Annotated in this window: 58 protein-coding genes, 1 tRNA gene and 1 riboswitch (2 of these 60 only partly in view); of the genes, 31 read left to right on the forward strand and 28 right to left on the reverse strand. The window is 66.0% G+C overall.

Features of this window, described 5'->3' with window-relative positions; genetic code table 11:
• Positions 1-882, reverse strand: partial view of an OmpA family protein gene (locus ACQ7JA_RS13135; RefSeq protein WP_430898345.1) — the 5' portion only. 708 nt of this gene lie to the left of the window's left edge; only the first 882 of its 1590 coding nucleotides appear in the window; it begins with the start codon at positions 880-882; its stop codon lies off the left edge, out of view.
• 252 nt (positions 883-1134) lie between these two features.
• Here ACQ7JA_RS13135 and ACQ7JA_RS13140 point away from each other — a divergent pair, with 252 nt between their 5' ends.
• Positions 1135-1638, forward strand: a complete 504-nt coding sequence (locus ACQ7JA_RS13140) for a glycoside hydrolase family 24 protein (RefSeq protein ID WP_430898347.1) — start codon at positions 1135-1137, stop codon at positions 1636-1638.
• Between the two features lie 54 nt (positions 1639-1692).
• Here the strand turns inward: ACQ7JA_RS13140 and ACQ7JA_RS13145 are convergent.
• The 6 genes from ACQ7JA_RS13145 to petA all read right to left on the reverse strand — a co-directional run bounded on the left by ACQ7JA_RS13145 (position 1693) and on the right by petA (position 5938).
• Positions 1693-1768 (reverse strand) — tRNA-Thr (locus ACQ7JA_RS13145).
• Between the two features lie 25 nt (positions 1769-1793).
• Entirely contained in the window at positions 1794-2285 is a 492-nt protein-coding gene (locus tag ACQ7JA_RS13150; protein WP_430898349.1) for a ClpXP protease specificity-enhancing factor, read from the reverse strand.
• A gap of 126 nt (positions 2286-2411) precedes the next feature.
• Positions 2412-3023, reverse strand: a complete 612-nt coding sequence (locus ACQ7JA_RS13155) for a glutathione S-transferase N-terminal domain-containing protein (RefSeq protein WP_026354566.1) — start codon at positions 3021-3023, stop codon at positions 2412-2414.
• A gap of 99 nt (positions 3024-3122) precedes the next feature.
• Positions 3123-3884 carry a cytochrome c1 gene (locus ACQ7JA_RS13160; RefSeq protein WP_430898352.1) on the reverse strand — a complete coding sequence of 254 codons (762 nt, stop codon included), beginning with the start codon at positions 3882-3884 and terminating at the stop codon, positions 3123-3125.
• Positions 3885-3906: 22 nt separating this feature from the next.
• Positions 3907-5322, reverse strand: coding sequence for a cytochrome b (locus ACQ7JA_RS13165; RefSeq protein ID WP_430898354.1), 1416 nt, complete (start codon positions 5320-5322; stop codon positions 3907-3909).
• Position 5323: 1 nt separating this feature from the next.
• A complete protein-coding gene (gene petA, locus ACQ7JA_RS13170; protein ID WP_430898356.1) occupies positions 5324-5938 on the reverse strand; it encodes a ubiquinol-cytochrome c reductase iron-sulfur subunit in 615 nt (204 codons plus the stop codon).
• A gap of 227 nt (positions 5939-6165) precedes the next feature.
• On the opposite strand from petA, the gene mscL reads away from it, so the two are divergent.
• The 4 genes from mscL to ACQ7JA_RS13190 all read left to right on the forward strand — a co-directional run bounded on the left by mscL (position 6166) and on the right by ACQ7JA_RS13190 (position 8894).
• Positions 6166-6576: a large conductance mechanosensitive channel protein MscL gene (mscL, locus tag ACQ7JA_RS13175; RefSeq protein ID WP_430898358.1), complete on the forward strand. Its 411-nt coding sequence runs from the start codon at positions 6166-6168 to the stop codon at positions 6574-6576.
• Between the two features lie 69 nt (positions 6577-6645).
• Entirely contained in the window at positions 6646-7791 is a 1146-nt protein-coding gene (locus ACQ7JA_RS13180; protein WP_430898483.1) for a Do family serine endopeptidase, read from the forward strand.
• An 18-nt stretch (positions 7792-7809) separates the two neighbouring features.
• Entirely contained in the window at positions 7810-8502 is a 693-nt protein-coding gene (locus ACQ7JA_RS13185; protein WP_430898360.1) for a DUF2461 domain-containing protein, read from the forward strand.
• A gap of 17 nt (positions 8503-8519) precedes the next feature.
• Positions 8520-8894: a cupin domain-containing protein gene (locus ACQ7JA_RS13190; protein WP_430898362.1), complete on the forward strand. Its 375-nt coding sequence runs from the start codon at positions 8520-8522 to the stop codon at positions 8892-8894.
• A gap of 164 nt (positions 8895-9058) precedes the next feature.
• Here ACQ7JA_RS13190 and ACQ7JA_RS13195 read toward each other — a convergent pair whose 3' ends face one another.
• From ACQ7JA_RS13195 to ACQ7JA_RS13215, 5 genes are all read right to left on the reverse strand, one after another.
• Entirely contained in the window at positions 9059-10099 is a 1041-nt protein-coding gene (locus ACQ7JA_RS13195) for an NAD(P)H-dependent glycerol-3-phosphate dehydrogenase (RefSeq protein ID WP_430898364.1), read from the reverse strand.
• A 19-nt stretch (positions 10100-10118) separates the two neighbouring features.
• A complete protein-coding gene (locus tag ACQ7JA_RS13200) occupies positions 10119-10559 on the reverse strand; it encodes an SH3 domain-containing protein (protein WP_430898366.1) in 441 nt (146 codons plus the stop codon).
• Between the two features lie 89 nt (positions 10560-10648).
• The gene (gene secB / locus ACQ7JA_RS13205; protein ID WP_258826588.1) at positions 10649-11107 is read right to left on the reverse strand and encodes a protein-export chaperone SecB; all 459 of its coding nucleotides are present in this window, start codon (positions 11105-11107) and stop codon (positions 10649-10651) included.
• Positions 11108-11256: 149 nt separating this feature from the next.
• The gene (gene grxC / locus ACQ7JA_RS13210; protein WP_430898368.1) at positions 11257-11520 is read right to left on the reverse strand and encodes a glutaredoxin 3; all 264 of its coding nucleotides are present in this window, start codon (positions 11518-11520) and stop codon (positions 11257-11259) included.
• A gap of 22 nt (positions 11521-11542) precedes the next feature.
• Entirely contained in the window at positions 11543-11944 is a 402-nt protein-coding gene (locus ACQ7JA_RS13215; RefSeq protein ID WP_430898370.1) for a rhodanese-like domain-containing protein, read from the reverse strand.
• A gap of 89 nt (positions 11945-12033) precedes the next feature.
• Here ACQ7JA_RS13215 and gpmA point away from each other — a divergent pair, with 89 nt between their 5' ends.
• The 16 genes from gpmA to ACQ7JA_RS13295 all read left to right on the forward strand — a co-directional run bounded on the left by gpmA (position 12034) and on the right by ACQ7JA_RS13295 (position 27804).
• On the forward strand, positions 12034-12780 hold the full coding sequence (gene gpmA, locus ACQ7JA_RS13220; RefSeq protein ID WP_430898372.1) for a 2,3-diphosphoglycerate-dependent phosphoglycerate mutase: 747 nt from the start codon (positions 12034-12036) through the stop codon (positions 12778-12780).
• 8 nt (positions 12781-12788) lie between these two features.
• Complete coding sequence (locus ACQ7JA_RS13225; protein ID WP_430898485.1) at positions 12789-14207, forward strand: murein hydrolase activator EnvC family protein; 1419 nt, start codon at positions 12789-12791, stop codon at positions 14205-14207.
• Between the two features lie 8 nt (positions 14208-14215).
• On the forward strand, positions 14216-15694 hold the full coding sequence (locus ACQ7JA_RS13230) for a S41 family peptidase (RefSeq protein WP_430898374.1): 1479 nt from the start codon (positions 14216-14218) through the stop codon (positions 15692-15694).
• A 47-nt stretch (positions 15695-15741) separates the two neighbouring features.
• Entirely contained in the window at positions 15742-16506 is a 765-nt protein-coding gene (locus tag ACQ7JA_RS13235; RefSeq protein WP_430898376.1) for a HesA/MoeB/ThiF family protein, read from the forward strand.
• Positions 16507-16630: 124 nt separating this feature from the next.
• Positions 16631-17071 carry a type II secretion system major pseudopilin GspG gene (gene gspG, locus ACQ7JA_RS13240; RefSeq protein WP_430898378.1) on the forward strand — a complete coding sequence of 147 codons (441 nt, stop codon included), beginning with the start codon at positions 16631-16633 and terminating at the stop codon, positions 17069-17071.
• A 9-nt stretch (positions 17072-17080) separates the two neighbouring features.
• Positions 17081-17551, forward strand: coding sequence for a GspH/FimT family pseudopilin (locus tag ACQ7JA_RS13245; RefSeq protein ID WP_430898380.1), 471 nt, complete (start codon positions 17081-17083; stop codon positions 17549-17551).
• 4 nt (positions 17552-17555) lie between these two features.
• Positions 17556-17939 carry a type II secretion system minor pseudopilin GspI gene (gene gspI / locus ACQ7JA_RS13250; protein ID WP_430898382.1) on the forward strand — a complete coding sequence of 128 codons (384 nt, stop codon included), beginning with the start codon at positions 17556-17558 and terminating at the stop codon, positions 17937-17939.
• Positions 17936-18556 (forward strand): PulJ/GspJ family protein, encoded by a 621-nt coding sequence (locus ACQ7JA_RS13255; RefSeq protein WP_430898384.1) that lies wholly within the window; start codon positions 17936-17938, stop codon positions 18554-18556. Before gspI ends, ACQ7JA_RS13255 begins: the two co-directional genes overlap by 4 nt.
• Complete coding sequence (gene gspK / locus ACQ7JA_RS13260) at positions 18556-19554, forward strand: type II secretion system minor pseudopilin GspK (protein WP_430898386.1); 999 nt, start codon at positions 18556-18558, stop codon at positions 19552-19554. Before ACQ7JA_RS13255 ends, gspK begins: the two co-directional genes overlap by 1 nt.
• Before the next feature lie 16 nt (positions 19555-19570).
• Positions 19571-20776 carry a type II secretion system protein GspL gene (gene gspL, locus ACQ7JA_RS13265; protein ID WP_430898388.1) on the forward strand — a complete coding sequence of 402 codons (1206 nt, stop codon included), beginning with the start codon at positions 19571-19573 and terminating at the stop codon, positions 20774-20776.
• Positions 20776-21306 (forward strand): type II secretion system protein GspM, encoded by a 531-nt coding sequence (gspM, locus tag ACQ7JA_RS13270; protein WP_430898390.1) that lies wholly within the window; start codon positions 20776-20778, stop codon positions 21304-21306. The genes gspL and gspM overlap by 1 nt, the downstream gene beginning before the upstream one ends.
• Positions 21303-22076 (forward strand): type II secretion system protein N, encoded by a 774-nt coding sequence (gene gspN / locus ACQ7JA_RS13275; RefSeq protein ID WP_430898392.1) that lies wholly within the window; start codon positions 21303-21305, stop codon positions 22074-22076. The genes gspM and gspN overlap by 4 nt, the downstream gene beginning before the upstream one ends.
• Positions 22076-24397, forward strand: coding sequence for a type II secretion system secretin GspD (gspD, locus tag ACQ7JA_RS13280; protein WP_430898394.1), 2322 nt, complete (start codon positions 22076-22078; stop codon positions 24395-24397). The genes gspN and gspD overlap by 1 nt, the downstream gene beginning before the upstream one ends.
• 7 nt (positions 24398-24404) lie before the next feature.
• Entirely contained in the window at positions 24405-25838 is a 1434-nt protein-coding gene (gspE, locus tag ACQ7JA_RS13285; protein WP_430898396.1) for a type II secretion system ATPase GspE, read from the forward strand.
• A 10-nt stretch (positions 25839-25848) separates the two neighbouring features.
• Positions 25849-27069, forward strand: a complete 1221-nt coding sequence (gene gspF / locus ACQ7JA_RS13290) for a type II secretion system inner membrane protein GspF (RefSeq protein WP_430898398.1) — start codon at positions 25849-25851, stop codon at positions 27067-27069.
• A gap of 27 nt (positions 27070-27096) precedes the next feature.
• On the forward strand, positions 27097-27804 hold the full coding sequence (locus ACQ7JA_RS13295) for a hypothetical protein (RefSeq protein ID WP_430898400.1): 708 nt from the start codon (positions 27097-27099) through the stop codon (positions 27802-27804).
• Between the two features lie 51 nt (positions 27805-27855).
• Here ACQ7JA_RS13295 and ACQ7JA_RS13300 read toward each other — a convergent pair whose 3' ends face one another.
• The 11 genes from ACQ7JA_RS13300 to ACQ7JA_RS13350 form a co-directional block, all read right to left on the reverse strand.
• Positions 27856-28590: a helix-turn-helix domain-containing protein gene (locus ACQ7JA_RS13300; protein WP_430898402.1), complete on the reverse strand. Its 735-nt coding sequence runs from the start codon at positions 28588-28590 to the stop codon at positions 27856-27858.
• Between the two features lie 333 nt (positions 28591-28923).
• Positions 28924-29127: a hypothetical protein gene (locus ACQ7JA_RS13305; RefSeq protein WP_258826570.1), complete on the reverse strand. Its 204-nt coding sequence runs from the start codon at positions 29125-29127 to the stop codon at positions 28924-28926.
• Between the two features lie 19 nt (positions 29128-29146).
• Positions 29147-30481: an ATP-dependent protease ATPase subunit HslU gene (gene hslU, locus ACQ7JA_RS13310; RefSeq protein WP_430898487.1), complete on the reverse strand. Its 1335-nt coding sequence runs from the start codon at positions 30479-30481 to the stop codon at positions 29147-29149.
• Positions 30482-30495: 14 nt separating this feature from the next.
• The gene (gene hslV, locus ACQ7JA_RS13315) at positions 30496-31032 is read right to left on the reverse strand and encodes an ATP-dependent protease subunit HslV (protein WP_430898405.1); all 537 of its coding nucleotides are present in this window, start codon (positions 31030-31032) and stop codon (positions 30496-30498) included.
• Between the two features lie 117 nt (positions 31033-31149).
• Positions 31150-32442 carry an STAS domain-containing protein gene (locus tag ACQ7JA_RS13320; protein WP_430898407.1) on the reverse strand — a complete coding sequence of 431 codons (1293 nt, stop codon included), beginning with the start codon at positions 32440-32442 and terminating at the stop codon, positions 31150-31152.
• Between the two features lie 253 nt (positions 32443-32695).
• On the reverse strand, positions 32696-33148 hold the full coding sequence (gene dksA, locus ACQ7JA_RS13325; RefSeq protein WP_430898409.1) for an RNA polymerase-binding protein DksA: 453 nt from the start codon (positions 33146-33148) through the stop codon (positions 32696-32698).
• Between the two features lie 233 nt (positions 33149-33381).
• A complete protein-coding gene (locus tag ACQ7JA_RS13330) occupies positions 33382-34455 on the reverse strand; it encodes a CobW family GTP-binding protein (RefSeq protein WP_430898411.1) in 1074 nt (357 codons plus the stop codon).
• A gap of 149 nt (positions 34456-34604) precedes the next feature.
• Entirely contained in the window at positions 34605-35549 is a 945-nt protein-coding gene (gene xerC / locus ACQ7JA_RS13335) for a tyrosine recombinase XerC (protein ID WP_430898415.1), read from the reverse strand.
• A 2-nt stretch (positions 35550-35551) separates the two neighbouring features.
• Positions 35552-36217, reverse strand: coding sequence for a DUF484 family protein (locus ACQ7JA_RS13340; RefSeq protein WP_430898417.1), 666 nt, complete (start codon positions 36215-36217; stop codon positions 35552-35554).
• A gap of 129 nt (positions 36218-36346) precedes the next feature.
• The gene (locus ACQ7JA_RS13345; protein ID WP_430898419.1) at positions 36347-37627 is read right to left on the reverse strand and encodes a porin; all 1281 of its coding nucleotides are present in this window, start codon (positions 37625-37627) and stop codon (positions 36347-36349) included.
• A 247-nt stretch (positions 37628-37874) separates the two neighbouring features.
• Positions 37875-38924, reverse strand: a complete 1050-nt coding sequence (locus tag ACQ7JA_RS13350; RefSeq protein ID WP_430898421.1) for a porin — start codon at positions 38922-38924, stop codon at positions 37875-37877.
• Positions 38925-39379: 455 nt separating this feature from the next.
• Between ACQ7JA_RS13350 and ACQ7JA_RS13355 the strand changes: the two genes are divergently transcribed.
• Positions 39380-40996 (forward strand): tetratricopeptide repeat protein, encoded by a 1617-nt coding sequence (locus ACQ7JA_RS13355; protein WP_430898423.1) that lies wholly within the window; start codon positions 39380-39382, stop codon positions 40994-40996.
• Between the two features lie 4 nt (positions 40997-41000).
• On the opposite strand, the gene ACQ7JA_RS13360 is transcribed toward ACQ7JA_RS13355, so the two are convergent.
• Genes ACQ7JA_RS13360 through ACQ7JA_RS13375 form a run of 4 tightly spaced genes read right to left on the reverse strand, consistent with a single transcriptional unit; the run spans position 41001 to position 43925 of the window.
• A complete protein-coding gene (locus tag ACQ7JA_RS13360; protein ID WP_430898425.1) occupies positions 41001-41276 on the reverse strand; it encodes a hypothetical protein in 276 nt (91 codons plus the stop codon).
• Between the two features lie 26 nt (positions 41277-41302).
• Complete coding sequence (dapF, locus tag ACQ7JA_RS13365; RefSeq protein ID WP_430898427.1) at positions 41303-42154, reverse strand: diaminopimelate epimerase; 852 nt, start codon at positions 42152-42154, stop codon at positions 41303-41305.
• Between the two features lie 59 nt (positions 42155-42213).
• Complete coding sequence (locus ACQ7JA_RS13370) at positions 42214-43077, reverse strand: lipid A biosynthesis acyltransferase (protein ID WP_430898429.1); 864 nt, start codon at positions 43075-43077, stop codon at positions 42214-42216.
• Positions 43074-43925: a lysophospholipid acyltransferase family protein gene (locus tag ACQ7JA_RS13375; RefSeq protein ID WP_430898431.1), complete on the reverse strand. Its 852-nt coding sequence runs from the start codon at positions 43923-43925 to the stop codon at positions 43074-43076. The genes ACQ7JA_RS13370 and ACQ7JA_RS13375 overlap by 4 nt, the downstream gene beginning before the upstream one ends.
• A 200-nt stretch (positions 43926-44125) precedes the next feature.
• Between ACQ7JA_RS13375 and metK the strand changes: the two genes are divergently transcribed.
• From metK to metF, 4 genes are all read left to right on the forward strand, one after another.
• On the forward strand, positions 44126-45292 hold the full coding sequence (metK, locus tag ACQ7JA_RS13380) for a methionine adenosyltransferase (RefSeq protein WP_430898433.1): 1167 nt from the start codon (positions 44126-44128) through the stop codon (positions 45290-45292).
• Between the two features lie 61 nt (positions 45293-45353).
• A riboswitch (S-adenosyl-L-homocysteine riboswitch) is annotated at positions 45354-45425 on the forward strand.
• A 28-nt stretch (positions 45426-45453) separates the two neighbouring features.
• Positions 45454-46866, forward strand: a complete 1413-nt coding sequence (gene ahcY, locus ACQ7JA_RS13385; protein ID WP_430898435.1) for an adenosylhomocysteinase — start codon at positions 45454-45456, stop codon at positions 46864-46866.
• A gap of 116 nt (positions 46867-46982) precedes the next feature.
• On the forward strand, positions 46983-47339 hold the full coding sequence (locus tag ACQ7JA_RS13390) for a phage holin family protein (RefSeq protein ID WP_430898437.1): 357 nt from the start codon (positions 46983-46985) through the stop codon (positions 47337-47339).
• The gene (gene metF / locus ACQ7JA_RS13395; protein ID WP_430898439.1) at positions 47326-48156 is read left to right on the forward strand and encodes a methylenetetrahydrofolate reductase [NAD(P)H]; all 831 of its coding nucleotides are present in this window, start codon (positions 47326-47328) and stop codon (positions 48154-48156) included. The genes ACQ7JA_RS13390 and metF overlap by 14 nt, the downstream gene beginning before the upstream one ends.
• Before the next feature lie 100 nt (positions 48157-48256).
• Here metF and ACQ7JA_RS13400 read toward each other — a convergent pair whose 3' ends face one another.
• Complete coding sequence (locus tag ACQ7JA_RS13400; protein WP_430898441.1) at positions 48257-48856, reverse strand: 5-formyltetrahydrofolate cyclo-ligase; 600 nt, start codon at positions 48854-48856, stop codon at positions 48257-48259.
• A gap of 98 nt (positions 48857-48954) precedes the next feature.
• On the opposite strand from ACQ7JA_RS13400, the gene ACQ7JA_RS13405 reads away from it, so the two are divergent.
• The 5 genes from ACQ7JA_RS13405 to ACQ7JA_RS13425 all read left to right on the forward strand — a co-directional run.
• Positions 48955-50925: a transglycosylase SLT domain-containing protein gene (locus ACQ7JA_RS13405; RefSeq protein WP_430898443.1), complete on the forward strand. Its 1971-nt coding sequence runs from the start codon at positions 48955-48957 to the stop codon at positions 50923-50925.
• Between the two features lie 21 nt (positions 50926-50946).
• Positions 50947-51909 carry a complex I NDUFA9 subunit family protein gene (locus tag ACQ7JA_RS13410; protein ID WP_430898445.1) on the forward strand — a complete coding sequence of 321 codons (963 nt, stop codon included), beginning with the start codon at positions 50947-50949 and terminating at the stop codon, positions 51907-51909.
• A 21-nt stretch (positions 51910-51930) separates the two neighbouring features.
• Positions 51931-52656: a glutathione S-transferase family protein gene (locus ACQ7JA_RS13415; protein WP_430898447.1), complete on the forward strand. Its 726-nt coding sequence runs from the start codon at positions 51931-51933 to the stop codon at positions 52654-52656.
• 5 nt (positions 52657-52661) lie between these two features.
• Entirely contained in the window at positions 52662-53747 is a 1086-nt protein-coding gene (locus ACQ7JA_RS13420) for a multifunctional CCA tRNA nucleotidyl transferase/2'3'-cyclic phosphodiesterase/2'nucleotidase/phosphatase (RefSeq protein ID WP_430898489.1), read from the forward strand.
• A gap of 90 nt (positions 53748-53837) precedes the next feature.
• Positions 53838-53952 carry the start of a diguanylate cyclase gene (locus ACQ7JA_RS13425; protein WP_430898449.1) on the forward strand. The gene runs 1436 nt beyond the window's last position, so only the first 115 of its 1551 coding nucleotides appear in the window; the start codon lies at positions 53838-53840; its stop codon lies beyond the right edge, outside the window.

A 53952-nucleotide genomic window follows, 5' to 3' on the forward strand; every position in this document is an offset into this window, starting at 1 on the left:
GATGTCGGCAACCCGCTCGATCGCGCCAGCCTCTGAATCGGGGAGTTCCAGCGAAACATCCATTATCTGGATGCCTAGACCTTGGAAGGCGAAATCAAGCAGCGGTCGCGGGCCGCCGCCGTAAATCGACACGACGACAAGCGGAATGAAGGCAATGGCAGGGAAGCGTGCATTCTTTTGCCGCTTTGTCGTGAACGCGCTGGAAGGAGCCTCGAGGATTACCAGAATCAGGAAACCCGACAGTGCACAAGACGACAGGAACATCATCAGGGGAGTGGAACTCGACCGCCATGCGATGAGCGCCAGCCACCAGAAAAGAACAAGGGATGCCAGGGCATGGAACCAACCGTCCAATGCGGACCATCTAAGACACGGTTTGTTCAACCACATGCGCGTGACTGCAATCCTGCGCCTCCGTCGCCATTGTGCCCATGCAGACATTGGTGGCAATACAGCGTCAGCAGGCATGAACAGTAACGATGTCATTTGCTGCCGTGTGTACGCCAGGCGGCGCATTACGAAGATCGGTAACTGGAGGAGCCAAACAGCTGAGTATGTGCCGTAGACGATGACGAGCACATAGGTAAACAGGAAAGCAAGCGCGATGAAAACGAAAAATATGACTTCACCGGGCGTCAACCCGGATGGGAAGAAGCCAATCAGGAACAAATAAGAAAACGTAGCAATTGCTCCGAAACTTATCGCGAGCTTGTAGACGATGTTCAGTGCGGAATTGATAGGTTCGGTAAGTTTTCCCCAAGCCGTTCCCTGGTCTGAGTCAGTGTCAGAGGTGGGTGAGGCGTTTTGATGGGCTACCATGTTTGACCTTGTTCGAATTGCAGTGCAGCAATTAATTCCATATCCGAACCAGATAGTCAACATGCAACTGCTGCGACGCGTTTTTTCGTTGGAATCGCGGCTTATTCAAAAGCATGGCGGCGCTGCCAGCTTATTGCGCATACTTGAAAGCATGCAACTCAATATTCTTTTTCCCTTCGCCATTTTGCTTCTTCGTAAGCGATTTGCTCACCAGGCAAGCGTTTGATCAAACCCTGTTTCAAGTCTGCGCTTTCTCAACTGTCCATCTCTACGGCTTCCTAAGATTAGTTCAGGACTGCTCAACGAGGAGGCCATATGGACAAGCGTATCTTGGAACGCCGTGTGGCGAACGAAGCACACCTGTCACATCCGAACGTTCTAGCTTTTCTCAAGGCAATCGCCGAGGCGGAAGGTGGCGGCTATGACTTCAAATATGGTGCGCTCAAGGGGCGCCTGAACGATCGTTGGAGGTTTCAGGACACGTCAACGCATCCAGGACCGGGCATTGACGGGAAAACGACGGCAGCGGGAATGTACCAGATCACCCGACCCACCTGGGAACACCACGGCGGCAAGCTGGGGTTGAATGACTTCTCTCCACGCACGCAAGACCTGATCGCAGTCGAAATCCTGCGGAGCCTCGGTGTCATTGATCAAATCAAGACTGGCGAGATTGCGGCCGTCATGCCGAAAGTAGCCAAAACCTGGGCCGCATTGCCAAAGGGACCGGGGCAGCGGAACCATTATCCGCCACAGCGCTATCTCCCCTTCGAAAAGTTCCTTTCGGCCTACGTTTCAGCAGGCGGAGAAGTCGCTTGATCGTTAGACCAAAAGCAATGAGCCCAGCAAAGGCTGGGCTCATCGTTAAATGACTGGTGCCGACTGCAGGACTCGAACCCGCCACCTGATGATTACAAATCAACTGCTCTACCTGATGAGCTAAGTCGGCTTAATCTTAGAACAACGATTATACGCTATTTGATGCGCGTCAAGGTCGGGCGTCCGCCCTTCTTCGGCGGCTCGTCGTCACCGTCAGGCGCTGAAGTCGTCTCGGCCGGTACATCTGCCTTTGCAGGCACCGCCGACAGGGCCGGCGCCGACGCTTCTTCCGATGGCGACGAAGCAGGCGCAGGCGCCGGCATTTCCGCCGCCGTCACGTTCACCTCGAAGGCCATCCCCTGGCCGTTCTCGTTCGCATAGATCGCCAGCACGTTCTGCACAGGAATGTACAGCTCGCGCGAAACCCCATTGAAACGCGCGCGGAAGTGGATCGCGTCGTTGTCCATCTTCAGGCCCGAGGTGGCGCCGTAGCTGATGTTCAGGATGATCTCGCCCTTGCGGACGTATTCCATCGGCACCGTGGTGGCGGAGTCGACCTTGACCGCGAGATAGGGCGTGTAGCCGCTGTCCGTGCACCATTCGTAGATGGCGCGCAGCAGGTAGGGCTTGGTGGAGATCTCTGACATTTGTTGGGGTCAATAAACAATACTTGTCGTCCACGCCAGTTTACCGGATTCGCCATGAGGGCGTCCGAAACCGGCGTGTACTGAATCGAGATGCTGCGGCGGACGGCAAGCGCCCGCCACAAGCCATCAGCGGCGCATCACCTTTTCCGACGGTGTCAGCGCTTCGATATAGGCCGGACGCGAGAAGATGCGCTCGGCGTACTTCATCAGCGGGGCGGCGGTCTTCGACAGCTCGATGCCGTAGTGGTCCAGGCGCCAGAGCAGCGGAGCGATCGCGACGTCCAGCATCGAGAATTCGTCGCCCAGCATGTACTTGTTCTTCAGGAACAGCGGCGCCAGGGTGGTCAGGCGGTCGCGGATTTCCGAACGGGCCTTGTCGTGGCTCTTGTCGTTCGTCTTGTTGCGCTCGCTTTCCAGCGTGTGCACGTGGACGAACAGTTCCTTCTCGAAGTTGAACAGCATCAGGCGGGCACGGGCGCGCATCAGCGGGTCGGCCGGCATCAGCTGCGGGTGCGGGAAGCGCTCGTCGATGTACTCGTTGATGATGTTCGATTCGTACAGGATGAGTTCGCGCTCGACCAGGATCGGCACCTGGCCGTAGGGATTCATGGTCGAAATGTCTTCCGGCTTGTTGAACAGGTCGACGTCGCGCACCTCGAAGTCCATGCCCTTTTCGAACAGGACCAGGCGGCAGCGTTGGGAGAAGGGGCACGTGGTGCCGGAGTAGAGAACCATCATGGTTTGTAGTCCTTCAAGAAACAATGGGGTGAAGCGCCTAGCGATTCACCCCGAAAAATGATTGCCCGTATTATAGCCAACCGGGCAATGAAAGCGAATTTACTTCACTTCCTTCCAGTACGATTCGTTCAGGCGCCAGGCCAGGAAGGCGAAAATGGACAGGAAGATCAACACAATAACGCCCAACTTCTTACGTTGGCCTTGCGCTGGCTCAGCCATCCAGCTCAGGTAGGCAACCAGGTCGGCAGTCGCGGTGTCGAACTCCTGCTGGGTCATGGTGCCCGGCGATACCTGTTCAAAGCCGACGAACTTGTGGATCGTCTTGCCGGCGTCGTGCGGATCCTTCTCGTCGGCGAATTTCGCCTGGCGGATGCCCTGCTGCTGCCACATCACGTGCGGCATGGCCACGTTCGGCACCACCATATTGTTCCAGCCGGTTGGGCGGGCATCGTCCTTGTAGAAGGTGCGCAGGTAGGTGTACAGGTAGTCCGCGCCGGTGCCCGAGGGCGAGGATTTCGCGCGGGCGATCACCGACAGGTCCGGCGGCACGGCGCCGAACCAGGCCTTGGCGTCGTCCGGGCGCATCGCCGTCGTCATCATGCCGCCAACCTTGTCTTGCGAAAACAACAGATTGTCCTGAATCTGCTTCTCGGTAAGACCAAGGTCGCGCAGGCGGTTGTAACGCATGCTCGATGCCGAGTGGCAGTTCAGGCAGTGGTTGATGAAGAGCTTGGCGCCGTTCTGCAGCGACGACAGGTCGTGGCGGTCCGGGGCGCGCTCGAGCGGGAAGCCGCCTTCCGCGGCGAATGCCAGTCCCGGCACCAGGGCCAGGACTGCGATCAGTTTCTTCGCAAATTTCATGTTCTTGTCCTTGTGCTCGTGATTAGTGCGGCGTGAAGGTCAGGCGCGTCGGGACCGGCTTGAACCGGCCCATCGTGCTCCACCACGGCATCAACAGGAAGAACGCAAAGTACAGCAGGGTCGCCACTTGCGAGATGATGGTGTAGGCCGGCGTCGGCAGCTGGGTGCCCAGGTAGCCCAGGGCCACGAAGCACAGGCCGAACAGGGCGTACACGTATTTGTGCCAGTCCGGACGGTAGCGGATCGAGCGCGCCGGCGAGTGGTCCAGCCACGGCAGGAAGGCGATGATCACCACCGAGGAACCGAACAGCACCACGCCCCAGAACTTCGCATCCAGCACCTGCGGCAGCATGCCGACGATCAGGACCAGGCCGATGACGGCGATCGCGACCTTGGTCTTGTAGGCCAGGCGGGATTTCAGCCAGATGAACACGACGTAGGCGGCGGTCGCCGCCATCAGCACGTACATGAAGTCCGCGGTGGTCGCGCGCAGCACCGAGTAGAACGGGGTGAAGTACCAGGTCGGCGCGATGTGCGGCGGGGTCTTCATCGAGTCGGCCGGCAGGAAGTTGTTGTATTCCAGGAAGTAGCCGCCCATCTCGGGCGCGAAGAACACGACCGCCGAGAAGATCAGCAGGAACACCGACACGCCGAAGAAGTCCTTGGTCGAGTAGTAGGGGTGCGACATGATGCCGTCGACCGGGTGGCCGTCGGCGTCCAGGTTGTCCTTGATCTCGATGCCGTCCGGGTTGTTCGAGCCGACTTCGTGCAGCGCGATCAGGTGGGCCGCCACCAGGCCGAGGATGACCAGCGGCAGGGCGATGACGTGGAAGGCGAAGAAGCGGTTAAGGGTCGCGTCCGACACCACGTAGTCGCCGCGGATCCACAGCGACAGGTCCGGGCCGATGACCGGAATCGCACCGAACAGGTTGACGATCACCTGGGCGCCCCAGTAGGACATCTGGCCCCATGGCAGCAGGTAGCCGAAGAAGGCTTCGGCCATCAGGCACAGGAAGATCGCGAAGCCGAACAGCCAGATCAGCTCGCGCGGCTTGCGGTAGGAGCCGTACATCAGGCCGCGCGCCATGTGCAGGTAGACCACGATGAAGAACATCGAGGCGCCCGTCGAGTGCATGTAGCGCACCAGCCAGCCCCAGGGCACTTCGCGCATGATGTATTCGACCGAGCCGAAGGCCAGGGCGGCGTCCGGCTTGTAGTGCATGGTCAGGAAGATGCCGGTGACGATCTGCAGCACCAGCACCAGCATGGCCAGGGAGCCGAACAGGTACCAGATGTTGAAGTTCTTGGGTGCGTAGTACTTGCCCCACTGGTCGTTCCACAGCTTCGACAGCGGGAAGCGGTCGTCGACCCAGGCCAGTGCCTTGGCGCCGACCGGCGCGTCGGCCGGCACTTGCGTTTCCTTGAATGGAGCGCCCATGTTATGCCTCTCCTTTTTCGTCTTTGCCGATCACCAGCTTGTTATCGGACAGGTACATGTACGGCGGGACATCCATATTCGTCGGCGCCGGCTTGTTCTGGAACACGCGGGCCGAGAGGTCGAAGGTCGAACCGTGGCAGGGGCAGAGGAAGCCGCCCGGCCAGTTGTCCGGGAGGTTGGGTTGCGGGCCGGCGGCCAGGCGCGAGGAGGGCGAGCAGCCCAGGTGCGAGCAGATGCCGACGGTGACCAGCACTTCCTTGTGCTCGGGTCTGGCGCGGTACGGATTCTTCGCGTACTCGGGCATCGGCAGCTGGAAGACTTTTTCGGAGTTCGGATCGGCCAGTTCGCCGCTGTCCTTCTCGAGGGTGGCCATCATTTCCGGAGTGCGCCGCAGGATCCAGACCGGCTTGCCGCGCCATTCGACGACCTTCATCTCGCCGGGCTTGACGTCGGAGATGTCGACTTCGACGGGGGCGCCGGCGGCTTTCGCGCGCTCGGACGGCTGGAAGGTGCTGACGAGGACGCCCGCCGTGGATACCCCTACGACGCCACCTGCGGCGCATGTTGCCACCAGCAGTCCGCGTCGGCCTGAATCGACCTGCTTTTCATTACTCATACCAACCCCACTCCGTGAAAATACGAATCTTAAGAATTAATAAAGAGCTTCCAGCAACACAAAATTATATGTGAAGGGCAATACCGATTGGAAAAAAATTATCAAGCGGACACATCCAGATGGAATATTCGTGCCTGTCCCGTCTTCGGAAACATGTGTGCATCCGCAGCATAAAAGCTTGGGGTATCATCAACCTGCTTAGTTCAATAACAACGAAGGGAGTAACCATGTCCATGCTGGGAGAGTTCAAAACATTCGCAATGCGCGGCAACGTCGTCGATCTTGCGGTTGGTGTCATCATCGGGGGCGCCTTCGGACGCATCGTCGATTCGCTCGTCAAGGATGTCATCATGCCGCCCATCGGGATGTTGTTCGGCGGCCTCGATTTCGCGAATTACTACCTTCCGCTGAACGGCCAGGGCACGAATCTGCCGCTGGCGGAGGCGCAGAAGGCAGGCGCCGTCCTCGCTTACGGCAATTTCCTGACGATTTTGTTGAACTTCATCCTGCTGGCATTTGTCATCTTCCAGATGGTGCGCATCGTGAACCGCCTGCGCGGCCCTGTCGACGCGCCGACGGCTGTCGAGAAGGAAGAGATCCTGCTCCTGCGCGACATTCGCGACTCCCTGAAAAAGTAGGCCACAGTGAACGACAGCGTCCACGAGCTTCGCCCGCAAGCCATCCGTCCCCGGCGCCAGCCCGGGGCAATGCGGCGCTTGTGGCTGCTGTTCGCCCAGGTGGTGACGGTGGCGCTGGCGCTGTATTTCGTGGTCGCCGCCATGCGGCCCGAGTGGCTTGAGCGCGCCCCGACCCAGGTGCGGATCGGCTCCGGCAATGCCGCCGTGCCGGTGCTGCAGGGCGCGGCGCTGCCGGCCTCCGGCAGCTACCGCGAGGCGGCCGGGCGCGCCATGCCGGCCGTGGTCAATATCCTCACCAGCAAGGCCTCGCGCGAGACCCATCCGTTGCTGAAGGACCCCTTCTTCCGTCGCTTCTTCGGCGACCGCATGCCGCCCGACGAGCAGATGGCTAGCCTCGGCTCGGGCGTCATCGTCAGCGGCGACGGCTACATCCTGACCAACAACCACGTGGTCGAGGGCGCCGACGTGATCGAGGTGGGCCTGGCCGACGGCAGGAAGGCGGCGGCGCGCATCGTCGGTACCGACCCCGAGACCGATCTCGCCGTGATCCGCATCGCGGCGCGCAACCTGCCCGTGATGGTGCTGGGCAATCCGGAAGCCGCGCGCGTGGGCGACGTGGTGCTGGCGATCGGCAACCCCTTCGGCGTGGGCCAGACCGTCACCCTCGGCATCATCTCTGCGCTGGGCCGCAACAACCTGCACATCAACAATTTCGAGAACTTCATCCAGACCGATGCCGCGATCAACTTCGGCAACTCGGGCGGGGCGCTGGTCGACACCAACGGCCATCTATTGGGCATCAACTCGGCGATCTATTCGCAGACCGGCGGCTCGGTAGGCATCGGCTTCGCCATCCCGGTCAGCACGGCGAAGAACGTGCTGGACGCCATCGTCAAGCACGGCCAGGTGGTGCGCGGCTGGATCGGCATCGAATCGCAGGACATCACGCCGGAGCTGGCGGAGAGTTTTGGCCTCGGCAAGAACAGCGGCGCCATCATCGCCGGCGTGGTGCGCGGCGGACCGGCCGACCGCGCCGGCATGCGCCCGGGCGACATCCTGGTCGCCGTCGGCGGCAAGGAAGTGGCGAACACCAGCGAGATGCTCAACCTGATCGCCCAGCTCGAGCCGGGCGAAAAAGCCCCGCTGCGCATCCTGCGCAAGAACCGCGAGTCCACGCTCGACGTCACCGTCGGCAAGCGCCCGCGCCTCAAATAACAATTCTGGAATCATTGCATGCACCTGCGTGACCTGACGCAATTTTTAAGCGAGCTCAGCGAGAACAACAACCGTCCCTGGTTCATCATGAACAAGCCGCGCTACGACATCCTGCGCGCGGAATTCCTCGACGTCGTCACGGAACTCATCAAGGAGCTGGGCGCGTTCGACAAGCAGGTGGCCGGCTGCGACCCCAAGAAGGCGCTGTTCCGCATCCACCGCGATGTGCGCTTCGCAAAGGACAAGCGGCCTTATAAAACCCATTTCTCGGCCGGCATCGCGCCCCTGAACAAGCGCCGTCCCAGCGCCGCGGGCGGGCCGACCTATTACTTCCACATCGAGGCCGACGGCAGGCTGCTGTTCGGCGCAGGCGAGTACCTGCCGCCGGCGCACCGCCTGAAAGCCATTCGCGAGCACGTCGTCAACGATGCGACAGGCTTCCAGAAAATGTTGAAGAATAAGCATCTCCGCGCAACCTACGGCGACCTGCAGTTCGAAGACACCTTGCAGCGCCCGCCGAAGGGCGTCGACCCGAACCACCCGCTGGTCGAATACCTGAAGCTCAAGAGCTATTTCGTGTGGATCGAAGTGCCGCTGCTGCTGAACCGCCCGGAACTGCTGGTGCCGCAGCTGGCCAGCGGCATGAAGGACGCGTTCGCGCTGGTCACCTGGCTGCGCAGCGTGCCGGAGGTGTTCCAGGAAGAAGACTAGACAGAGGAGGGCGACACATGGCCTTGCAACACGCAGTATCGGGCGAACGCATCGCCTTGCAACGCGGCGACGACGACATCGCCCACTTCACCTCGATCGCGCTGGTGAAGACCGAGCACATGGAACTGATCCGGCTCGTGCTGCCGAAGGAAAAACCGATGCCCGAGCACCGGGTCGAGGGCGAGATGACCCTCGTCTGCCTGGAGGGCGAGATCGCCTTCGATGCGCACGGACGCACGACGATCCTACGGCCGAACGAGATGGTCTACCTGGCGGGCGGGGAGCCGCATGCGATTCGCGCCAACAAGGATGCGGTGGGCCTCATGACCATCCTGCTGGGGCCGGTGCGCACGGGTGGGCCGACGAAGGATCCGCGCGGTTCCGGCAACTAGAGACTAGGATCGTAGGGTGCACGGCTATGCCGTGCGCGCGTTCAGCTTCCATGTGAATGGATGCTGCGTATGCAGTTCACGCACTGTTTGAACGCGCGGACGGCATAGCCGTCCACCCTACTAACCCAACGGCATCAGCGCCGCTGGTGCCTCCCTTATCAAGCTCAGGCCAGCTCATCCCGCGGATCCCGCGCCAGCAAGCGCTGCGCCATCTCGGTGGCCGGCACCCCATCGAACAGCACCGCCGCCACCGCCTCGGTGATCGGCATATCCACCCCCAGCCTGCGCGCCAGTTCGCGCACCGACTTCGCACAGGGCACGCCTTCGGCCACGTGGCCCAGTTCCGCCACGATGGCGTCCAGTTGCTTGCCCTGCGCCAGCGCCAGGCCCACGCGCCGGTTGCGCGACAGGTCGCCGGTGCAGGTCAGGATCAAGTCGCCCATGCCGGTCAGCCCCATGAAGGTATGCGCCTGGGCGCCCAGGTGCACACCCAGGCGGGTGATCTCGGCCAGGCCGCGCGTGATCAGGGCCGCGCGCGCATTCAGGCCCAGTCCCAGGCCGTCGGAAGCGCCGGTGGCGATCGCCATCACGTTCTTGACCGCGCCGCCCACTTCCACGCCGATCATGTCGTCGCAGGAATAGACTCGCATATTGTTGCCGTGCGCCGCCGCCACCACGCGTTCGCGCAAGGTGTCGGAAGTCGAGGCCACCGACAGCGCGCAGGGCAGGGCGCGCGCCACTTCCTGGGCGAACGAAGGCCCGGACAGGGCGGCGACGGGGATGTCGTTGCCGAGCACCTCGGCCGCCACCTGGTGCGGCAGCAGGCTGGTGCCGGCTTCGAAGCCCTTGCACAGCCACACGGCGTTGGGGATCTTGCGGCCCTTCAGTTGCCCCAGCAGCGGGCGCAGGCCGGCCACCGGGCAGGCCAGGATCAGCAGCGGCGCATCCTCAAGACCGGCATCGATCACATGGGCCAGGGCTCCCTCGAAATCGGCGCTCACGCGCAGGGCGCCAGGGAGCGGATGGCCCGGCAGGTAGTGCAGGTTCTCGCGCGCGGCCTCGGTCTCGGCCATCTGGGCGGGATTGCGGCCCCACAGCAGCACGTCGTGGCGATGGGCGAGCGCGATCGCCACGGCGGTGCCCCAGGCGCCGGCGCCGAGGACGGCGATTTTGGTAGGCTTGGTAGGTTTTTTCTGTTCTAGCATGTGGTTTCGCCTTTGGACATCACAGGCCCCAGATATCGTTCGACCGGACGTAGCCACTGATGCCGTCGCGGTGGCGCACACGGATCCAGGCGAGCGCGGTCGGGTCGACCAGTTCCAGCACGACGCCCTTGTCGGCCGTCATCAATACCTGGGCATTCTCGTCGGGCCCGGCGAACACCTTGGCGCCGGGCGTGCGCACGATCACGTTGCGGCGGGCGCTCAATCCCCTGGCTTCGGTCCAGGCCAGCTCGCCGTTGGCGTCGCGCACCTTGACCCAGTCGCCATAGCTCGACACGACCTGCAGCGGCATGCCGCGCGGGGCGACGTACATCTTCGTGCCCTTGGGCGAAGGAGTGTCGTAGAGGATCACCGAAGGCGCGCCGACGCTCTTGAATTCGAAGGCGAACACGGCTGGCGCTGCCACCAGGAGCAGGCTTGCGAGAAAACGGTGTGGGTTCATGGCGGGTCCAGGAGGATCATGCCGCCGCGGGGAAGCGGGACGCCGGGGAGGCAGCGGACGCCGCAGAGCGGCATCCGCAGGGGGACAACTTATTGTGCCGGAGCGGCGGCAGCTTGTGCCATCGCCTGCTGGCGCTGTGCGTAGAAGGCTTCGAAGTTGATCTCGGCCAGGTGCACCGGCGGGAAGCCGGCGCGGCTGATCACGTCGGCGATGTTGGCGCGCAGGTACGGGTACACGATGTTCGGGCAGCCGATGCCCAGCAGCGGATCCATCTGTTCTGCCGGGATGTTGCGGGCTTCGAAGATGCCAGCCTGCTTGCCTTCGACCAGGAAAGCGACCTTGTCCTTGACCTTGGCGGTGACGGTGATGGTCACGGTCGACTCGTAGATGCCTTCAGCGATGCCTTCGGCGCCGACGTCCAGCGACACTTCGATGGTCGGGGCTTCCTGCTCGAGGAAGATGGCCGGGGAATTCGGTTGTTCCAGCGACATGTCTTTCAGGTAGACGCGTTGGATTTGGAATACTGGTTGCAGATTTTCGTCGGACATGGAACGCTTTCGTTTTAAGTAATGGTGGACGGACGCGCCGTCCCGGTGCTTTGGTCAAACGCGAGGGCAATTGTATCAAAATCAATTTGGATGCAATACCCCCGCCGAGGCAGGCCCCGAAGCCCGTCAAGGCGGGCCGAAGTACGTACTTACTGTCCAGCCAGCAACGGATCCAGGCGACCCGCCTGGTCGAGCGCGTACAGGTCGTCGAAACCGCCCACGTGGGTGTCGCCCACATAGATCTGGGGCACGGTGCGGCGGCCGGTACGCTGCATCATGATCTGGCGCTGTTCCGGGTCCAGGTCGACGCGGATGCGTTCGATGTCGGTCACGCCCTTGGCTTCGAGCAGGCGCTCGGCGCGCACGCAATAGGGGCAGCTGGCGGTGTGGTAGAGAACGACGTGTTGGGTCATCTTACTTCCTTCCTAAAAGGGTTTACTTGGTTACCGGCAGGCCGGCCGCGACCCAGGCTGCCTGGCCGCCCTCGAGCGCGTGCGCGTCCTCGAAGCCTGCCGCCGCTAACAGCCGCACCGCCTTGTCCGCGCGCGCGCCGGTCTGGCACACGACGATCACGGTGCGGTTCTTCGACTTTTCCAGCTCGCCGATCCGATTGCCCAAGTCTGCCAGCGGGATGTGTTTCGCGTCGCGCAGGTGCCCGGCCGCGAATTCCTCGCCCGTCCTGACGTCGAGCACGAGGGTCTTGCCGCGGTTGATCATCTGCGTCGCCTGCAGGGCGGTGGCGCGCTTGCCGCGCGGGGCGAGGGCTGGCCAGAGCAGAGCAAGACCGGAAATCACGGCAATCGCCACCACGAAGATATTATCGAGAATGAATTTCACAAGGGTTCCAATGGTTGAACTGAATCGGCGCATTATAAAATAGATGCCGGACCGGATTTCAATCGCACCTTTTAACCGAAGAAGAGCTTATGTACAAAATCGTATTCATGCGCCACGGCGAATCCACCTGGAACCTGGAAAACCGCTTCACCGGCTGGACCGACGTCGACCTGACCGAGAAGGGCATCAAGGAGGCGAAGACCGCCGGCCGCGTACTCAAGGAAGCCGGCTTCACCTTCGACGTGGCCTACACCTCGGTGCTCAAGCGCGCGATCCGCACCCTGTGGCTGGCGCTGGACGAGATGGACATGATGTACCTGCCGGTCAAGAACGACTGGCGCCTGAACGAGCGCCACTACGGCGCCCTGCAGGGCCTGGACAAGGCGGAAACCGCGGCGAAATTCGGCGACGAGCAGGTGCTGGTCTGGCGCCGCAGCTACGACACCCCGCCGCCCGCGCTGGAAGAAGGCGACGAGCGCACCTCCTTCAACGATCCGCGCTATGCGTCGCTGTCGAAAGAGCAGATCCCGCTGACCGAGTGCCTGAAGGACACCGTGGCCCGCGTGATGCCGGCCTGGGACGAGGAGATCGCGCCGGCCATCCGCGCCGGCAAGAAGATCCTGATCTCGGCTCACGGCAATAGCCTGCGCGCCATCATCAAGATGCTGGACAACATCAGCGACAGCGACATCGTCGGCCTGAACATCCCGAACGGCCAGCCGCTCGTGTACGAGCTGGATGAAAACCTGAAGCCGATCAAGCACTACTACCTGGGCGACCAGGAAGCGATCGCCGCCGCCGTGGCGGCCGTGGCCAGCCAAGGGAAGGCGAAGTAAGCTTGCGTTTGCCATCCACGAAGTCCGCCGGCAGTGCGCTGATCTGCGCGCTGCTGGCCCTCGCACTGTCCAGCCCCGCCCAGGCCCAGCGCCAGACCGAACGCAGCCGCCAGAAGGCGACTGCGGAGAAGCAGCGCCTGGGCGTCAAGCAGAAGCTGGAGGCGATCCGCAAGGACATCGCCCGCACCGAGGACGCGCGCGAAGACGCCGCCGACGAGCTGGCCGAGTCCGAGGCGGCCATCTCCGACGCCAACCGCGCCCTGCGCGACCTGGCCGAGGAGCAGGACGCCACCAGCACCCGCCTGAACGACCTGTCGACCCAGGGGCAGCGGCTGCAGGAGACAATTGTTAAGCAGAAAAAACAATTGTCCCAGTTGCTGCGCGAGCACTACGTGGCCGGCAACGAAGACCGGATCAAGCTGCTGCTGTCCGGCGACAACCCGAACCGCATCAACCGCGACCTGCAGATGATGGCCTACGTCTCGCAGGCGCAGGCGAAGCTGCTGGACTCCCTGCGCGCCAACCTGGCCGAGGTCGAGGCCAATCGCGACAAGGTCGAGAACGCCCAGCTCGAGCTGCAGGAAATCGCACAGGAGCAACAACAACAGAAGGCCAGGCTGGAACAGGAAAAGGGCAAGCGCGCCGCGCTGCTGCAGAACCTGTCGACCCGCCTGTCCGACCAGCGCAAGCAGGCCGACCGCCTGCAGCGCGACGAACAACGCATGACGGCCCTGGTGGACCGCCTGACCATCCTGATCCGCGAGCAGGCCGAAGCCGAGCGCCGCCGCCAGGCCGCGCTGGCCGCCGCCAGGGCCAAGGCCGAGGCGGAAGAGAAGGCGCGCGCCCTGGCGCGAGCCAAGGCCGCCGCCGAGAAGGCCGAGCGCGAACGCATCGCGCGCCAGAACGCCAAGCCTGGCACGAAGCCGGCGCCGGAGCCGGAACCGCCGAAGGTGGCCGAGCAGCCCAAGCCGGTGGAGAAGCCGAGCGCGCCGCCGCCGCAGGAAGTCCCGCTGGCGCCGCCGGCTCCAGCCGGTGCCTTCGCCGCCCTCAAGGGCCGCTTGAGCCCGCCGGTCAACGGCACCGTGGCCGCCCGCTTCGGCACGCGCCGCGGCGAAGGCGTCAGCTGGAAAGGCATGTTCATCAAGGCGGCGGAAGGTACCGAAGTGCGCGCCGTCGCAGCAGGCCGCGTGGTGCACGCGGACTGGATCCGCGGCTGGGGCAATATGCTCATCGTCGACCACGGCGGCGAGTACTGGTCGGTCTACGGCAACAACTCGGCCCTGCTCAAGCGCGTGAACGACATGGTGCGCCCCGGCGAGGTGATCGCCAGCGCGGGCAATACCGGCGGCAACGAGGAATCGGGGCTATACTTTGAACTCAGGTATCGCGGCAAGGTCTTCGACCCTGCGAGCTGGGTCAAATTCTAAGGACATACATGGGTAGCAAGGCGAAGAATCTCGGACTCATCGGACTTGGCATGGTGGCCGGCGTGGCCGCCACCTTCCAGCTCTCGGCCTATGCGCAGAAAGGCGTCGAGTCGCCGCTGCCGCTCGACGAGCTGCGCCAGCTGGCCGATGTCTACGGCCTGATCAAGACCGACTACGTCGAACCGGTCTCGGACAAGAAGCTCCTGTCCGAAGCCATCGGCGGCATGGTCGCTTCGCTCGACCCGCACTCGACCTACCTCGACCAGAAGGCCTTCCGCGAGATGAAGGAAGCGGTGGCCGGCAAGTTCGTCGGCGTCGGCGTCGAGGTGGCCAGCGAAGACGGCTACGTCAAGATCGTCGCCCCGATCGAGGACACGCCGGCGCACAAGGCCGGCATCAAGGCGGGCGACCTGATCACCCGCATCGACAATGTCCCGGTGCGCAACATGTCGCTGGACGAGGCGATCAAGCGCATGCGCGGCAAGGCCGGCAGCAAGGTCACGCTCACCATCGCGCGCCGCGGCGAGGACCGCCCCTGGGTGCTGCCGGTGCAGCGCCAGGAAATCGTGGTCCAGAGCGTCAAGGCCAAGATGGTCGAGCCCGGCTACGCCTGGCTGCGCGTGAGCCAGTTCCAGGAAAACACCGTCGAGGAGCTGGCCAGGAAGGCCAGGGCCCTGTACGCCGAGAACCCCGAGATCAAGGGCCTGGTGCTCGACCTGCGCAACGATCCGGGTGGCCTGCTGCCCGGCGCGATCGGCGTGTCGGCCGCCTTCCTGCCGAAACCCGACCAGCTGATCGTCTCGACCAAGGGGCAGCTGGCCGACTCCAACCAGCAGTTCTACGGCCGCCGCGAATACTATGCCCAGCGCGGCGCCGACCCGCTGGCGGGCCTGCCCGCGGGCTTGAAAACCGTACCGATGGTGGTGCTGGTGAACGGCGGCTCGGCCTCCGCCTCCGAGATCGTCGCCGGCGCCCTGCAGGACTACAAGCGCGCCATCGTCATGGGCAGCCAGACCTTCGGCAAGGGTTCGGTGCAGACCCTGCGCCAGCTCTCGCCCGACACCGCCGTCAAGCTGACCACCGCGCGCTACTACACCCCGAAAGGCCGCCCGATCCAGGCCGTCGGCATCGTCCCCGACATGCGCGTGGACGAGACCGCCGAGGGCGACGCCCTGGCGGTGCTGCGCGTGCGCGAATCCGATTTGCAGCGCCACCTGGCGGGCGAGGCCGAGAAGACGCCGGCCGCCAAGGACCAGAAAGAGGCATTGGAAGCCCAGCAGCGCGCGGTCGCCCAGCTGAAAGACCGCAAGCCGCTCGACTACGGCAGCAAGGACGACTTCCAGCTGGCGCAGGCGATCAATCACTTCAAGGGGCAGCCCGTGCAGCTGGCCAAGGCGGATCCGGAAGACGCGAAGCCGGCGGCGCCGAAGGCATTGCCGGGGGCGGAGACCAAGCCGCCCGAGATCAAGGCGCCGGCCAAGAAGTAATGCTCAATCGGATCCCGGCCTGCGCCGGGTTCCGATGCGACTTCCCCATGAACGACCACCAGCTCCTGCGCTACTCCCGCCACATCCTCCTCGACGACATCGGCATCGACGGCCAGCAGCGCCTGCTCGACGCCCATGCCCTCGTCATCGGCGCCGGCGGCCTGGGTTCGCCCGCCGCCCTGTACCTGGCCTCCGGCGGCATCGGCCACATCACCCTGGTCGACGACGACGAGGTCGACCTGACGAACCTGCAGCGCCAGGTCATGCACACGAGCGAGCGCATCGGCCAGCCCAAGGTCGAGTCAGGCCGCGCGGCCCTGCTGGCCATCAACCCGGAGATCGAGGTCACCGCCCTGCGCGAACGCGTCGCCGGCGAGCGCCTGCGGGAACTCGTGCGAAGCGCCACGGTCGTACTCGATTGCACCGACAACTTCGCCACCCGCCACGCCATCAACCGCGCCTGCGTGGAGGAGGGCAGGCCGCTGGTCTCCGGCGCCGCGATCCGCTTCGACGGCCAGCTTGCCGTCTTCGACACGCGCCGGCCCGAGGCTCCGTGCTACGCCTGCCTGTTCCCCGAGGACAGCGGTTTCGAGGACGTGGCCTGCAGCACCATGGGCGTGTTCGCGCCCCTGGTCGGCGTGGTCGGGGCCATGCAGGCGGCCGAGGCGATGAAGCTGGTGGCGGGCATCGGCGAGCCGCTCGCCGGGCGCCTGCTGCTGCTGGACGGACGCGCCATGGACTGGAGCACGGTCCGGGTCGCCCGCAATCCCTCTTGTCCGGTGTGTGCAAACCGTGCAATAGCACATGAATAAGACCGGATTAAGACAGGATTAAACGGGCCAAAATCTTTACAATTTCCTACGTGCACACGGTAGCCCCTGCCACCATGTGGCCTTATACTGTCAGCCTTCAACCGACATCCTTGTAAAGACATCCATGCACATCGATTCGCAACGTTTCAAGCGCGCCCGTGGTTTCACCCTGGTCGAGATCATGGTCGTCGTGGTCATCATCGGCATCCTCGGCGCCCTGGTCGTGCCGAAACTGCTGGGCCGAACCGGCGAGGCGCGCGTGACCGCCGCCAAGACCGACATCGCCACCATGATGCAGGCGCTCAAGCTCTACAAGCTCGACAACCAGCGCTATCCGAGCACCGAACAGGGCCTGCAGGCCCTGATCACCAAGCCGACCGCCGGCCCGGCCGCGAACGGCTGGAAAGAAGGCGGCTACATGGAAAAGCTGCCGAAGGACCCGTGGGGCAACCCTTACCAGTACCTGTCGCCCGGCATCCATGGCGAGGTGGACGTGTTCTCGCTGGGCGCCGATGGCCAGCCCAGCGGTACCGGCGAGGATGCCGACGTCGGTTCCTGGGAATAAGGTTTTTCCATGCGCGCCCAGCGCACCCCAGGCGGCTTCACCTTGGTGGAGCTGCTGGTCGTGATGGTCATCATCGGCATCACGCTGGGCCTCGCTTCGCTCAACGCGATTCCCTCGCCGCGCCAGAACCTGCAGGAAGAGGCCCAGCGCCTGGCCCTGCTGCTGCAGCTGGCGCGCGACGAGGCGATCGTGCGCAACCGCCTGGTGGCCTTCGAGGCCAATGCCGAACGCTACCGCTTCATCGTGCGCAATGACACCGGCTGGGAGCCGGTCACCCGCGACGACCTGCTGCGCGAACGTCCCTTCAAGGGGGCGCCGCTGCGCCTTGTGCTGGAACCGAACCCGGGCGTCGATCCGAACCAGCTGCGCATCACCTTCGGACGCGAACCGGTCGACAAGCCTTTTGTCCTGACCCTGGCGTCCGGCAACAATGCCGTGGCGATCCGTGCCGACGGCGTCGGCCACTTCACTGTCGAGTGATGCGATGACGAGATTGCGTGCGCAAGCCGGTTTCACCCTGCTCGAAGTGCTGGTCGCCCTCGTCATCGTCGGCACCGCCCTCGGCGCCGGCCTGCGCGCCGTCGGCAGCCTGACCAGCAACAGCGCCGGCCTGCGCGCTTCGATGATGGCGACCTGGTCGGCCGAGAACCGCCTGGTGCAGATCCGCCTGGGACGCGAATTCCCCGAAGTCGGCAAGCGTAATTTCCCCTGTCCGCAAGGCGACCTGAACCTGATCTGCGAAGAGCAGGTGCTGACCAGTCCGAACCCCTTGTTGCGCCGGATCGAAGTCTCGGTGTTCGACGCCGAACGTCCGCAGCGCCGCATCGTCAAACTGGTTCAGCTCGTGCTCAGGCCATCCAGACTATGAGACCGCAGAAACGGCGCCGCGGCTTTACCCTCGTCGAACTCCTGGTGGCGATCAGCATCCTCGCCATCCTGGCCGTGCTCGGCTGGCGCGGCCTGGACGGCATCGTGCGCGCCCGCATCGCCCTGACCCAGCAGATGGAAGTCACGCGCGGCATGCAGCTTGCCTTCGCCCAGATGCAGAGCGACTGCGAACACCTGGCGCCGCGCAGCCTGCTCGGCAACCGCATCAACCTGCTCTGGGAAGACGACCGCCTCACCCTGGTGCGCAAGGTCTACAACGAGAACGAACCGACCCAGCTGGTGGTGGTGTCCTACCGCGTGGTGAACGGCGCCCTGGTGCGGCGCGAAGCGCGCGGCACCCGTGACCTTGCCCAGCTCGATGCCCTGTGGCAGGCGGTCGCCAGCGACGCGCCCTCCGAATCGGCCACGCCGGTGGTGCTGCAGAGCGGGCTGGCGGCCATGGGCATCCAGGTCTGGCAGGCCAATGCCTGGCGCAAGGAGGCCACGCCCGCCACGGAAGGCGGCCAGCCGCTCGAGCCGGACGGCATCCAGATCAGCCTCACCTCGCAGGGACTGGCCGCGCCCATGGTCAAGGCCCTGTTGCTGGGAGGCACCTGATGCGAAGCTTCATTCGTCGCCAGCGCCAGCGCGGGGTCGCGGTGGTGACCGCGCTGCTGCTCACGACGCTCGCCATCTCGATCGTCGCCAGCCTGTTCTGGCAGCAGCAGGTGCAGGTGCGCACCCTGGAGAACCAGCGCCTGCAACTGCAGACCAAGTGGATCCTGCGCGGGGCGCTGGACTGGGCCAGCGTGGTGCTGCGCCAGGAGCTGCCCTACACCTCGCTCGACCAGGTCTGGGCCACCCCGCTGGCCGAAACCCGCCTCGACCAGTACATCGAGCGCGAACGCCTGGAAGGCGAAGCCTTCGATGCTTCACTGTCCGGTAACATTGTCGACGCCACGTCGCGTTACAATCTCGCCAACCTGGCGCAGCAGGGTGAGCCGGTTGCGGCGCAGCAGGCAATCTTCCTGCGCCTGCTGAACGTGCTGCGGCTCGATACCCGGCTGGCGCAGCGGGTGACCGTATTCGTGGCGCAGGGCCAGCGTTCGGCGCCTGCGGCGGCGCCGGGGACGGGAACGCCGGGGGTGAACGGAGACGAGAAGACGCAGCAGACGCAGCTGCCGCCCGCCAACGGCCTGCCGGTCCCGCTGGTGCAGGTCGACGACCTGCTCGCGGTGCAGGGCATGACGCCCGCGATTCTCGCGCAGCTCAAGCCCTTCCTGATCGTGCTGCCGGAGACGACGACGCTGAACGTGAACACCGTGCCGGCCGAATTGCTGGCAGCCCTGATCCCGGACATGTCGCTGTCCGAAGCCGGCAGCCTGGTGGCGCGGCGCAAGACGGCGGCCTGGCGCGATAAGGCGACCTTCCTGAGCCAGGTGCGTGGCGGCGAGGGAATTGAGGATGGTGCGTATGACGTAAAAAGCAGCTGGTTTTTGGTGCAGAGCCGGATCAGGCTCGACCGCGCCGCCCTGAACGCGGAATCGCTGATCCAGCGCAAGCCGCTGGTCAGCGGCGGCGGCGGCACCACCGTGATCTGGACCCGCCAGAACTAGAAGAAAGCGAGACAGTTTGACTACACTTTATATCCGGCACCCGGCCAGAGCCGAAGGCGAAGGCGCCCTGTGCCGTTTCGCCCTGGCCGATGACGGCGGCGTGATCGCGCAGCAGGGCGAAGGCCCCTTGCGCAACCTGGCCGACATGGTCGCCGCCAGCCGCCGCGTGGTGCTGCTGCTGGCCGGCGCCGACGTCACCCTGCTGGCGGTCCAGGCCCCGCCGCTCACCGGCGCCCGCCTGCGCGCGGCCCTGCCGGCCCTGGTCGAAGAACACATCCTGGGCGACCCGCTCGACGCCGTGCTGGTGGCCGGGCCAAGCCTGCCCGACGGCCGCCGCCCGGTCGGCGTGGTGCAGCGCGACTGGCTCGAACCGCTCGTGAAAGCCCTGCTCGGCATGGGCGCGCGCGCGGTCGCCGCCATGCCCTCTCAGCTCTGCCTGCCCCTGCAGCCGGGCAGCGCCAGCGCCGCCATCGGCGCCGGCGAACTGCTGCTGCGCCAGGGCCAGTACGAAGGCCTCGGCCTGGCCCTCGACGGCAATCCCTCGGCCGTCCTGCAGACGGCGCGCGCGCTGGCCGGCGACGCTCCCCTTGTGCTCTACGTGCCGCACGATCAGCTGGGCGAATACCAGGCCCTGCTGGCCGAAGCCGGTCCCGGCATCGCGCTGGAAAGCGATGATTGGGCACACTGGATCGCGGGCAGTAAAAGCAGCACCCTGGACCTGGTGCCGGGCCTGGGCACGGCCGGCGTCGCCCAGCGCGACTGGAGCCGCTGGCGCTGGCCGATTCGTCTCGCCATCGCCGCCATCGTGGTCAACATCATCGGCGTCAACATCGAGTGGCTGCGCCTGAAGCGCGAAGCCGACAGCGTGCGCCAGGGCATGAGCCAGACCTTCCGCAATGCCTATCCGAACCAGCCCGTCATCGATCCGGTGGCGCAGATGCAGCAGAACCTTGCACGCGCCAAGGCGGCCGGCGGCCAGGTCTCGAGCGGCGAATTCGGCTGGATGGCCGGCGTGCTCGGCGAAACGACACGCACCCTCGCGCGTCCGCCCGGCATTGCGTCAATGGAGTTCCGCGAACGCACCCTGACCGTTCGGGTCAAACCTGAAACCGTCGACCCCGCTACAACGGGCCAGCTGCGCACCGCCTTGAGCGCGCGCAATCTGAGCCTGGAAGAAACCGCGCCCGCCACCTGGGCGATTCGCAGCACCGGAGCCCCCTGATGAAAGCAGCAGCAACTATCGTGGCCCTGCGCGAACGCGCGCTTGCCTATTGGCTGGCCCGCACCGAGCAGGAGCGCAAGTTCCTCGCCATCGGCGCGGCCGTGGTCCTTGTCGCCCTCGTGTATGCGCTGCTGCTCGCGCCCGCCCTCGAAGGGCGCGACCGCCTGCAGCGTTCCCTGCCCGAGCTGCGCCAGCAGGCCGCCCAGCTGCAGACCATGGCCGCCGAAGCGTCCACGCTGGCCGCCAACCCGGCCCCGCCGCCGGCGCCCATGACCCGCGAGGCCCTGACGGCCAGCCTGGCCCAGCGCAGCCTGGCGCCCGGTTCGCTCACGCTCACCGGGGAATATGCCAAGGTCCAGTTCAACAACGTGTCCTTCGCCAACCTGGTGGCCTGGCTCGACGCCCAGCGCCGCGAGAACCGCATCCAGGTGCAGGACGCCGCCTTCACGGGGCTGCCGGCGGCGGGGCAGGTGGATGCCACATTGACCCTGCGCCAGAATTTGGGCCAAAGCGTGGGCACGCCGCAATGAAGCGCCTGCTTGCCTGGTCGGCGCTGGTCGTGCTGGCGGTGCTGGTCACGGTCCTCGCCTTCCTGCCCGCTTCCTGGCTCGGCCCCATGGTCGAACGCCAGACGGGCGGCCGTTTGACTCTCGGGGATGCGCAGGGTACGCTCTGGAACGGCTCAGCCTTTATCGGCGGGGCGCCCGGCGAGGGCGGGGCGGTGACGCCGCTGCTGCCGGGACGCTTCGCCTGGCGCCTGTCGCCGCTGGTGCTGTTCGGTTCGGTGAGCATGACGGTCGAGAATCCGCAGGCATTGGCGGGCCCGGTACGCATCGAAGGCAGCTGGTCGCAGTGGCAGGTGAGCAGCGGCGAACTGCTGCTGCCGGCCGAGGGCCTGGCCGGCCTCGGCGCGCCGCTCAACACCCTGGCGCCCACCGGCAGCATCCGCCTGGTGTGGAACACGCTCGACCTGCTGCGCCAGCCCAATAGCGTGACGGTGCAGGGCCGCACGGTGCTCACGCTCACCGACATGGGCTCGCGCATGGCGCCGATCCGGCCGCTCGGCAGCTACGAGATGGTTTTCGACTGGCGCGGCAGCCAGGCCGACCTGAACCTGCGCACGGTGCGCGGCGCCCTGCTCCTGTCGGGCGCGGGCGCATTGCAGAACGGCCGGCTGCGCTTTTCCGGCCAGGCCTCGGCCGCCGACGGATACGAAGAGACGCTGGGTAATATGCTCAACCTGCTGGGCCAGCGCCGCATGGTGAACGGCAAGAACATAATCGCACTCGAGTTCAGATAATGAAGAAAATTTCCCGTACCACGTTCGCCCCCGCCATCCCCTCGCTGCGCCGCATCGCGGCCGGCGCCATGCTGTGCTGCGCCGCGACCCTGGCCGTGCCACCGGCGCCCGCCTGGGCGCAGGACAATCCGAACGCCGCCGCACTGAGCTTCGTCAATGCCGACATTGAATCGGTGATCAAGGCGATCGGCCACTACACCGGCATGACCTTCATCATCGACCCGCGCGTCAAGGGCACGATCACCCTGGTCTCCGAGAAATCGCTGACCAAGACCCAGGCCTTCGGCCTGCTCACCTCGACCCTGCGCCTGCAGGGCTATGCGGTGGTGACCAGCGGCGACGGCTATGCCAAGGTCGTGCCGGAAGCGGAAGCCAAGGCCCAGTCTTCGCCGACCCAGGTCGGCGGCGTGCGCGCCAGCAAGGCCACCGGCGACCAGATCGCCACCCAGGTGTTTTATCTTGCCTATGAATCGGCGGCCAACCTGACGGCCGTGCTGCGTCCCCTGATTTCGCCGAACAATTCCATCATGGCGAACCCGGGCAACAATACCCTGGTCATCACCGACTACGCCGACAACCTGCGCCGCCTCGCCAAGATCATCGGCGCCCTCGACACGCCGGTCGCGGCCGACCTCGAAGTCATCCCGGTCCGCAACGCCATCGCCAGCGACATCGCCACCCTGGTGCAGCGCCTGATGGAGCCGGCGGCCGGCGGCGACTCGGGCCGCGTCACGGTGCTGGCCGATCCGCGCACCAACTCGGTGGTCGTGCGCGCGCCTTCGCAGGCACGCGCGAATCTTGCCAAGTCCCTGATCGCCCGCCTCGACCAGCAGACCTCGACGCAAGGCAATATCCACGTCGTCTACCTGAAGAACGCCGACGCCAGCCGCGTCGCCCAGACCCTGCGCGCCGTCGTTTCGCAGGATGCGTCCGCCGTGCCGGTGCAGCAGCAGGGCACCTCGGGTGGCTCGATCCAGGCCGGCGCGACCAGCGGCCTCGGCGGCAGCGGCCAGGGCGGCCAGCAGGGCCAGCAGAGCAGCACCGGCATGGCCGGCACCGGCAACACCTACGGCCAGCAGAGCCAGCTCACGGCAAGCGGCGCCGGCGGCGGCCAGGGCTCCGGCTTCATCCAGGCCGATGCCTCGACCAACAGCCTGATCATCACCGCCCCGGACGCGGTCTACCGCAACCTGCGCAACGTCATCGACCAGCTCGACGTGCGCCGCGCCCAGGTCTATATCGAAGCGCTGGTGGTCGAAGTGACTTCCAACAAGGCTTCCGAATTCGGCGTGCAGTGGATCGGCGCCAGCGGCGACTCCGACAGCAAGTACCGCATCGGCGGCCTGCAGTCCTTCAGCAGCGGCACCAACAGCAACATCGTCAACCTGGTCGCGGCCGCGCGCAACGGCCTCTCCGGCGATACCGGCGTGCCGTCGGTTCCGGGCCTGACCATCGGCCTGTTCCGCCAGGTCGGCGGCGAGCTCGGCCTGGGCGCGGTGGCGCGCGCGCTGGAAAACGACGGCAACGGCAACATCCTGTCGACGCCGAACATGATCACCCTGGACAACGAACTGGCCACCATCAAGGTCGGCCAGAACGTCCCGATCATCACCGGTTCCTACACCACCAACTCGACCACCGGCGGCGGCAATCCCTTCACCACGGTCGACCGCCGCGACGTCGGCCTGCTCCTGAAAGTGCGCCCGCAGATCTCGGAAGGGGGTACGATCAAGATGGCGATCTACCACGAGAACTCGAGCGTCGACCAGTCCACCCGCAATGCCGCGTCCGGCCTGACGACCAATGTCCGTGCGATCGAGACCAATGTGCTGGCCGACGACGGCCAGATCATCGTGCTCGGCGGCCTCATCGAAGACACCGAGGGCGATGGCGAAGAGAAAGTACGCGGCCTGGGCGACATTCCGGTGCTGGGGAATCTGTTCAAGTACCGCAGCCGCACCCGGACCAAGACCAACCTGATGGTGTTCCTGCGCCCGGTCGTGGTGCGCAGCAAGGAAGCATCGAATTCGATCGCCATGGACCGCTACGAATACATGCGCGCTGCCGGCGCCGCCGGCCAGGCACAGGAAGAGCAGACCATCCTGATGCGCAGCCTCGGCGCGCCGCTGCTGCCGCCGCTGACCAATGGCCAGCCGCCGGTCGGCGGCGCCATGGCGACCGCGCCGGTGCAGACCGCCCCGGCTGCGGGCGCAGCGCCCGGCGCGGCCAGCGGCCAGCCGGTCCCGGCCCAGCAGGGAGGCCAGCAGGGACAGCAGCCGGCCTCGCAGTTCCGTCCGGTGACGCCATCGAACCAGAAGTGATGTGAACATGAACAATCTCTTGCCTTACGCCTTCGCCCGTGACCACGGCGTGCTGGCGCGCGGCGGCGAGGAAGCGGGACAGCCGATCGAAGTGCTGGTCTCCAGCGCCACGGCGCCCGCCGCCATCGCGGAGGTGTCGCGCCGCTTCGGCCGCATCACCCTGCGCCGCCTCGACCGTGGCGAGCTCGACGATGCGATCGCGAAGGCCTATGCCGGCGCCGGCGGCGACGCCTCGCAGGTGGTCGATGAATTCGATGCCGACCTCGACCTCACCAGGCTGCTGCAGGACGTCCCGGCCATCGAAGACCTGCTCGAATCCTCGGACGACGCGCCCGTCATCCGCATGATCAACGCCCTGCTCACGCAGTCGCTGCGCGAAGGCGCCTCGGACATCCACATCGAACCCTTCGAGCAGACCTCGGTCGTGCGCTTCCGCGTCGACGGCGCGCTGCGCGACATCGTGCGTCCCAAGAAGGCCATCCACGCCTCGCTGATCTCGCGTATCAAGATCATGTCGCAGCTCGACATCGCCGAGAAGCGCCTGCCGCAGGACGGCCGCATCACCCTGCGCATCGGCGGCAAACCCGTCGACGTGCGCGTCTCGACCCTGCCGACCGGCCACGGCGAACGCGCCGTGCTGCGTCTGCTCGACAAGGAAGCCGGCCGCCTCGACCTCAGCCACCTCGGCATGGCGCCGGACATGCTGCCGCAGTTCGACCGCCTGATCAACCAGCCCCACGGCATCGTGCTGGTCACGGGCCCGACCGGCTCCGGCAAGACCACCACGCTGTACGCGGCGCTGTCGCGCCTGAACGCCTCGACCACCAACATCATGACGGTGGAAGACCCGATCGAGTACGACCTCAACGGCGTCGGCCAGACCCAGGTCAATGCGCGCATCGACATGACCTTCGCCAAGGCCCTGCGCGCGATCCTGCGCCAGGACCCGGACGTGATCATGATCGGCGAGATCCGCGACCTGGAAACGGCGCAGATTGCGGTGCAGGCCTCGCTCACCGGCCACCTGGTGCTGGCGACCCTCCACACGAATGACTCGGCCTCGGCCGTCACCCGCCTGCTGGACATGGGCATCGAACCGTTCCTGTTATCGTCATCCCTGCTGGGCGTGATGGCCCAGCGCCTGGTCCGCAAACTCTGCGTGCACTGCAAGGTCAGCGACGCAAGGGATAGCAACGGCGGCTGGCATGCGGTCGGCTGCGAGCGCTGCGGCCACACGGGCTACCACGGCCGGGTCGGCGTCTACGAGCTGCTGGAAACCACCGAAGAGATCCGCGCCCAGATCCACAACCAGGCGTCCGAAGCCGAGATCCGCGAGACTGCCCAGAAGAACGGCATGAAGACCATGCGCGAGGACGGCGAACGCTGGCTGGCGGACGGCACCACCACGCGCGCGGAACTCGTGCGCGTGACCAAGGACTGAGGAAAGAGCCATGCCGGCATTTCGCTATGAAGCCGTCGACGCCGGCGGCGCGACCAGGAAGGGCGTGGTCAACGCCGACAGCCCGCGCTCGGCGCGCGCCGACCTGCGCACCCAGGGCCTCACGCCCTTGTCCGTGGAGCAGATCGCGGCCCAGGTCGATGAAAGCGGCGCTACCCGTTCGCGCGGCCTGGGCGAGCGCCTGTCCCAGGTCGAGCTGGCCCTGTTCACGCGCCAGCTCGCCAGCCTGCTGGAAGCCGGGCTGCCGCTCGAGCAGGCCTTTACCGCCCTGCTGGAACAGGCTGAGCGCCCCTATGTGCGCGACCTGATCGCCTCGATCCGTTCCGAGGTGATGGGCGGCGTGTCCTTCTCGTCGGCCCTGTCGCGCCACCCGCGCGACTTCGCCGAGATCTACCGCGCCCTGGTGTCCTCGGGCGAGCAGATCGGCCAGCTGGCGCGCGTGCTGTCGCGCCTGGCCGACTACATCGAGCGCCGCAACGCCCTGGTGCAGAAGGTGCGCCTGGCGTTTACCTACCCGGCGATCGTCACCGTGGTGGCCTTCGCCATCGTGATCTTCCTGCTCACCTACGTGGTGCCGCAGATCGTCTCGGTGTTTGCCAACACCAAGCAGAAGCTGCCCCTGCTCACGGTGATGATGCTGGCGATCTCGGATTTCGTGCGCGCCTACGGCATCTACATGGCCATCCTCATCGTCGGCGCCTTCTGGCTGTGGCGGCGCGCGCTGCGCAACCCCGATTTGAAACGCCGCTGGCACACCTGGCTGCTGAACGCGCCCGTGTACGGCAAGTTCGAGCGCAGCCTGAACACGGCGCGCTTCGCCAGCACCCTGGCGATCACCACCGGCTCGGGCGTGCCCATCCTGCGGGCGCTGGACACCAGCCGCGACACCCTGTCGAACGTCGCCATGCGCGAACTGGTCGAGCAGGCCACCGCCAGCGTGCGCGAGGGCGTGAGCCTGGCGCGCGCCTTGTCGGCGCAGAAGCATTTCCCGCCCATGCTGGTGCACATGATCCGCGCCGGCGAGATCACCGGCGAGCTGCCTGCCATGCTCGAGCGCGCGGCCAGTTCCCAGCAAGCCGATCTCGAGCGCCGCACGCTCACCATCGCCGGCCTGCTCGAGCCGGTGCTGATCCTGGCCATGGGCCTGGTGGTGCTCTTGATCGTGCTGGCGGTGCTGATGCCGATCATCGAAATCAACCAGCTGGTGCGCTAAGAAAAGAACACGGAAAAACAAAAAAACATGAACAAGCGTTTGCCCCTTCTCCTCACCGTGCTGGCCCTGATCCTGCTGGCGGCCTCGATCGCCTACTGGTTCCTGCAACTGTACCGGCCCGAGCAGCGCCCGCTGGCGCCGCCGCCCGCCGTGGCGCAAACCGAACCCAGCATGGACGCGGCAGCGACCCTGTTCGGCGGCCAGCCGGCGGCGGTGGCGATCTCGAACTACCAGCTGACCGGTGTGGTGGCGGCCGGCGCGAACAGCGCCGTCATCCTGGTGGCCGACGGCTCGCCGCCCAAGGCCGTGCGCATCGGCCGCGAGATCGTGCCGGGCGTGACCGTGGCCGAGGTGCATCCGCGCTATGTGATGCTGTCCGAAGGCGGCGTGATGAAGCGGGTCGACCTGGCGCCCGATACCGGACCGTCGCACAACGGTGGCGGCATTCCGCCGGCGCCGCGTCCCGAACCGGTGGCCGCCGAACCGGCCCCGGGCATCGAACCCCAGACCTCCCCGGGCGCCGTGGTGGCGCCGCCGGGCATGCAGCAGGGCGTGCCGGCGCAAGCCGTGCCGACCACCGGCCAGCCGCAGGTGGTGCCCGAGCCCCAGATGGACCAGGGCGCGGCCGACCAGTCCGGTCCGCCGCCCGACCAGCCGGCGCCGCCGCCGAACCAGACCCAGATGCCGCCGCCCACCCGGAACGTCAATCCGGGCCAGCCGGCGCCGGTGCAGTAAGCGATCAATGAAGAAGGCCGCAGCGATGCGGCCTTCGTCGTTCTGGCGCCGCTAGCTGCGCCGCAAGGCCGTGAAGGCCGCGAATTCCCAGGAGCGGAAACCCAGCAGCAGGGTGTAGCCTTCGCGGTCTTCCGGCGGCAGGCGGCGGTCGTTGCGGTGCAGGCGCGCCAGCTCGCCGGCCAGCTGGGCGATCTTCTGGCCCAGCTCCTGGGCGCTGGCGCTGGACAGGCGTGCGGGCAGGCACATCAGGGCTTCGCCCGGGCGGTTGAAGCCGCCCGCGAAGTAATCGGCCACCACGTGCTCGCGGAAAAAACGCTGCACCGGGCCGTCCGGCAGCCAGCGAAAGGCATTCGAGACCCGCAGGCTGTACCTGTTCAGGGGTTTCAGCTCGATCAGGCCCAGCCGGTCGAGCTCGGCAAGCAGGGTGATGGATTCGGCTTCCGTCAGGCGATAGGTCTCGATCACCTGTTCCAGCGACCAGTGCCCAAGGCAGCAGATCGCCATCAGGAGCAGGCGCGGATTGGCCACCAGCGAGGTTTCCTGCGGCAGGGTGAGGGCGTCGGCATGGGGCCGCGCATCGACCGCCCGGCGCAGCACGTCCTCCATGGCGATGCCGGTCACCTGGCAGATCTGCGCCAGCCGCGACAGCGCCATGTCCTTCTGCCCGAACATGCGCTTGACGCTCGATTCGCTCACCCCGATGCGCTCGGCCAGTCCCTTGTAGGTAATGCCGGTGGCGCGCAGTTCGGCGCGCAGGACGTCGAGGACCTGTTCGGGGGAGCTCATGGGTGTTCCTGTAATCGATGTTGTCGCTTGAATGTACCTGCGAACGGTGCGCTGAGCAATATGTAGGGTGGCACGGCTCCACCCGGCGATGTGATCGGCCCGCGTCGTAAGCGCCGCCCACGCGTTCAACCAGTGGATGAATGGAGGAGCGCGGGCAGCGGCACCGTGGTTTGAACGCGGGGGGGGGTAATGCGGGCTAATTGCCCGCATTACGAAATCGGGGCGCGGGTATGCACGCGTCCGGGTAGAGCCGCGCCACCCTACAAAAGCAAAAAAGGCGGACACGCTCGCGCGGTCCGCCAAGGGGATTCCATTGTCAGGAGAAGCGCCGGCCTACTCGTCGTCGTCCGCGACCAGCTTGGCCTTCTTCAGCATGCGCTTGGCCTCCTGCCGCTCGCTCGAGAGCGGCTTGGCGTGCGGCCCGGCGGAGCGGGCCTTGGCCAGCGCGGCGATCGGGTTGCGCGGCTTGCCGAATTGCTGCGACGGTTCCACGCGCAGCCGCATCTTCTGCCGCGTCGCCAGTGCCTTGTTCGCCATGCGCTTCTCCTCTGAACGGCTACAGCACGTACCTGGACAGGTCTTCGTTGACCGACAGCGCGTCCAGGCGCCCGTTGACGTAGGCGGCGTCGATCGTGACTACCTGCTCGCCCGCGGCGCCGGCCGTGAACGAGACTTCCTCGAGCAGTTTTTCCATCACCGTGTACAGGCGGCGTGCGCCGATGTTCTCGGTGCGCTCGTTGACGGAGAAGGCGATCTCGGCCAGGCGATGGATGCCGGATTCAAGGAAATCGACCTTCACGCCCTCGGTCGCGAGCAGGGCTTCGTACTGCTTGGTCAGGCTGGCGTCGGTCGAGGTCAGGATGCTCTTGAAATCCTCGATCGACAGCGATTCCAGTTCGACGCGGATCGGGAAGCGGCCCTGCAGTTCCGGGATCAGGTCCGAAGGTTTTGATAAGTGGAACGCGCCCGAGGCGATGAACAGGATGTGGTCGGTCTTGATCATGCCGTACTTGGTGTTCACCGTCGTGCCCTCGACCAGCGGCAGCAGGTCGCGCTGCACGCCGGCGCGCGAGACATCGGCGCCGCCGTGCTCGGAACGGGTAGCGATCTTGTCGATCTCGTCCAGGAACACGATGCCGTTCTGCTCGACGTTGGCGATGGCCTTCTGCTTCAGCTCATCCTCGTTGACAAGCTTGGCGGCCTCTTCGTCCACCAGCAGCTTCATCGCGTCCTTGATCTTCAGCTTGCGCGGCTTCTTGCGCGCATTGCCGACGCCGGCGAACATCGTCTTGATCTGCTCGGTCATTTCTTCCATGCCCGGCGGCGCCATGATTTCCATCTGCGGGCTTGGCTCGGCCACGTCGATCTCGATCTCGCGGTCGTCGAGCGAGCCTTCGCGCAGGCGCTTGCGGAAAGTCTGGCGGGTCGCGTCGCCTTCCTTGCTGTCGCCGTTGCTCACGTTGAAGCCGAAGTCGCGCGCCGGCGGCACCAGGATGTCGATGATGCGGTCTTCGGCGGCGTCCTCGGCGCGCTGGCGCACCTTCTTCTGCTCGCTCAGGCGGGTCTGCTTGACGCCGATGTCGATCAGGTCGCGGATGATGGTGTCGACGTCGCGGCCGACGTAGCCGACCTCGGTGAACTTGGTCGCTTCGATCTTGATGAAGGGCGCGTCGGCCAGCTTGGCCAGGCGGCGCGCGATCTCGGTCTTGCCGACGCCGGTCGGGCCGATCATCAGGATGTTCTTCGGGGTGATCTCGTGGCGCAGCGGTTCCTCGACCTGCTGGCGGCGCCAGCGGTTGCGCAGCGCGATCGCGACCGCGCGCTTGGCCTTGCCCTGGCCGACCACGTGCTTGTCCAGCTCCGAGACGATCTCGGGCGGCGTCATGTTCATGATGGGGGACGAGTTCATTCCAGGGTCTCGATGATGTGGTTCAGGTTGGTGTAGATGCACAGCTCGCCCGCGATGGTGAGCGACTTCTTCACGATTTCCGCGGGGGACATCTCGGTGTTCTCGTACAGGGCCTTGGCGGCCGAATGGGCGTACACGCCGCCCGAACCGATGGCGCCGAGGCTGTCCTCGGGTTCCAGCACGTCGCCGTTGCCGGTGATGATCAGGGTCGATTCGCGGTCCGCGACCAGCAGCATGGCCTCGAGCTTGCTCAGCATGCGGTCGGTGCGCCAGTCCTTGGCCAGTTCGACCGAGGCGCGCAGCAGGTTGCCCTGGTGCTTTTCCAGCTTGGCTTCGAAGCGGTCGAGCAGGGTGAAGGCGTCGGCGGTGGCGCCGGCGAATCCGCACAGGACCTTGCCCTGGTACAGCTTGCGCACCTTGCGCGCCGAGCCCTTCATGACGACGTTGCCCAGCGTGACCTGGCCATCGCCGCCCAGCGCGACTTGCTCGCCGCGCCTCACGCTGACGATGGTGGTGCCGTGAAATTGTTCCATATTAAGCCTCGTGGTTGTCTAGCCACCCGCAGATGGGGCGCATGGACCGGATTGCAAGACGGCCGAGTTCAAAAACTGTCGAGCTGGCAAAACGACCGGCGCGGGGCCGGCAAGGACTCAATAACGGTGCGGATACAGGCGGATGGCGCCGGTGTCGACCTCGCCTGCTGCGCCGTCCTGGGCGAAGCCGAGCAGGCGCAGCAGGGCCGCGACGAGGTGGTTCAGCTCGCGCAGCTCGATGTCGCGGCCCTGGGCCGCATGTGCACGCAGGCGCGACTGCAGGGCGCTCGCGCAGGCATAGTCCATGCGCGCCAGGCGCGAGCAGTCCAGCACCAGCAGCGCGCGTCCCTCGGCATAGGCGTCGATGGCATCGAGCAGCGCGGCGCTGGGGCCGCCCGCCACCGGCGGCAGCAGGAAGCGGTCGCCCTTCACCGGGGCCGGCGCGGCGGTGCTGACGCGCTTCGGCGTTTCGAAGGAGGGCGGCGAGACTTCGAAGGTGACGCAGTAATCCATCGCCGACTCTTCGAAATCCTTCTCGCGGTTGGAGAGCAGCAGCAGTTCGAGCAGCAGCAGCCAGGGCGCTTCGCCGGGACTGCGGTCGCCGACAGGCAGCATCGGGCGCAGCACGCCGAGGAGGGTGTCGGCGCCGGCCAGCACCAGCTCGCGTCCGTCCTTGCGCAGCGCCTGCAGGGCGGACAGCAGGCCGGCGCAGCCCTCCGGCGTGACGCTGCGCACGGCGCCCAGGTCGATCCGCACGAGGGGCGCGCTGGAAGCGAGCAGGCGCTGCAGGCGCGGCGCGGCGCTGCTGTCGAGCACGGCGCCGAAGGCTTCGCTGGCGGCGATGCCGGTGACGAGCAGGGGCGCTTCCGTCGGCAGCAGGGGCTGCCAGGCCGGCGGCGAGGTCTCGAAATGGCTGGCGTAGTCGATCGCGAGGCTTTCGAAGTCCGCTTCGCGGCCCGTGGCCTGGTAGAGGTCGAACAGCATCCACCAGGGCAGGCGCTCGCCGCGGCCGAAGTCCTGCAGGCTGTCGCGCAGCAGCGCTTCGGCAGCTGCCGCCTGGCCGTTGGCATACAGGATGGCGCTTTCCTCGACCGCCGGGGCGCTGGCGGGCGGGACGGGGGGCTCGAGCGCTTCTTCCGGCTCGGGCGGGGAGATCACAGGCGCATTCGCGGCCGCGGGACGGCGCGCGCTGCCCCAGGCCGGCTCGTCGTCGAAGATGTCGGAGGCCATGGCCAGCTCGATCTCGTCGATCTTGGCGGCGGTGGCGCGCGCGATGGCGCGCTGGCGTTCGCGCTCCGCTTCACTGTCGAGGCGCGAGGGCTCACCCGCGCGCAGGCGCGTGTCCGGCATGACGAAGATGTCGTCGGCCGGCGCGTCGTTCTTTTTCTTCAGGAAGGAGAACAGCCCCATTGTCGATAGTAGAGGATGAAGGAGTCAGCGTGCAGAACGGTAGCACGGCTGCGCTGGATGCGTCCTGCGCGCACGCCTGCGCCACGCGGGACCATGCATGCGCTAGTGTATCCGATGGGAAATAAAAAGGTATGCACGTACGGCACGTAGAAACACGTAAAGCACGCGAAACATCTACTCGGGGATTGTAGATACAGGAAACAAAAAAGGCATGCGCTTGCGGCGCATGCCTTTCCTTGGGAGCAGACCGGAATCAGTCGCCGTACAGCTTTTGCTTCAATTCGCGGCGCTGCTGGGCTTCCAGCGACAGGGTCGCGGTCGGGCGGGCGATCAGGCGCGGCACGCCGATCGGTTCGCCGGTTTCGTCGCAGTATCCGTACTCGCCGGCCTCGATGGCGGCAAGCGACTGCTGGACCTTCTTGAGCAGCTTGCGTTCGCGGTCGCGGGTGCGCAGTTCCAGCGCGTGTTCTTCTTCGATGGTGGCGCGGTCGGCCGGGTCCGGGACCAGCACGGTTTCGCGCAGGTGCTCGGTGGTTTCGCCGGCGTTCTTCAACAGTTCCTTCTCGAGCTCCTGCAGGCGGTTACGGAAGAACGCCAGCTGGGCCGGATTCATGTAGTCGTCGTCGCTCATCGCCCGAATTTCTTCTTCCGTCAGAAGGCGTTCTTCGAGCTGCGCGGCGGTATTCGGTTTCGTTGTTTTAGTCATGATGCCTTCGATACGACAGAGGTTTTCATTTTAGCAGCTAACTCAGCAATAGCACTTTTACAACAGGTGCGTGCGAGAGCTGCTGCCCGGACGGCGACCGCCGTCCTTCACTGCCTGCTCCCCACCCTGGACGAGGTGGGTTGCCCGGATGCGGCTGCTGCCGCCGGCCGTCCCGCCAACTACCGTGGCAGGCCGTCAAACGGGCCCGGGCGTGCCCGCAAAACTGATGTAGTTTATACCAAACACTGTTCAAGTCCGGCGATAAATACGTCTTTTGGTAAATTTTTACCAATAAAGACCATTTTACTGGCGCGCGGTTCGCCATCGATCCACTTTGCGCCCAGGTCGCTGCCCATGATTTGATGCACGCCCTGGAACACGACCTTGCGGTCGGCGCCCGCCATCGACAGCACGCCCTTGTAGCGCAGCATCTGCGGGCCGAAGACCTGCACCATGCTGCCCAGGAACTGGTCGAGGCGCTCCGGATCGAAGGCGCGTTCGCTCTTGAACACGAAGGCGGCGATGTCGTCGGTGTGGTGGCTATGGTGGTGGTCCTGGTGGCCGCAGGCTTCGCCGTGGGCGTGGTCGTGGCCGCAGTGCTCACCGTGCTCGTGATCGTGGTCGTGCGCGTGATCATGATCGTGCTCGTCGGCGCGCAGGAAGTCCGGGTCGATCTCCAGCTTGTCGTTCAGGTTGAAGCCGCGCAAGTCCAGCACGTCCGAGATCGGCGCGCGGCCGAAGTCGCTCGTGGCGATCGGGGCGCGCGGATTGATGCGGTGCAGGCGCGTCTTCAATGCGTCGATCGCGGCGGCGTCGACCAGGTCGGTCTTCGACAGCAGGATCTTGTCGGCGAAGCCCACCTGGCGCTGGGCTTCCTCGTGCTGGTCCAGCTGCATCATGGCGTGGCGCGCATCGACGACGGTCACCACGGCATCTAACATATAGTTAGCGCCCACTTCCTCGTCCACGAAGAAGGTCTGGGCCACCGGGCCGGGGTTGGCCAGGCCGGTGGTCTCGATCACCACCCGGTCGAAGGCGATTTCGCCGGCGGCGCGCTTCTGCGCCAGGTTCGTCAGCGCCACGATCAGGTCGCCGCGCACGGTGCAGCAGATGCAGCCATTGTTCATCTCGACGATCTGCTCGCCGGTGTCGCGCACCAGGATCTCATTGTCGATGTTTTCCTGGCCGAATTCGTTCTCGATGACGGCGATGCGCAGGCCGTGCTCCTCGTGCAGGATGCGGTTGAGGAGGGTGGTCTTGCCTGCGCCGAGGAAGCCGGTCAGGATGGTGCTCGGGATGGGTGCCATATTCGCTATGCGTCCGGTTGGGCCCGTGCTGGGGCCGGAGAATCGGGGGATTATGCCGGATTTCTTGCAACACCACCATCAACCGTGCAGTGTCTTGACGCAGCTCATGTCATTGAAGCGGACTCCGCTCGCCAATTGCGCCCTGTCCGCTATTTGCTCTTTGCGCGCGGATGGGCCTTGTCGTATACCGCGGCCAGGTGCTGGAAGTCGAGCGCCGTATACACCTGGGTCGAGGTGATGCTGGCATGGCCGAGCAGCTCCTGCACCGCGCGCAAATCACCCGAGGACTGCAGCACATGCGAGGCGAAGGAGTGGCGCAGGACGTGCGGATGCACATGCACCGGCGTGCCCGCGCGCAGGGCGTGGGCTTTCAGGCGCGTCTGTACCACCCGCGGCGTGATGCGCACGCCGCGCGCCGACAGGAACAGCGCGGTGCTGCCATCGCGCGCGGCGGGCCGCACGGCCAGCCAACGTTGCAGCGCTTCGCGCGCGGGGCCGCCGACGGGCACCCGCCGCATCTTGCCGCCCTTGCCTGTGACCACGACTTCGCCGGCCTGGGCATCGAGCCAGCCGAGCGAGGCGGGAACACCATGGCCGCCTTCGGTATAGACCATGTCGAGGCCGGTGAGTTCCGAGACCCGCAGGCCGCTCGAATACAGCAGCTCGAACATGGCGCGGTCGCACAGTTCGGCCGGTTCCGGATGGCCGTGGCGGTTCGCTTCCATCAGCTGCACCGCGTCGTCGACCGACAGGGCCTTCGGCAGGGTCTTGGGCCGGCGCGGGGCGCGCACGCCGTCGACCGGGTTGGCGGCCAGCGCTACGCGCTGCGACAGCCAGTCATAGAAGCCGCGCCAGCCGGACAGCTTGCGCGCGATCGAGCGCGCGGACTGGCCGCCAGCGTGCAGCCTGGCGGCGAAGCGGCGGATATCGTGGTGGGACAGGCGCGCCCAGTCGGCGTGGCCGGCAAGCTGGGCCAGCTCCTGCAGGTCGCGCCGGTAGGCGGCGACGGTGTGCGGCGACAGCTGGCGCTGGGTGGCCAGCTCGCCGAGGTAGCGCGCCGGCCAGTCGTCCCGGCTGTCCGCCGTCTCAGGCATGCTCAGGCGCGGAGCGTGGCCAGCGCGGTGCTGGCGGTGGCGGCGATGTGGACCAGGAAGTCGGTCGCCATGGTCGCGGTGAAGCGGTCGTCGTTCGGGGCGCCCAGCACCAGCAGGCCGAAGGTCTTGCCTCCAGCCACCAGCGGCATCAGGACCGTCGAACGCACCGCGGCCGGGTCGTCGAGCCAGCGCACCGCCTCGAAGTCGTTGTTCAGGCCGCAGTAGGGCGCGCGCAGGCTGGCGGCGAACAGGCGCGCGTCATCCGACACGCCCTCGGTAAACCAGGTGCCGGCGTATTCCGGGGCCAGGTTCCACAGGCGCAGGGTCACTTGCGGGACCATGAATTCGGTGCGCAGCGCATCGACCAGGTCGCGCGCCATCGCGGCGCCGCCCTTCGAGGCGAGCAGGGCCTGGTTCCAGGCGTGGAAGCGGTTGGCGATCGCGTGGTTTTCCTCGGCGCGGCGGGTCAGTTCGGCCAGGCGCAGCTCGAGCACGCGGTACTTGTCGCGCATGACTTCCATCTGGCGTTCCTGCAGCGACACCGCGCGGCCGGTCAGCGGGCTCGACAGCTTGACTTCGCCCAGCAGGCCGGCGTGCTCTTCGAAGAACTGCGGGTGGTCGATGAGGTATTGGGCGACGGCGTTGGCGTCGAGTACGTCAGTGGTCATGAATGCTCGATGGAAGTGGAGGGACATCAAAGTGTCATTTTACCCGACCGCCGCATGGCATCGGGCGACGACCCGGGAACATAAAAAAAGACGCCCCGCAGGGCGTCTCGTATGGCAAGCGTCGCCGGATCAGAAGCGGTGGCGGATGCCGATCTGCAGCGCGCGGCCGTCTTCGCCCGGCGACTTGGTGAAGCCGCCCGGGTTGCCCGAGGTGCCCGGCGAGTACTGTGCCAGGCCATCGTTCTTGATGAAGGACACGACGGTGTACAGGTCGGTGCGCTTCGACAGGAAGTGGTCGTAGCCCAGCGCGTACAGGTTGGCGTCGCTGTTGGTCTCGGTACGGTCGTTCTGGTGCGCGTACTGGGCCATGATGCGGCCGCTGCCGATCTTGTAGTGCACGCCGGCCTGGTAGCTGTTGGCGTCCTGGCGCGTGTTGTTGCGGATCGCGTTCAGGAAGATGTTACGCAGCGCAGTGCGGTTGGCTGCCGGCACGCCCTGTGCGGTCAGGGCCGGTACCACGCCCGCATCCCAGCCATTGGTGTAATCGGCGATCAGGACCGAATTCGAGTTGCGCTGGCTGTGGAAGCCCGCGAAGAACTTCCAGGTGTCGTTCGGCGCGTAGGAGCCGCCCACGGTGGTGGTGCGCAGGCTCGGACGGTTCAGCTGGTCGTAGCCGTGGTTGTAGCCGATGCCGACGTCGAAGCCGTTGGCGGTGTAGGTGACGGCGCCGGCGCGGAACTTGTTGTAGCGGCCCAGGTAGCCCGAACCCTTCGGACCGTACATGACCGAGGCGCCGATGCCGTTCGGCAGCGCGATGCGGTACTGGATGGCTTCCTGCGAGCGGATGTCGGCGCCCAGCGCGGTGAAGCCTGCGGTGCCGCCGGTGACGTGACCCCAGGTGCCGCCGGTGCCCGACTCGAAGGTGTCGGCCTTGTTGAAGACTTCGTAGCCCGGGGTGTACATGCGGCCCAGCAGGATGGCGCCGACCGGGGTGATCAGGCCGACCATCGCGGTGCGGTCGAACAGCGCGCGCTCCTGGTTGACGGCCGGGCCGCCCGGCGGCTGGATCAGGTTCTGCAGGTTCGACAGGATCGCCGGCGGGATGCCGTTCATGCCGCGCAGCAGATAGGTGCCCGGATTGTCGTTCATCAGGGTCGGCTGCTGGGTGCCGGTGTCGAGTTCGACACGGGCTTCCAGGTTGAAGATCGCCTTGTAGCCGTTGCCGAGGTCTTCGGTGCCCTTGAAGCCGATGCGCGAGCCGTCGGCGCCGCCGCTGTAGATCTTGGTCGGGCCGCCCTTCTGCCACATGACGCCGGCGTCGGCGATACCGTAGATCTGCACGCTGGTCTGCGCGAAGGCCGAGGTTGCGAAACAGGTGCCGATCAGCGCGGCCAGGATACTCTTCTTCATTGCGTCTCCATGTTATTTTGCGAACGAGCGTTTGGTAACTCGTCTTGGCAATATGCCATTGCTTCTGCGCACTGTACAGACCCACCTCATGCGTGATGCGGTGCTCATGCTTAACGTTGCTGAAATACTACAAAACATCAGCAAATGCGCTGTCAACAGCGTCTAAAAACGAAAGGGCGGACATGGTTGCCCATGCCCGCCCCTGTGCCAGGGAGGCCCTGCGGCCCGCCCATCGGCGATGTTCAGCTTAGAACGAGTGGTTCACGCCGACGTCGTAGTGGTTGACGGTGGTCGGCTGGGAGGTCAGGCCCTTCTTGCGCGACGCGTCCACGTAGAGGTAGGTGCGCTTCGACAGGCTGTACTCGTAGCCCAGCGACAGCTGCTTGACCTTCTCCATGCCGTCCTGGTCTTTCTGGCCATAACCGGCCAGGAACTTGCCCGGGCCCATGGTGTAGTTCGCGCCCACGACCCATGCCTTGGTGTCCGGGTTGATCAGGCGGTTCTCTTCCTGGTCTTGCGCCGAGTACAGGGCCATCAGCTTCAGTTCCGGGGTGGCGGCGACCGATGCGCCGATCGACCAGACCTTCGATTCGATGGCGTTACGCTCGTAGGCGCCCATGAAGGCCAGCGGACCGTTGTTGTAGGTGCCGGTGATCGAGTACGGGTTGGCCGACGCCTGCGCGCCCACCGGGAACTGCGGGTTGGCTGCGGTGCCGCGGCCGATGATGGCTGGGCCGCCGCCGCCCTCCTTGGTGGCGATCGCCGCGTTCAGCTGGAAGCCGCTGGTGACCGGCGAGTTGTACCAGACTGCGTTCGAGAAGCGGTTGTTCGAGTAGCCGGCCACGTCCAGCGGCTGCGAGTTGAAGCCTGCGACGGCGATGTCGGTCCAGAAGCCGGCCGGGCTCGGCGAAGCGTGGAACGGCTCGAAGGCGCCCACGGTTTCGTGGAGCGGGGTCAGGCCGCGGCCGATGCGGACCATGCCGAAGTCGCCCTGCAGGCCGACGCGGCTCTGGCCCTGGAACAGCGGACGCTGGGCGCCGTTGCCGCCGACTTCATTGGTGCCGGTGTCCGGCTCGTAACGCATTTCCAGCTGGAACAGGGCCTTGAGGCCGTTGCCCAGTTCTTCAGTGCCCTTGAAACCCAGGGTGTTCGAGGCACGCTTGCCGATGTTCAGGCTCTGGCCGCTGCGCTTGATCAGGCCGGCGTCGATGGTGCCGTAGATTTGAACCGAGGTTTGTGCATGGGCCACGCCGGCGAATGCGCCGAGCAGTGCGATGGCCATGAGGGAGTGTTTCATTGTTCGTATTCCTTTTCTTAAGTCTATAGCGTCATCCTTGGCATTGAGGCTCGTGTGCTGAATGCCCGGATAAGCTGCACCTTAAATGCTTGAGTCGTCAAGATTGTCGGTTTTGTCAATTATGAAGGGGTGACTTGGCCGAAAGCCAATAAATCCAATCGTGCTGTTGTATTTTTGAAACGCGTGTCAAAAAGATGTAACAAATTGCTTCAAAGCTACAGCCGAGTTCGGCAAGCGCAGGGTTTGCGCCGCCTCAAGGAAGGCCGGAATTGCAAGAGGAATGCCACCGGTCGCGGCTTAGACTCTGCGTCACATTGCGTGCGTGTCGGCGACGAATGTTGATTTCTTGTATATTGGCAACTTTGGGCATGGCCTTTGTTGCGCCGCCCGGTTGCCTGGCGATTTCGCCGCTCCCGCCGCCGCGCCGCGTACCGAACCCATACCCATGAATCACAATGGCTAACCGCGAAGAACTGGCGATCATCCGCAATGCCCGCGCCGGACAGGCCGCCGCCCAGCTCGCGCTGGGCAAGCTCTACCTGTTCGGCAGCGCCGGCCTCCCGCAAAGCCTGCCGACCGCCCTGCACTGGCTGGAGCGGGCCGCGCGCCAGGACTGCCAGCAGGCCTGGCAGCTGATCGGCGACCACATTCCGCTGGAACTGGCACAGGGCAGCGCGCAAGCGCTCGCACCGTGGTACGAACGCGCCTACGACGACGGCAGCGTGCACGCCGGGCTGGTATTCGCCCAGCTCGTGCTCGACACCATCGACACCGGCGTCGCGCCGGGGCCGCAGCATGGCAAGGCGCAGCGCGCCCTCGAGGATGCGGCGCGCGCGGGCTTCCCCGCCGCCCAGTGGCTGCTGGCGCGCCGGCGCGAGCTGGCTGCCGCCCCGGCCCGCCAGGCCCGGGCCGATGCCGCCGCCGCGCCGCCCAGCGGCAGGCCGACGGCGGCCAGCCAGGGCTGGCTGCGGCGCGCCGCCGACAACGGTGTCGCCGAAGCCCAGGCCGCCGTGCTCGAACAGGCCTGGGAGGCCGGCCACTGGGACGATTACCTGGCGCGCGCCCTGCCGCTGGCGCGGGCGCTGGTGGCGGCCGCTTCCAGCCGCGGCCAGTTGCAGCGCCTGGCGCCCGGCGACATCGCCCTGCTGTCGCGGGTGGCGCGCCTGCTCGACGGCCGCCACGGCCCGGCGCCCGCGCCCGGCGAACCGCTGTGTTTCTGGGAACTCGCCGCGGCCGAACACGACCGCCACGCCCAACTGGCCATGGGCCTGCGCTGCGCCCGCATGGGCATCGACGGACGCCGCGTGGCCGGCGGCGGCGGGGCGGCCAATTTTAAAAAGGCGATCCGCTGGCTGACGCTGGCGGGCGAACAGGGTTTGCCGGAAGCCTGGTATGCGCTGTCGCGCATCTATATCAAGCCGGAATTCTCGCAGCGCAATGTGGCCGACGCCCAGCGCCACCTCGAGCGCGCCGCCGAGATGGGCTATGCCGACGCCCAGCTCGAATGCGGCAACAATGCCTGGCGCGCGCGCCGCGAGAACGAGAACAACGACGTGCGCGCGGCCTACTGGCTGCAGAAGGCGGCCGCCCAGGGTTCGGGCGCTGCAGCCGCACTGCTGAGCAAGATCGCGCCGCGCCTGTCCGCGCCGCCCTATCTCGAGGCCGGCAATCTGTTCGCCAGCTACCAGGCCAGCCAGCGCAACGGGTCGCGCGATGCCGCTCCGGCGCATCCGCTGCTGGCGGCGCGCCTGGAACTGGCTGCCCTGTTCAATCTGTCGCGCGCCGAGGCGCTGCTGCTGGACGTGCCGGCAGCCGACCAGGGCCACTGCCTGGTGATCGACATCCGCGCCAGTTACGGACGCAGCAAGCGGCGGCTGGTGCTGGTCGAGACGGCGCAGGAACGCATCGCGCTCGACCGGATCGGGCGGCTGTTCGAGCAGATCGACTGCGGGCCGTCGGGGCCGGAGGGGAATTATCGGCAGCGCTTGTACCGGCTGCGGACCTTGCTGGGAACGTCAGCAAAGGGAGATGAGGAAGGCCATGCCGAGACGGAGATCGGGATGGCAGCGTAAAGGCTCACCCGCCATGGATGCGTTTGAGCTCCCGGATCCAGTCAGACAGGTTTTTCTTGACCGAGTCTTGCCGGGACTCAAACCCTTCCTCGTCCAGATAGCCCTCTGTCTCGATTGCGTACTCATGCTGTCGAAGTTCATGCGTGACGCTCATCGGTACGCCCTCGAGGGCACGAATACTGTTACCCAGGAAATCCACAAAGGCCGCGCGGGCCATGCGTCCATTCGCGCAGGCTGCCAACGCATCTTCCAGTCGTTTGAGAATCGAAAGGTTGGACACGGTACCGTGGACGTCGTGGCAGCCGCTCAGACTTCGACTTCGCCCTCGAATACGGTCACGGCCGGGCCACTGAGGTAGACCGGCTCGCCGGGCCCAGCCCAGGCGATGCTCAGCTCGCCACCGCGGGCGGAGACCCGCACCGGCGAATCGAGCAGGCCGCGGCGGATGCCGGCCACGACGGCGGCGCAGGCGCCGGTGCCGCAGGCCAGGGTTTCGCCGGCGCCGCGCTCGAACACGCGCAACTTCACGTGCCGGCGGTCCACCACCTGCATGAAGCCGGCATTCACTTTTTTCGGGAAGCGCGGATGCGTTTCGATTGCCGGGCCCATCGTTTCCACTGGAGCGGTATCGACGTCGTCGACTACCTGCACCGCGTGCGGGTTGCCCATCGAGACCACGGATACGAACACCAGCTGCTCGCCCACCGGCAGCGGCCAGTTGGTATCGCCGCCTTCGATCCGGCCGTCCAGGCCTGCGCTGTCGAAGGGCACCTCGGCTGGATCAAGGCGCGGCGCGCCCATGTCCACCGTCACGCTGCCGTCCAGCTCCAGGCGCGGGGCGATGACGCCCTTCATCGTTTCGACGCGAATGCTGCTTTCTGTCGAGAGCCCCTTGTCGCTCACAAAACGGGCAAAGGCGCGGGCGCCGTTGCCGCATTGTTCGACCTCGCCGCCATCGTTGTTGAAGATGCGGTAGCGGAAATCGACGCCGTCCGTGACCGGGCGTTCGACCACCAGGATCTGGTCGGCGCCGATGCCGAAGCGGCGGTCAGCCAGCTTGCGCCATTGCTCCGCACTCAGGTTGACGTCCTGGTGGATGGCGTCCACGACGATGAAGTCGTTGCCGGCGCCGTGCATCTTGGTGAATTTCAGTTTCATGCTGGTTCAGTTCTGCTAATGCAAATCCATATTGGATTAGCGCGGCTTAATCACGCAGTTTACTCGTAGAAGGACGGCTCGCCCGCCGGACGGGTCTTGAAGCGTTTATGGGTCCAGAAGTATTCCGCCGGCGCCTCGCGCACGCGCTCTTCGATGAAGGCGTTCATGCGGCGGGTCGCCTCGACCATGTCGTCGCCCGGATAATTCTCCCACGCCGGATAGAAACGCACACGCCAGCCCTGGTAATCCGGCAGATAGGTCGCGATCACCGGAATCACCTTGGCGCCGGTGGTCGCCGCGATGCGGCCCAGGGCGGTCAGGGTGGCGGCCGGGATGCCGAAGAAGGGAACGAACTCGGCATCCTTTTCGCCGAAGTCCATGTCCGGCAGCATGAAGTAGGGCAGGCCGTCGCGCAGCGCGCGCAGGATGGGCTTGATGCCCTCCTTGCGCGTCACCAGGCGCACCGGGCCGTAGCGTTCGCGGCCGTGGCGCAGCAGCTTGTCGAAGGCCTCGTTCTTCTGGGGCACGTACATGCTGCACACCGGGATCACCCGCGAGGCCACGCCGGCCACGTCCAGGCAGACGAAGTGCGGGCACAGCAGGATGGTCGGGCCGGCCTCCATCTCGGCCTGCGGCACCGCCGGCTCCACATGGATATAGCTGCGTACCCGTTCCTCCGGCGCCCACCAGAGGATGGAGCGCTCGAAGATGCTGCGCGCGTAGGCGCGGAAGTGCTGCTTGGCGATCGCATGGCGTTCCGCATCCGACTTTTCCGGCATGCACAGGCGCAGATTGGTCAGGGCGATGCGGCGGCGCTTGCCGAGGATCAGGAACATCAGGCTGCCGACCGCTTCGCCGAAGCGCCCGAGGATGGGCAGCGGCAGGAAATGCAGCAGCCACAGGAAACCGAGCAGTAGCCTCATGCCGCGACCTCGCTCTCCGGGCCGCTCACGCCTTCCGGCTGCTTATAGCGGTTATAGCTCCAGAAATACTGCGCCGGGCAGCGGGCGATCAGCTGCTCCATGGCGCGGTTGATCGCCGCCGCCTGTTCGCCGGCACTGCCTTCCAGGCTGCCCTCGAAGGGCACGAAGCGCACGACGTAGCCGCGCCCCTTTGGCAAACGCTCGGCATAGACCAGCAGGATGTCGGCCTTGCCCAGCTGGGCCAGCTTGGCCGGCAGCGTCATGGTATAGGCGGTGCGGCCGAACCATGGCGCCCACACGCCTTCGCCTTCCTGCGGCACCTGGTCGGGCAGCAGGCCGATCGGCTCGCCGCTCTTGAGGGTCTTGGCCAGGATGCGCACGCCGGACAGGGTTGCCGGGGCGAGTTTCAGGTTGTGGCGGGCGCGGGCGCCCTCGACCAGGGGCTTCAGTGCGCTTTTCTTCGGCGGACGGTACATGACGGTCAGGGCCGTCTGCAGGGCGATTTGCTGGGCCGTCATTTCGAAACAGCCCAAGTGTGGCGTCAGGAACACAATGCCGCGGCCGGCGTCGAGGCGTTCCTGCACAAGTTCCCAGTTCTCCACGCTGGCGTGGCGGGCGACGCGTTTCGGGTCGGCGCACCAGACGAAAGCCAGCTCGATGATGGCCTTGCCGGCCTCGGCCACGGCGGCATTCAGGTGCTGTTCATAGCCGGCCTGGGCCAGGTTGGCGCGCAGGCGGCGGCGGTAGGAGCCGGACAGGAGGTAGACTAGCCAGCCGAGGGCCGCGCCTAAGGCATGCAAAAACGGCAATGGGAATACCGATAGTGCACGGAATAAATAAACTAACATGCTATTGATCAGGGTTGAACGCGCAGGGCGTGGTAGAGCAAAATTCTCGAAGGAAGCGTAAAATACCACTTAATGCAGGATCCGCCGAGTTAATAGACAACTTGCGAAGCGGAATATAAATGTCGCTAAAGCGTCGCAGGCAACCGTTGCTGCGGCACATTTTTAAAACAATCGCCCTCACAGCAGTAACTGGAGCCTACATGTCCAACGACTACCTCTTCACTTCCGAATCGGTTTCGGAAGGCCATCCCGACAAGGTCGCCGACCAGATTTCCGACGCCATCCTCGACGCCATCCTGGAGCAGGATCCGCGCGCCCGCGTCGCTGCCGAAACCCTGTGCAACACCGGCCTGGTGGTGCTGGCGGGTGAAATCACCACCCACGCCAACGTCGACTACATCGGCGTCGCGCGCAATACCATCAAGCGCATCGGCTACGACAATACCGACTACGGCATCGACTACAAAGGCTGCGCCGTGCTGGTCGCCTACGACAAGCAGTCGCCGGACATCGCCCAGGGCGTGGACGAAGGCGCCGGCATCGACCTCGATCAAGGTGCGGGCGACCAGGGCCTGATGTTCGGCTATGCCTGCGACGAGACCCCGGAATTGATGCCGGCCGCTATCTATTACTCGCACCGCCTGGTCGAGCGCCAGTCGCAGCTGCGCAAGGATGGCCGCCTGCCATGGCTGCGTCCGGACGCCAAGTCGCAGGTCACCCTGCGCTATGTCGACGGCCGCCCGGTCTCCGTGGACACCGTCGTGCTCTCCACCCAGCACCACCCGGACGTGACCCACTCGCAGATCGAGGAAGCGGTCATCGAAGAGATCATCAAGCCGACCCTGCCGCGCGAGTGGCTGCAAGACACCAAGTTCCTGGTCAACCCGACCGGCCGCTTCGTCATCGGCGGCCCGCAGGGCGACTGCGGCCTGACCGGCCGCAAGATCATCGTCGACACCTACGGCGGCGCAGCCCCGCACGGTGGCGGCGCCTTCTCGGGCAAGGATCCGTCCAAGGTCGACCGCTCGGCCGCCTACGCCGCGCGCTACGTCGCCAAGAACATCGTGGCCGCCGGCCTGGCGCGCCAGTGCCAGGTGCAGGTCAGCTACGCGATCGGCGTGGCCCGCCCGATCAACATCACCGTCTACACCGAAGGCACCGGCGTCATCTCCGACGAGAAGATCGCCCAGCTGGTGATGGAACACTTCGACCTGCGCCCGAAAGGCATCGTCCAGATGCTCGACCTGCTGCGCCCGATCTACGCCAAGACCGCGGCCTATGGCCACTTCGGCCGCGAAGAGCCGGAGTTCACCTGGGAGCGCACCGACAAGGCGGCGCTGCTGCGCGCGGAAGCCGGCCTGGCATAAACCTGTCGGCAAGCTAGCAACAGTGGCGGCCTATTCGGCCGCCACTCGTGGTAAACTCGCCCATTCCGAGGAGCGTTGCGACGAAGATTCCCATCTTCGCCAGGCTCGGATATCAACACCGCGCTCACGTTACTTTTTTCAACCATTGAAAGGAGGGCGTGATGAGCGCCGTACTCAAAGACATCAACGATTTCCACGTCGCAGACATCTCCCTGGCATCCTGGGGCGAGAAGGAAATCCGCATTGCTGAAACCGAAATGCCGGGCCTGATGGCGATCCGCGAGGAATACGCCGCCGCCCAGCCGCTGAAAGGCGCGCGCATTGCCGGTTCCCTGCACATGACCATCCAGACCGCGGTCCTGATCCGCACCCTGGAAGCCCTTGGCGCGCAAGTGCGCTGGGCATCGTGCAACATCTACTCGACCCAGGACCACGCCGCCGCTGCCATCGCTTCGGTCGGCACCCCGGTCTTCGCCGTCAAGGGCGAAACCCTGGACGAGTACTGGGAATACACCCACCGCATCTTCGAATGGCCGGGTGACAACCACGCCAACATGATCCTGGACGACGGCGGCGACGCCACCCTGCTGCTGCACCTGGGCGTGCGCGCGGAAAAGGACATCTCGGTGCTGGACAAGCCGGGTTCGGAAGAAGAAATCTGCCTGTTCAACTCGATCAAGGGCCGCCTGGCGCGTGACCCGGCCTGGTACTCGAAGCGCCTGCCGTGCATCCTGGGCGTGACCGAGGAAACCACCACCGGCGTGCACCGCCTGTACCAGATGCACCAGGAAGGCAAGCTGGCCTTCCCGGCGATCAACGTCAACGACTCGGTCACCAAGTCGAAGTTCGACAACCTGTACGGCTGCCGCGAATCGTTGGTGGACGGCATCAAGCGCGCGACCGACGTCATGGTCGCCGGCAAGATCGCCGTGATCGCCGGCTACGGTGACGTGGGCAAGGGCTCGGCCCAGGCCATGCGCGCGCTGTCGGCCCAGGTGTGGGTCACCGAGATCGACCCGATCTGCGCCCTGCAGGCCGCGATGGAAGGCTACCGCGTCGTGACCATGGACTACGCCGCCGAACACGGCGACATCTTCGTCACCTGCACCGGCAACTACCACGTCATCACCGAGCAGCACATGCTCAAGATGAAGGACCAGGCCATCGTCTGCAACATCGGCCATTTCGACAACGAAATCGAAGTCGCGGCACTCAAGAAGTACGAGTGGGAAAACATCAAGCCGCAGGTCGACCACGTGATCTTCCCGGACGGCAAGCGCATCATCCTGCTGGCCGAAGGCCGCCTGGTGAACCTGGGCTGCGGCACCGGCCACCCGTCCTACGTGATGAGCTCCTCGTTCGCGAACCAGACCATCGCCCAGATCGAGCTGTTCGCCAACACTGCCAAGTACCCGGTCGGCGTCTACACCCTGCCGAAGCACCTGGACGAGAAGGTCGCCCGCCTGCAGCTGAAGAAGCTCAACGCCCAGCTGACCACGCTGACCGAAGAGCAGGCCGCCTACATCTCGGTGAGCAAGGAAGGCCCGTACAAGCCGGATCACTACCGTTATTAATCCTCGGTAGCTGGTAAAGGATGCGCGGGCGCGGCGTTGTTTCAACCCCGCGCCCGTTTTTCAACAGTGGTCACTTTCCCGCGTGAAAGTGACCGTGTACCACGAAAGTCGATGCGATGCGCTTGCTGATTACCTGGCTGATCAATGCCCTGGCCCTGATGGCCCTGCCTTTCCTGATGTCTTCCGTCGTCGTCACCAATTTCACGACCGCGCTGATCGCCGCGCTCGTGCTCGGGCTGGTCAATACCCTGATCCGTCCGCTGCTGGTCATCCTCACCCTGCCGGTGACCGTGCTCTCGCTGGGCCTCTTCATCCTCGTCATCAACGCCCTCCTGTTCTGGATGGTGTCGCACTGGATCGAGGGCTTCGACGTACGGGGATTCGGCTCCGCCTTCCTGGCAGCCATCTTGTACAGCATCATTTCGTGGGCGCTTTCGACCTTGCTCCTCAAAGACAAAGATGAACACGCATAATTTCAGTATCGAGTTCTTCCCGCCGAAGACCGAAGAGGGCGCCGACAAGCTGCGCGTCGTGCGCAGCAAACTCGCCGAATTGCAGCCGAAGTATTTCTCGGTGACCTTCGGCGCCGGCGGCACCACCCAGCAGGGCACCTTGCAGACCGTGCTCGAGATCAAGAACGAGGGCTTCGATGCGGCGCCCCACCTGTCCTGCATCGGCGGCACCCGCGACTCGCTGCGCGCCATCCTGCAGGAATTCCAGGCCAAGGGCATCCGCCGCCTGGTGGCCCTGCGCGGCGACCTGCCGAGTGGCTATGGCGCCGGCGGCGAGTTCCGCTACGCCAACGAGCTCGTCGAGTTCATCCGCCAGGAAACCGGCGACTGGTTCCACATCGAAGTGGCGGCCTATCCGGAAATGCACCCACAGGCGCGTTCGCCCCAGGACGACCTGCAGGCCTTCGCCCGGAAGGTAGCCGCCGGCGCAAATTCGGCGATCACGCAGTATTTCTACAACCCGGACGCCTACTTCCAGTTCGTCGACAATGTGCGCAAGCTCGGCGTCGACGTGCCGGTGGTGGCGGGCATCATGCCGATCACCAATTACACGCAGCTGATGCGCTTTTCGGACATGTGCGGCGCCGAGATCCCGCGCTGGGTGCGCGTCAAGCTGGCCAGCTTCGGCGACGACAGCGCCTCGATCAAGGCCTTCGGGCTGGATGTCGTGACCGGCCTGTGCGAGAAGCTGCTGGCAGGCGGCGCGCCGGGGCTGCATTTCTACAGCATGAACCAGGCTGCGGCGACGACGGCGATCTGGCAAAGGCTCGTCAAGTAGGGTGGACGGCTTGCCGTCCGCGCGTCCAAACCGATGGTGAATTGACGCGCATCGTCTGTTCCCACGCTGGTTGAACGCGCGGTCGGCGGAGCCGACCACCCTACATTTCGGTCATCATTCGATCGAGCGGGATGTCGTATTCCCCGATCTCGAACGCCACCTGCTGGCACGCATACGCGATGCCCACCGTCTTCGGACGCGGCTCGGCCTCGAGCGTCCTGTCATAAAATCCCCCGCCATACCCCAGCCGATAGCCACGCGCATCGAAGCCCAGGCAGGGCACCAGCAGCGCCTCCGGCCTGTCGACCATCCGCAGCTCCGCGGGCACCGCCACCCCCATGCTGTCCGCCACCGTCGCCTCGCCCGGCACCCAGGCAGCGAATCCCAGCGCCGCATCGCGCTCCAGCACGACAGGCAGGGCCAGCCGTACGCCTGCCTCCGCCAAATCCGCGTAGGCTGGACGCAGGTCCGGTTCGCCGGCGAGCGGCCAGTAGACCCCGAGCATGCGCACGCCATGCTCCTGCACCCAGGCCAGCACGCGCGCGCCGATGCGGTCATCCCAGGCGCGCTTCACGGCATGGTCGATGGCGCGGCGCCGCTCCTTCAACAGGCGGCGCAGTTGTGGTTTATCGGGTGCAGCACTTGCGCCATCGTCTGGCAGGAGCCCGGGGGCGCGTGGTATTCTTGGATCGCCGGTCATGGTGTGAATGCAGCGTTGAGTGAGAGTTGTGGATGTTTCAATCGAGATTGACAACCGGCTCCCTGCCGGCCGTTTTTTTCCTTGCATGCGCTTCGTGGATGCTGCCCCTTGGCCCAGCCCACGCGGAATCCGCGCCGGATGCGACGCCGGCCGCGCAGCAGACCATCTCTCCGGTGCCGGCCGGCGCACCCACGGTGCCCGGAGCTACCCCGGCGGATTCCCGCGCCGATGACGACACCTTCATGCTGCTGCGCGAAGCAGCGCGCCAGAACGACGCGGCCAAGGTCAATGCACTCGCATCGCGCCTGCCGAACTACGTGCTGGCGTCCTACGTCGACTATTATCGTCTGAAACCCCGCCTGCGCGAGGCCACGCAGGAGGAGATCCGCGAGGTCCTGCGCCGCCACGAGGGCACGGCCGTCGCCGAGCAGCTGCGCACCGAGTGGTTGCTGGACCTGGGCCGGCGCCGCGACTTCGCCGGCTTCGACCGCGAAGCGGGCCAGCTGGCGCGCGGCGACAACCTGCAGATCCGCTGCTACGCCTTGCTGGCGCGCGCCAACCGCGGCGAACCGGTGGCGCTTGACGCCCGCGCCCTCCTGCAAAGTCCGCCGGGCTATGGCGAGGCCTGCGCGGCCCTGATCGCCCAGCTCTACCAGACGCGCCAGTTCAACGACGAGGACCTGTACTGGCAGCTGCGCCTGGCCGGCGAAGCCGACGCCACCGGGCCGGCGCGCCGCATCGCACTGTTGCTGGGCGCCTCCGACACGCGCGCGGCCCAGGCCGTCGACGTACCCGCCGTTGCCATGGCGCGCGGCATCGGCAAGACCCGCGCCGAACGCGCGATCTACCTGGTCGCGGTCGGCCGCATGGCGCGCACCAGCCTCAAGCTGGCCGCCGTCGCGCTAGAGAAGAACAGCCCCAAACTCACGCCGGAAGAACGCGCCACCGGCTGGGCCAGCCTCGCACACGCGGCCTCGATCGGCCTGTCGCCCGACGCCTACAACTACTGGCAGCGCACCAATGGCGTGCGCCTTACCAGCGAGCAGCTGCAGTGGAAGACCCGCATCGCCCTGCGCCGCGGCGACTGGAAAACGGTCCGCGCCACCATCGAGGCGATGCCGCAGGCGCTGAAAAACGACAATGCCTGGGTCTACTGGCTGGGCCGCGCCGACAAGGCCGAGGGCAAGACACAGGAAGCGAATGCGGCCTTCGAGCGCATCGCCAGCCAGCACAATTACTATGGCCAGCTCGCGCTGGACGAACTCGGCCGCCAGGTCACGGCGCCGCCGGCGCCGGCCCCGCTTACGCCCGAGGAGCTGGCCCAGGCCGGCGCCAACCCCAGCCTGCAGCGCGCCTTGAAGTTCTATTCCTTGCGCCTGCGCGCGGAAGGCAACCGCGAATGGAACTGGGGGCTGCGCGGTTTGTCTGACCGTCAGTTGCTGGCCGCCGGCGAACTCGCTCGCCGCAACGAGCTGCTCGACCGCACCGTCGAAACCTCGCTGCGCACGCGCTCCGAGATCGACTTCGCGCAGCGTTTCCCGGCGCCGCACCTGGACGTCCTGCACCCGACCGCGCAGGGCCTGGGCCTCGACCAGGCCTGGGTCTACGGCCTGATCCGCCAGGAATCGCGCTTCGTCCTTGACGCGCGCTCCGGCGTCGGCGCCTCCGGCCTGATGCAGGTGATGCCGGCCACCGGCAAGTGGGTGGCGGCCAAGATTGGGATGGACAATTTCGTTCACAGCATGCTCACTGACCTGCGGACCAATATCACGCTCGGCGCCAATTACATGAACATGGTGCTAGAGAACTTTGACGGCGACGAGATCCTCGCCACGGCGGCCTACAACGCCGGCCCCGGACGCGCGCGCGCCTGGCGCGGCCTGCTGGACCAGCCGATGGAAGGGGCGGTCTTCATCGAGTCGATCCCGTTCTCCGAGACCCGCAGCTACGTGCGCAATGTGCTGGCCAACGCCACCAACTACGCCGCCGTGTTCGAGAACAAGCCGCAATCGATCAAGACCCGCGTGCGGCCGGTGCAACCGCGCGAGCGCACCGCCATCCTCCCCTGAACCTTTTATGAAAGTCCGGCCATGCGCGAACAGAACGTGGTGGTCATCGGCGGCACCGGCTTCATCGGCGGCCATCTCCTGAACCGCCTGGCGCAAGACGGATTCAACACCCTGGTGCCGGCGCGCCACTACGAGGCCGCCAAGCACCTCACCACCTTGCCCTGCCTCGACCTCGAGGTGGCGAACATCCACGACGACGCCACCCTGCGGCGCCTGTTCCAGGGCCGCGACGCGGTGATCAACCTGGTCGGCGTGCTGCACGGCGGGCAGGGCGATCCCTACGGACCGGGTTTCCGCCGCCTGCACGTCGAACTGCCGCGCCGCATCGTGCAGGCCTGCGTGGATGCGGGCGTGCCGCGCTACCTGCACATGAGCGCCCTGGGCGCCAGTCCCACCGGCGCATCGATGTACCAGCGCTCCAAGGCCGACGGCGAGCTGGCCGCGCGCAGCCGGCCGGAAGTATCCGCCACCATCTTCCGCCCCTCCGTGGTGTTCGGCCCGGGCGACCATTTCCTCACCCTGTTCGCGGCCCTGCAGCGCCGCCTGCCCGCCGTGCCGCTGGCCTGCGCCGGGGCGCGCTTCCAGCCGGTCTACGTCGAGGACGTGGTTGCCGCCTTCGCCGCGGCGCTGCGCGACCCGCATACGCGCGGGGCCACGATCGAACTGGCCGGCCCCGGCGTCTATACCCTGGCGGAACTGGTGCGCCTCGCCGGACGCCATGCGGGCCGCGAGCGCCATGTCTTCGCACTGCCCGACTGGGCCGCCCGGGCGCAGGCGCGCCTGTTCGAGCTGCTGCCGGGCGAGCCGGTGATCAGCCGCGACAACCTGGCCTCGATGAAGACCGACAATGTGCTCGTCCCCCATGAAGGAGTCTTGACAGCGGGCGCGCTGGGAATCAAGCTCACACCGCTCGAGGCCGTCGCGCCGCATTACCTGGCGCCCGCACGCGGACTCGATGACTACCGCGAGCACGCGGGCCGCTGACACCTCAACTTACCGGACACCATGCAGACCATCGAACTCGACCCGACCCTGTCTTCCACCCTCGAACAGGCCCGCCAGCCGGGCCTGACCCTCGTCATCGGCAACAAGAACGTGTCCTCGTGGTCGATGCGTCCCTGGGTGGCGGCCAAGGCCTTCGGGATCCCGTTCACCGAAGTCCGCGTCCTGCTCGACCAGGCCGACACTGCGACCAATATCGCGCGCTACTCGCACGCCGGCCGGGTGCCGGTGCTGCTGGCGGGCGAGATGACGATCTGGGACAGCCTCGCCATCGTCGAATACCTGGCCGAGCAGTTCCCGGACAAGCATATGTGGCCGCAGGACGTCGCCGCGCGCGCACTGGCGCGGGCCATCGTGGCCGAAATGCACTCGGGCTTCGCCGAACTGCGCACCCAGATGTCGATGAACATCCAGGCGCGCCTGCCGGGCCGCGGCCGCACCCCGGGCGCCCAGGCCGACATCGGCCGCATCTGCGAGATCTGGGAAGACTGCCTGTCCCGCTTCGGCCACCACCATTTCCTGTTCGGCGACTTCTCGATCGCCGACGCCTTCTATGCGCCGGTGGTATGCCGCTTCAAGACCTATGGCGTGGCGCTGGCCCCGGCCCTGCAGGCCTACTGCGACCGCGTGCTGGCCCACCCGGCCGTGGCCCAATGGGTCGAGGAAGCCATGCGCGAGACCGACCCGACCCCGCTGCACGACCTCGAGCTGCCGGGCGAGGACCAGTGAACACGATGCGGACCTACGTGGTCGGCGGCGCCGTGCGCGACGCCCTGCTGGGACGTCCCGTCACCGACCACGACCACGTGGTGGTCGGCGCCACGCCCGAGCAGATGGTGGCGCAGGGCTTCCGCCCGGTCGGCAAGGATTTCCCGGTCTTCCTGCACCCGCAGACGCAGGAGGAATACGCGCTCGCCCGCACCGAGCGCAAGACCGCGCCCGGCTACCACGGCTTCGTCTTCCACACCTCGCCCGAGGTCACGCTGGAGGAAGACCTGGTGCGGCGCGACCTGACCATCAATGCGATGGCGCGCGCGGAGGACGGCAGCATCGTCGACCCCTACGGGGGCCGGCAGGACCTGCGCGACCGCATCTTCCGCCACGTCTCGGAAGCCTTCGCCGAAGACCCGGTGCGGATCCTGCGCCTGGCGCGCTTCGCCGCGCGCTTCCCGGATTTCCGGGTGCACGAGAGCACCAATGCCCTGATGCGCCAGATGGTCGCGAGCGGCGAGGTCGACGCCCTGGTGCCGGAACGCGTCTGGCAGGAGCTGGCGCGCGGCCTGATGGAGGAACAGCCTTCGCGCCTGTTCGCCGTGCTGGCCGACTGCGGGGCCCTGGTCCGCCTCCTGCCGGAACTCGATGCCGATGCCTCCCTGATGGGGGTGGTCGACGGGACGGCGGGGCAGGGCGCGCCGCTCGAGGTGCGCTTCGGGGTGCTGCTGCACCGGCTGCCGCAGCAGGACGTCCTGGAGGTGAGCAAGCGCCTGAAGGCGCCCAACGAATGCCGCGACCTGGCCCAGTTGATCGCGCGCGAACGCGGCGTCGTCGAGCAGGCAGGGGAGCTCGACGCCGAGGCCATCGTCACCCTGTTCGAGCGCAGCGACGCCTTCCGCAAACCGGAGCGTTTCGGCCAGTTGCTGCTGGCGGCTGCCTGCATCGGCGGCGCGGCACACTCGCCGCAAGCGCGCCTGCCGCGCGCCCTGGCGGCGGCGCGCGCCGTGAACGCGGGCGAGGTGGCGGCACGCTGCGCCGGCGACAAGGCCAGGATCCCGCAGGCCGTCCACGCGGCCCGGGTCGCGGCGGTAGCGGAGGAGTTGTAACAGGGCAATTCAGAAGTGCGCGGCTGTTCCGCAAGCTTTTGCTATGCTTCTCCGATGACAATGGTTCAACTGGTGTAACGGAGGAGAAAGATGGTTGCCGTGCTGGCACAGCGGGTAGCAAGCTGGACACCGCGTCGCCGCCTGCAACTTGCCGGCGCGGCGGTCGTGGTGCTGGCCCTGCTGCTCGCCTTCCTGTTCGTCCGCT

The organism is Massilia sp. BKSP1R2A-1, from assembly GCF_050586525.1.
In the GTDB taxonomy this organism is placed as follows: Bacteria; Pseudomonadota; Gammaproteobacteria; order Burkholderiales; family Burkholderiaceae_D; genus Telluria.

Excerpts from the sequence above, each read along its gene's own strand:
- ACQ7JA_RS13140 (WP_430898347.1), top strand. The coding sequence starts at position 1,135 with ATGGACAAGCGTATCTTGGAACGCCGTGTGGCGAACGAAGCACACCTG.
- ACQ7JA_RS13150 (WP_430898349.1), bottom strand. The coding sequence starts at position 2,285 with ATGTCAGAGATCTCCACCAAGCCCTACCTGCTGCGCGCCATCTACGAA.
- ACQ7JA_RS13155 (WP_026354566.1), bottom strand. The coding sequence starts at position 3,023 with ATGATGGTTCTCTACTCCGGCACCACGTGCCCCTTCTCCCAACGCTGC.
- ACQ7JA_RS13160 (WP_430898352.1), bottom strand. The coding sequence starts at position 3,884 with ATGAAATTTGCGAAGAAACTGATCGCAGTCCTGGCCCTGGTGCCGGGA.
- ACQ7JA_RS13165 (WP_430898354.1), bottom strand. The coding sequence starts at position 5,322 with ATGGGCGCTCCATTCAAGGAAACGCAAGTGCCGGCCGACGCGCCGGTC.
- petA (WP_430898356.1), bottom strand. The coding sequence starts at position 5,938 with ATGAGTAATGAAAAGCAGGTCGATTCAGGCCGACGCGGACTGCTGGTG.
- mscL (WP_430898358.1), top strand. The coding sequence starts at position 6,166 with ATGTCCATGCTGGGAGAGTTCAAAACATTCGCAATGCGCGGCAACGTC.
- ACQ7JA_RS13180 (WP_430898483.1), top strand. The coding sequence starts at position 6,646 with ATGCGGCGCTTGTGGCTGCTGTTCGCCCAGGTGGTGACGGTGGCGCTG.
- ACQ7JA_RS13185 (WP_430898360.1), top strand. The coding sequence starts at position 7,810 with ATGCACCTGCGTGACCTGACGCAATTTTTAAGCGAGCTCAGCGAGAAC.
- ACQ7JA_RS13190 (WP_430898362.1), top strand. The coding sequence starts at position 8,520 with ATGGCCTTGCAACACGCAGTATCGGGCGAACGCATCGCCTTGCAACGC.
- ACQ7JA_RS13195 (WP_430898364.1), bottom strand. The coding sequence starts at position 10,099 with ATGCTAGAACAGAAAAAACCTACCAAGCCTACCAAAATCGCCGTCCTC.
- ACQ7JA_RS13200 (WP_430898366.1), bottom strand. The coding sequence starts at position 10,559 with ATGAACCCACACCGTTTTCTCGCAAGCCTGCTCCTGGTGGCAGCGCCA.
- secB (WP_258826588.1), bottom strand. The coding sequence starts at position 11,107 with ATGTCCGACGAAAATCTGCAACCAGTATTCCAAATCCAACGCGTCTAC.
- grxC (WP_430898368.1), bottom strand. The coding sequence starts at position 11,520 with ATGACCCAACACGTCGTTCTCTACCACACCGCCAGCTGCCCCTATTGC.
- gpmA (WP_430898372.1), top strand. The coding sequence starts at position 12,034 with ATGTACAAAATCGTATTCATGCGCCACGGCGAATCCACCTGGAACCTG.
- ACQ7JA_RS13230 (WP_430898374.1), top strand. The coding sequence starts at position 14,216 with ATGGGTAGCAAGGCGAAGAATCTCGGACTCATCGGACTTGGCATGGTG.
- ACQ7JA_RS13235 (WP_430898376.1), top strand. The coding sequence starts at position 15,742 with ATGAACGACCACCAGCTCCTGCGCTACTCCCGCCACATCCTCCTCGAC.
- gspG (WP_430898378.1), top strand. The coding sequence starts at position 16,631 with ATGCACATCGATTCGCAACGTTTCAAGCGCGCCCGTGGTTTCACCCTG.
- ACQ7JA_RS13245 (WP_430898380.1), top strand. The coding sequence starts at position 17,081 with ATGCGCGCCCAGCGCACCCCAGGCGGCTTCACCTTGGTGGAGCTGCTG.
- gspI (WP_430898382.1), top strand. The coding sequence starts at position 17,556 with ATGACGAGATTGCGTGCGCAAGCCGGTTTCACCCTGCTCGAAGTGCTG.
- ACQ7JA_RS13255 (WP_430898384.1), top strand. The coding sequence starts at position 17,936 with ATGAGACCGCAGAAACGGCGCCGCGGCTTTACCCTCGTCGAACTCCTG.
- gspK (WP_430898386.1), top strand. The coding sequence starts at position 18,556 with ATGCGAAGCTTCATTCGTCGCCAGCGCCAGCGCGGGGTCGCGGTGGTG.
- gspM (WP_430898390.1), top strand. The coding sequence starts at position 20,776 with ATGAAAGCAGCAGCAACTATCGTGGCCCTGCGCGAACGCGCGCTTGCC.
- gspN (WP_430898392.1), top strand. The coding sequence starts at position 21,303 with ATGAAGCGCCTGCTTGCCTGGTCGGCGCTGGTCGTGCTGGCGGTGCTG.
- gspD (WP_430898394.1), top strand. The coding sequence starts at position 22,076 with ATGAAGAAAATTTCCCGTACCACGTTCGCCCCCGCCATCCCCTCGCTG.
- gspE (WP_430898396.1), top strand. The coding sequence starts at position 24,405 with ATGAACAATCTCTTGCCTTACGCCTTCGCCCGTGACCACGGCGTGCTG.
- gspF (WP_430898398.1), top strand. The coding sequence starts at position 25,849 with ATGCCGGCATTTCGCTATGAAGCCGTCGACGCCGGCGGCGCGACCAGG.
- ACQ7JA_RS13295 (WP_430898400.1), top strand. The coding sequence starts at position 27,097 with ATGAACAAGCGTTTGCCCCTTCTCCTCACCGTGCTGGCCCTGATCCTG.
- ACQ7JA_RS13300 (WP_430898402.1), bottom strand. The coding sequence starts at position 28,590 with ATGAGCTCCCCCGAACAGGTCCTCGACGTCCTGCGCGCCGAACTGCGC.
- ACQ7JA_RS13305 (WP_258826570.1), bottom strand. The coding sequence starts at position 29,127 with ATGGCGAACAAGGCACTGGCGACGCGGCAGAAGATGCGGCTGCGCGTG.
- hslU (WP_430898487.1), bottom strand. The coding sequence starts at position 30,481 with ATGAACATGACGCCGCCCGAGATCGTCTCGGAGCTGGACAAGCACGTG.
- hslV (WP_430898405.1), bottom strand. The coding sequence starts at position 31,032 with ATGGAACAATTTCACGGCACCACCATCGTCAGCGTGAGGCGCGGCGAG.
- ACQ7JA_RS13320 (WP_430898407.1), bottom strand. The coding sequence starts at position 32,442 with ATGGGGCTGTTCTCCTTCCTGAAGAAAAAGAACGACGCGCCGGCCGAC.
- dksA (WP_430898409.1), bottom strand. The coding sequence starts at position 33,148 with ATGACTAAAACAACGAAACCGAATACCGCCGCGCAGCTCGAAGAACGC.
- ACQ7JA_RS13330 (WP_430898411.1), bottom strand. The coding sequence starts at position 34,455 with ATGGCACCCATCCCGAGCACCATCCTGACCGGCTTCCTCGGCGCAGGC.
- xerC (WP_430898415.1), bottom strand. The coding sequence starts at position 35,549 with ATGCCTGAGACGGCGGACAGCCGGGACGACTGGCCGGCGCGCTACCTC.
- ACQ7JA_RS13340 (WP_430898417.1), bottom strand. The coding sequence starts at position 36,217 with ATGACCACTGACGTACTCGACGCCAACGCCGTCGCCCAATACCTCATC.
- ACQ7JA_RS13345 (WP_430898419.1), bottom strand. The coding sequence starts at position 37,627 with ATGAAGAAGAGTATCCTGGCCGCGCTGATCGGCACCTGTTTCGCAACC.
- ACQ7JA_RS13350 (WP_430898421.1), bottom strand. The coding sequence starts at position 38,924 with ATGAAACACTCCCTCATGGCCATCGCACTGCTCGGCGCATTCGCCGGC.
- ACQ7JA_RS13355 (WP_430898423.1), top strand. The coding sequence starts at position 39,380 with ATGGCTAACCGCGAAGAACTGGCGATCATCCGCAATGCCCGCGCCGGA.
- dapF (WP_430898427.1), bottom strand. The coding sequence starts at position 42,154 with ATGAAACTGAAATTCACCAAGATGCACGGCGCCGGCAACGACTTCATC.
- ACQ7JA_RS13370 (WP_430898429.1), bottom strand. The coding sequence starts at position 43,077 with ATGAGGCTACTGCTCGGTTTCCTGTGGCTGCTGCATTTCCTGCCGCTG.
- ACQ7JA_RS13375 (WP_430898431.1), bottom strand. The coding sequence starts at position 43,925 with ATGTTAGTTTATTTATTCCGTGCACTATCGGTATTCCCATTGCCGTTT.
- metK (WP_430898433.1), top strand. The coding sequence starts at position 44,126 with ATGTCCAACGACTACCTCTTCACTTCCGAATCGGTTTCGGAAGGCCAT.
- ahcY (WP_430898435.1), top strand. The coding sequence starts at position 45,454 with ATGAGCGCCGTACTCAAAGACATCAACGATTTCCACGTCGCAGACATC.
- ACQ7JA_RS13390 (WP_430898437.1), top strand. The coding sequence starts at position 46,983 with ATGCGCTTGCTGATTACCTGGCTGATCAATGCCCTGGCCCTGATGGCC.
- metF (WP_430898439.1), top strand. The coding sequence starts at position 47,326 with ATGAACACGCATAATTTCAGTATCGAGTTCTTCCCGCCGAAGACCGAA.
- ACQ7JA_RS13400 (WP_430898441.1), bottom strand. The coding sequence starts at position 48,856 with ATGACCGGCGATCCAAGAATACCACGCGCCCCCGGGCTCCTGCCAGAC.
- ACQ7JA_RS13405 (WP_430898443.1), top strand. The coding sequence starts at position 48,955 with ATGCTGCCCCTTGGCCCAGCCCACGCGGAATCCGCGCCGGATGCGACG.
- ACQ7JA_RS13410 (WP_430898445.1), top strand. The coding sequence starts at position 50,947 with ATGCGCGAACAGAACGTGGTGGTCATCGGCGGCACCGGCTTCATCGGC.
- ACQ7JA_RS13415 (WP_430898447.1), top strand. The coding sequence starts at position 51,931 with ATGCAGACCATCGAACTCGACCCGACCCTGTCTTCCACCCTCGAACAG.
- ACQ7JA_RS13420 (WP_430898489.1), top strand. The coding sequence starts at position 52,662 with ATGCGGACCTACGTGGTCGGCGGCGCCGTGCGCGACGCCCTGCTGGGA.